Source organism: Acetobacter tropicalis, from assembly GCF_030644465.1.
Lineage (GTDB): Bacteria > Pseudomonadota > Alphaproteobacteria > Acetobacterales > Acetobacteraceae > Acetobacter > Acetobacter tropicalis.
Genome location: NZ_JAUYUW010000001.1, coordinates 2224267 through 2281723 on the forward strand (window position 1 = coordinate 2224267; position 57457 = coordinate 2281723).

55 protein-coding genes, 1 tRNA gene and 4 pseudogenes (1 of these 60 cut by a window edge) are annotated in these 57457 nt (G+C 53.4%); 41 read left to right on the forward strand and 19 right to left on the reverse strand.

The genetic code is table 11. The features are described from left to right. The 18 genes and pseudogenes from QWU00_RS10060 to QWU00_RS10140 all read left to right on the forward strand — a co-directional run. Positions 1-136 carry the 3' end of a relaxase/mobilization nuclease domain-containing protein gene (locus QWU00_RS10060; protein WP_035353783.1) on the forward strand. The gene continues 1610 nt to the left of window position 1, outside the view, so only the last 136 of its 1746 coding nucleotides appear in the window; its start codon lies off the left edge, out of view; it ends in the stop codon at positions 134-136. Positions 137-599: 463 nt separating this feature from the next. Then, entirely contained in the window at positions 600-1436 is an 837-nt protein-coding gene (locus QWU00_RS10065; protein ID WP_035378536.1) for an IS5-like element IS1031D family transposase, read from the forward strand. Positions 1437-1601: 165 nt separating this feature from the next. Further along, complete coding sequence (locus QWU00_RS10070) at positions 1602-2720, forward strand: MFS transporter (protein ID WP_197051019.1); 1119 nt, start codon at positions 1602-1604, stop codon at positions 2718-2720. A gap of 398 nt (positions 2721-3118) precedes the next feature. After that, entirely contained in the window at positions 3119-3271 is a 153-nt protein-coding gene (locus tag QWU00_RS10075; RefSeq protein WP_156100441.1) for a hypothetical protein, read from the forward strand. A gap of 57 nt (positions 3272-3328) precedes the next feature. Further along, a complete protein-coding gene (locus QWU00_RS10080) occupies positions 3329-4714 on the forward strand; it encodes an IS1380 family transposase (protein WP_096884305.1) in 1386 nt (461 codons plus the stop codon). A 256-nt stretch (positions 4715-4970) separates the two neighbouring features. Continuing rightward, a complete protein-coding gene (locus QWU00_RS10085) occupies positions 4971-5204 on the forward strand; it encodes a transposase (protein ID WP_408734825.1) in 234 nt (77 codons plus the stop codon). Between the two features lie 198 nt (positions 5205-5402). After that, on the forward strand, positions 5403-5756 hold the full coding sequence (locus tag QWU00_RS10090; RefSeq protein ID WP_035351815.1) for a putative quinol monooxygenase: 354 nt from the start codon (positions 5403-5405) through the stop codon (positions 5754-5756). Positions 5757-6004: 248 nt separating this feature from the next. Then, positions 6005-6403: a tannase/feruloyl esterase family alpha/beta hydrolase gene (locus QWU00_RS10095; protein ID WP_052051433.1), complete on the forward strand. Its 399-nt coding sequence runs from the start codon at positions 6005-6007 to the stop codon at positions 6401-6403. Next, positions 6382-7659, forward strand: a complete 1278-nt coding sequence (locus QWU00_RS10100) for a tannase/feruloyl esterase family alpha/beta hydrolase (RefSeq protein ID WP_052055138.1) — start codon at positions 6382-6384, stop codon at positions 7657-7659. The genes QWU00_RS10095 and QWU00_RS10100 overlap by 22 nt, the downstream gene beginning before the upstream one ends. A 109-nt stretch (positions 7660-7768) precedes the next feature. Next, positions 7769-8194, forward strand: a complete 426-nt coding sequence (locus tag QWU00_RS10105) for a cupin domain-containing protein (protein ID WP_035351817.1) — start codon at positions 7769-7771, stop codon at positions 8192-8194. 71 nt (positions 8195-8265) lie between these two features. Then, positions 8266-8940, forward strand: a complete 675-nt coding sequence (locus QWU00_RS10110; protein ID WP_052055140.1) for an LVIVD repeat-containing protein — start codon at positions 8266-8268, stop codon at positions 8938-8940. 71 nt (positions 8941-9011) lie between these two features. After that, positions 9012-9941, forward strand: a pseudogene (locus QWU00_RS10115) (IS5 family transposase). 57 nt (positions 9942-9998) lie between these two features. Next, positions 9999-10235 (forward strand): annotated as a pseudogene (locus QWU00_RS16950) (IS91 family transposase); the annotation flags it as partial. Positions 10236-10682: 447 nt separating this feature from the next. Then, positions 10683-11321: a TetR/AcrR family transcriptional regulator gene (locus QWU00_RS10120; RefSeq protein ID WP_035381239.1), complete on the forward strand. Its 639-nt coding sequence runs from the start codon at positions 10683-10685 to the stop codon at positions 11319-11321. Between the two features lie 18 nt (positions 11322-11339). Next, complete coding sequence (locus QWU00_RS10125) at positions 11340-12017, forward strand: type 1 glutamine amidotransferase domain-containing protein (protein WP_035352201.1); 678 nt, start codon at positions 11340-11342, stop codon at positions 12015-12017. A gap of 38 nt (positions 12018-12055) precedes the next feature. Beyond that, positions 12056-13477, forward strand: coding sequence for a coniferyl aldehyde dehydrogenase (locus tag QWU00_RS10130; protein ID WP_035352199.1), 1422 nt, complete (start codon positions 12056-12058; stop codon positions 13475-13477). 81 nt (positions 13478-13558) lie between these two features. After that, positions 13559-13969: an organic hydroperoxide resistance protein gene (locus tag QWU00_RS10135; RefSeq protein WP_035352197.1), complete on the forward strand. Its 411-nt coding sequence runs from the start codon at positions 13559-13561 to the stop codon at positions 13967-13969. 146 nt (positions 13970-14115) lie between these two features. Next, positions 14116-15126 (forward strand): NADP-dependent oxidoreductase, encoded by a 1011-nt coding sequence (locus QWU00_RS10140; protein WP_197051010.1) that lies wholly within the window; start codon positions 14116-14118, stop codon positions 15124-15126. A 409-nt stretch (positions 15127-15535) separates the two neighbouring features. Here QWU00_RS10140 and QWU00_RS10145 read toward each other — a convergent pair whose 3' ends face one another. After that, positions 15536-16111 (reverse strand): TetR/AcrR family transcriptional regulator, encoded by a 576-nt coding sequence (locus tag QWU00_RS10145; protein WP_052051435.1) that lies wholly within the window; start codon positions 16109-16111, stop codon positions 15536-15538. Positions 16112-16250: 139 nt separating this feature from the next. On the opposite strand from QWU00_RS10145, the gene QWU00_RS10150 reads away from it, so the two are divergent. The 3 genes and pseudogenes from QWU00_RS10150 (at position 16251) to QWU00_RS10160 (ending at position 20499) form a co-directional block, all read left to right on the forward strand. Continuing rightward, positions 16251-17630: an aldehyde dehydrogenase family protein gene (locus QWU00_RS10150; RefSeq protein WP_035352195.1), complete on the forward strand. Its 1380-nt coding sequence runs from the start codon at positions 16251-16253 to the stop codon at positions 17628-17630. A gap of 374 nt (positions 17631-18004) precedes the next feature. Beyond that, positions 18005-19286, forward strand: a pseudogene (locus QWU00_RS10155) (NAD(P)/FAD-dependent oxidoreductase). A gap of 130 nt (positions 19287-19416) precedes the next feature. Further along, complete coding sequence (locus tag QWU00_RS10160; RefSeq protein ID WP_370512895.1) at positions 19417-20499, forward strand: transposase; 1083 nt, start codon at positions 19417-19419, stop codon at positions 20497-20499. Positions 20500-20792: 293 nt separating this feature from the next. Here the strand turns inward: QWU00_RS10160 and QWU00_RS10165 are convergent, their stop codons facing one another. After that, entirely contained in the window at positions 20793-21392 is a 600-nt protein-coding gene (locus tag QWU00_RS10165; protein WP_187668636.1) for a histidine phosphatase family protein, read from the reverse strand. Here QWU00_RS10165 and QWU00_RS10170 point away from each other — a divergent pair. Next, positions 21363-22199 (forward strand): IS5-like element IS1031D family transposase, encoded by an 837-nt coding sequence (locus QWU00_RS10170; RefSeq protein ID WP_035378536.1) that lies wholly within the window; start codon positions 21363-21365, stop codon positions 22197-22199. The genes QWU00_RS10165 and QWU00_RS10170 overlap by 30 nt on opposite strands. Before the next feature lie 12 nt (positions 22200-22211). Here the strand turns inward: QWU00_RS10170 and QWU00_RS16855 are convergent, their stop codons facing one another. Next, complete coding sequence (locus QWU00_RS16855) at positions 22212-22343, reverse strand: histidine phosphatase family protein (RefSeq protein WP_081939154.1); 132 nt, start codon at positions 22341-22343, stop codon at positions 22212-22214. A gap of 284 nt (positions 22344-22627) precedes the next feature. Between QWU00_RS16855 and QWU00_RS10175 the strand changes: the two genes are divergently transcribed. After that, positions 22628-22990 (forward strand): ArsR/SmtB family transcription factor, encoded by a 363-nt coding sequence (locus tag QWU00_RS10175; RefSeq protein WP_014106223.1) that lies wholly within the window; start codon positions 22628-22630, stop codon positions 22988-22990. 134 nt (positions 22991-23124) lie between these two features. Here the strand turns inward: QWU00_RS10175 and QWU00_RS10180 are convergent, their stop codons facing one another. Continuing rightward, entirely contained in the window at positions 23125-24330 is a 1206-nt protein-coding gene (locus QWU00_RS10180) for an MFS transporter (RefSeq protein WP_014106224.1), read from the reverse strand. 207 nt (positions 24331-24537) lie between these two features. After that, entirely contained in the window at positions 24538-25467 is a 930-nt protein-coding gene (locus QWU00_RS10185; RefSeq protein WP_035382355.1) for a LysR family transcriptional regulator, read from the reverse strand. Positions 25468-25662: 195 nt separating this feature from the next. Between QWU00_RS10185 and QWU00_RS10190 the strand changes: the two genes are divergently transcribed. Genes QWU00_RS10190 through QWU00_RS10200 form a run of 3 tightly spaced genes read left to right on the forward strand, consistent with a single transcriptional unit; the run spans position 25663 to position 29826 of the window. After that, positions 25663-27300: an MFS transporter gene (locus QWU00_RS10190; protein ID WP_035382356.1), complete on the forward strand. Its 1638-nt coding sequence runs from the start codon at positions 25663-25665 to the stop codon at positions 27298-27300. Between the two features lie 14 nt (positions 27301-27314). Beyond that, complete coding sequence (locus tag QWU00_RS10195; RefSeq protein ID WP_035382357.1) at positions 27315-28388, forward strand: HlyD family secretion protein; 1074 nt, start codon at positions 27315-27317, stop codon at positions 28386-28388. Continuing rightward, positions 28375-29826 (forward strand): efflux transporter outer membrane subunit, encoded by a 1452-nt coding sequence (locus QWU00_RS10200; RefSeq protein WP_035382358.1) that lies wholly within the window; start codon positions 28375-28377, stop codon positions 29824-29826. Before QWU00_RS10195 ends, QWU00_RS10200 begins: the two co-directional genes overlap by 14 nt. A gap of 230 nt (positions 29827-30056) precedes the next feature. Here the strand turns inward: QWU00_RS10200 and QWU00_RS10205 are convergent, their stop codons facing one another. After that, complete coding sequence (locus tag QWU00_RS10205; protein ID WP_014106229.1) at positions 30057-30758, reverse strand: pirin family protein; 702 nt, start codon at positions 30756-30758, stop codon at positions 30057-30059. A gap of 162 nt (positions 30759-30920) precedes the next feature. Here QWU00_RS10205 and QWU00_RS10210 point away from each other — a divergent pair, with 162 nt between their 5' ends. After that, positions 30921-31850: a LysR family transcriptional regulator gene (locus QWU00_RS10210; protein ID WP_035382359.1), complete on the forward strand. Its 930-nt coding sequence runs from the start codon at positions 30921-30923 to the stop codon at positions 31848-31850. Positions 31851-31904: 54 nt separating this feature from the next. Here the strand turns inward: QWU00_RS10210 and wrbA are convergent, their stop codons facing one another. Continuing rightward, positions 31905-32501: an NAD(P)H:quinone oxidoreductase gene (gene wrbA, locus QWU00_RS10215; protein WP_035352921.1), complete on the reverse strand. Its 597-nt coding sequence runs from the start codon at positions 32499-32501 to the stop codon at positions 31905-31907. Positions 32502-32875: 374 nt separating this feature from the next. After that, positions 32876-33493, reverse strand: coding sequence for a YceI family protein (locus tag QWU00_RS10220; protein WP_014106232.1), 618 nt, complete (start codon positions 33491-33493; stop codon positions 32876-32878). A 415-nt stretch (positions 33494-33908) separates the two neighbouring features. On the opposite strand from QWU00_RS10220, the gene QWU00_RS10225 reads away from it, so the two are divergent. From QWU00_RS10225 to QWU00_RS10240, 4 genes are all read left to right on the forward strand, one after another. Further along, positions 33909-34925: an efflux RND transporter periplasmic adaptor subunit gene (locus QWU00_RS10225; protein ID WP_050856126.1), complete on the forward strand. Its 1017-nt coding sequence runs from the start codon at positions 33909-33911 to the stop codon at positions 34923-34925. 24 nt (positions 34926-34949) lie between these two features. Continuing rightward, positions 34950-38093, forward strand: coding sequence for an efflux RND transporter permease subunit (locus QWU00_RS10230; protein ID WP_035352875.1), 3144 nt, complete (start codon positions 34950-34952; stop codon positions 38091-38093). Then, the gene (locus tag QWU00_RS10235) at positions 38093-39580 is read left to right on the forward strand and encodes an efflux transporter outer membrane subunit (RefSeq protein WP_035352878.1); all 1488 of its coding nucleotides are present in this window, start codon (positions 38093-38095) and stop codon (positions 39578-39580) included. Before QWU00_RS10230 ends, QWU00_RS10235 begins: the two co-directional genes overlap by 1 nt. Positions 39581-39852: 272 nt before the next feature. After that, positions 39853-40464, forward strand: coding sequence for a TetR/AcrR family transcriptional regulator (locus tag QWU00_RS10240; protein WP_048851167.1), 612 nt, complete (start codon positions 39853-39855; stop codon positions 40462-40464). A 332-nt stretch (positions 40465-40796) separates the two neighbouring features. On the opposite strand, the gene QWU00_RS10245 is transcribed toward QWU00_RS10240, so the two are convergent. Continuing rightward, positions 40797-41729 carry a LysR family transcriptional regulator gene (locus QWU00_RS10245; protein ID WP_237592341.1) on the reverse strand — a complete coding sequence of 311 codons (933 nt, stop codon included), beginning with the start codon at positions 41727-41729 and terminating at the stop codon, positions 40797-40799. A 150-nt stretch (positions 41730-41879) separates the two neighbouring features. Between QWU00_RS10245 and QWU00_RS10250 the strand changes: the two genes are divergently transcribed. The 3 genes from QWU00_RS10250 (at position 41880) to QWU00_RS10260 (ending at position 44785) form a co-directional block, all read left to right on the forward strand. Then, complete coding sequence (locus tag QWU00_RS10250) at positions 41880-42989, forward strand: NADH:flavin oxidoreductase/NADH oxidase (RefSeq protein ID WP_014106238.1); 1110 nt, start codon at positions 41880-41882, stop codon at positions 42987-42989. Positions 42990-43182: 193 nt separating this feature from the next. Further along, a complete protein-coding gene (locus tag QWU00_RS10255; RefSeq protein WP_052051561.1) occupies positions 43183-43839 on the forward strand; it encodes an alpha-ketoglutarate-dependent dioxygenase AlkB family protein in 657 nt (218 codons plus the stop codon). Positions 43840-43888: 49 nt separating this feature from the next. Then, entirely contained in the window at positions 43889-44785 is an 897-nt protein-coding gene (locus tag QWU00_RS10260; protein WP_014106240.1) for an NAD-dependent epimerase/dehydratase family protein, read from the forward strand. 225 nt (positions 44786-45010) lie between these two features. Here QWU00_RS10260 and QWU00_RS10265 read toward each other — a convergent pair whose 3' ends face one another. After that, positions 45011-45430, reverse strand: a complete 420-nt coding sequence (locus QWU00_RS10265) for a hypothetical protein (protein ID WP_052051562.1) — start codon at positions 45428-45430, stop codon at positions 45011-45013. Positions 45431-45609: 179 nt separating this feature from the next. Here QWU00_RS10265 and vapB point away from each other — a divergent pair, with 179 nt between their 5' ends. Together vapB and vapC are read left to right on the forward strand one after the other, a co-directional pair. Then, positions 45610-45834 carry a type II toxin-antitoxin system VapB family antitoxin gene (vapB, locus tag QWU00_RS10270; protein ID WP_010511771.1) on the forward strand — a complete coding sequence of 75 codons (225 nt, stop codon included), beginning with the start codon at positions 45610-45612 and terminating at the stop codon, positions 45832-45834. Continuing rightward, the gene (gene vapC / locus QWU00_RS10275; protein ID WP_014106242.1) at positions 45835-46245 is read left to right on the forward strand and encodes a type II toxin-antitoxin system tRNA(fMet)-specific endonuclease VapC; all 411 of its coding nucleotides are present in this window, start codon (positions 45835-45837) and stop codon (positions 46243-46245) included. Positions 46246-46305: 60 nt separating this feature from the next. On the opposite strand, the gene QWU00_RS10280 is transcribed toward vapC, so the two are convergent. Further along, positions 46306-48000: a recombinase family protein gene (locus tag QWU00_RS10280; RefSeq protein ID WP_052051563.1), complete on the reverse strand. Its 1695-nt coding sequence runs from the start codon at positions 47998-48000 to the stop codon at positions 46306-46308. 12 nt (positions 48001-48012) lie between these two features. After that, positions 48013-48141 carry a hypothetical protein gene (locus QWU00_RS10285; RefSeq protein WP_262411456.1) on the reverse strand — a complete coding sequence of 43 codons (129 nt, stop codon included), beginning with the start codon at positions 48139-48141 and terminating at the stop codon, positions 48013-48015. 405 nt (positions 48142-48546) lie between these two features. Between QWU00_RS10285 and QWU00_RS10290 the strand changes: the two are divergent. From QWU00_RS10290 to QWU00_RS10300, 3 genes and pseudogenes are all read left to right on the forward strand, one after another. Further along, positions 48547-49530 (forward strand): annotated as a pseudogene (locus QWU00_RS10290) (ParB/RepB/Spo0J family partition protein); the annotation flags it as partial. Between the two features lie 666 nt (positions 49531-50196). Next, the gene (locus tag QWU00_RS10295; protein WP_269320093.1) at positions 50197-50784 is read left to right on the forward strand and encodes an aldehyde dehydrogenase family protein; all 588 of its coding nucleotides are present in this window, start codon (positions 50197-50199) and stop codon (positions 50782-50784) included. Positions 50785-50861: 77 nt separating this feature from the next. Then, positions 50862-51616, forward strand: a protein-coding gene (locus tag QWU00_RS10300; RefSeq protein ID WP_304651038.1) for an IS5 family transposase whose coding sequence is annotated in 2 segments (ribosomal slippage) — positions 50862-51201 and positions 51201-51616 — 756 coding nt in all. Because the reading frame shifts where the segments join, the coding sequence is not laid out codon by codon here. On the opposite strand, the gene QWU00_RS10305 is transcribed toward QWU00_RS10300, so the two are convergent. The 7 genes from QWU00_RS10305 to QWU00_RS10335 form a co-directional block, all read right to left on the reverse strand. Continuing rightward, positions 51609-52160, reverse strand: a complete 552-nt coding sequence (locus tag QWU00_RS10305; RefSeq protein ID WP_035382478.1) for a DUF6538 domain-containing protein — start codon at positions 52158-52160, stop codon at positions 51609-51611. The genes QWU00_RS10300 and QWU00_RS10305 overlap by 8 nt on opposite strands. A 114-nt stretch (positions 52161-52274) precedes the next feature. Continuing rightward, positions 52275-52360, reverse strand: a tRNA-Leu gene (locus tag QWU00_RS10310). Between the two features lie 102 nt (positions 52361-52462). Then, the gene (locus QWU00_RS10315; RefSeq protein ID WP_035382477.1) at positions 52463-53179 is read right to left on the reverse strand and encodes a M48 family metallopeptidase; all 717 of its coding nucleotides are present in this window, start codon (positions 53177-53179) and stop codon (positions 52463-52465) included. Positions 53180-53217: 38 nt separating this feature from the next. Then, the gene (locus QWU00_RS10320) at positions 53218-53733 is read right to left on the reverse strand and encodes a YcgN family cysteine cluster protein (RefSeq protein ID WP_035382476.1); all 516 of its coding nucleotides are present in this window, start codon (positions 53731-53733) and stop codon (positions 53218-53220) included. Between the two features lie 27 nt (positions 53734-53760). Then, positions 53761-54204, reverse strand: coding sequence for a hypothetical protein (locus QWU00_RS10325; protein WP_052051581.1), 444 nt, complete (start codon positions 54202-54204; stop codon positions 53761-53763). A gap of 17 nt (positions 54205-54221) precedes the next feature. Further along, complete coding sequence (locus QWU00_RS10330) at positions 54222-55205, reverse strand: extracellular solute-binding protein (RefSeq protein WP_150395593.1); 984 nt, start codon at positions 55203-55205, stop codon at positions 54222-54224. 152 nt (positions 55206-55357) lie between these two features. Further along, positions 55358-56482: an ABC transporter ATP-binding protein gene (locus QWU00_RS10335; RefSeq protein WP_052051580.1), complete on the reverse strand. Its 1125-nt coding sequence runs from the start codon at positions 56480-56482 to the stop codon at positions 55358-55360. A gap of 67 nt (positions 56483-56549) precedes the next feature. On the opposite strand from QWU00_RS10335, the gene QWU00_RS10340 reads away from it, so the two are divergent. After that, positions 56550-56852 (forward strand): hypothetical protein, encoded by a 303-nt coding sequence (locus QWU00_RS10340; RefSeq protein WP_006560365.1) that lies wholly within the window; start codon positions 56550-56552, stop codon positions 56850-56852. A gap of 38 nt (positions 56853-56890) precedes the next feature. Next, complete coding sequence (locus QWU00_RS10345; protein ID WP_035382474.1) at positions 56891-57316, forward strand: phage holin family protein; 426 nt, start codon at positions 56891-56893, stop codon at positions 57314-57316. Positions 57317-57457 lie beyond the last annotated feature (141 nt).

Sequence of the window (57457 nt, forward strand, 5' to 3'; positions counted from 1 at the left end):
CTTGGGCTTTCAACTTGTCCCGTGGACGCCATCTCTGGAGAAACAGATCTGCAATGCGGTCTCCGGGGTGGCGAAGAGCAATGCATCTATCGCCTGGGAATTCTCGCAGCGACGGGAGGCGGGGATTGCGATGTGAGCTAAACAGACAAATCGAATGTGAACGATATCAACGCTGTCGAGTTTTGGTCTAAATTAAACAAACAATCTATAATGGTTGTCTCAATCTTTACGTAAATATACAAAGTGGTTTTGCCTCAAGCCCCCATAATAAACCTGAAAATATCTCTTTTATAGACCTACGAATCCACTTCGTTGAAAACCTCAGGTTTAAAGTTCTTCCCCCATAAGAAGATCCTTCGGCGTCGCCTCAGAGAAGAGACAGAGCTTGGTGAAGTTTAGGTGTCCCTAGGGAAAAAGAGGAAGCTCTACCGACTCAGGCTTCGTCTGTCCTGACATAGCGGACCACAATGTCGCTCATTCTGATGATAAAGGGGGAAATAGGCGCGAATGGGCGGGCTAGACCTTAGAGCCTGATCCGAAAGTTTTTGAACAATACCAGCATGTTGTGATTCATTCGTCTTTGCGAAGAGATGGAGTGAATAGTGGCATGGACTGGTATTGCCCGACACGAACATAGCCGGGAGGGATTGCGATATCCATCGGATATGACGGATGCCGAGTGGGCTTTGATTATGCCGTTCGTGCCCCCGGCGAAACGGGGCGGACGGCCTCGCACGGCGGATATGCGCGAGGTTGTAAACGCGATACTCTATATCGCCTCGGGTGGGTGTGCGTGGCGTCTGCTGCCGAAATGCTTTCCACCGGTCTCGACCGTCAGGCGCTACTTTTACGCATGGCGTGATGCCGGACTGTTCGAAGCGATGAACACGGTACTGGTCATGAACCTGCGGGAGATCGAAGGGCGTGAGGCCTCCCCGAGCGCGGGCGTGATTGATAGCCAGTCGGTGAAAACCACGGAAAGTGGTGGAATTTCCGGTTATGACGCTGGAAAGAAGGTCAAAGGTCGCAAGCGCCATATTCTGACGGATACCTGCGGCTTCCTGATCTTCCTCCTTGTTCATGCCGCTGACATTCAGGATCGTGACGGGGCTGTCGATGTCCTGGCGGCAATACGCAGGCGCTTTCCCTGGCTGCGCCACATCTTCGCCGATGGCGGCTATGCCGGTAATAAACTGCGATCCGCGCTCGCCAGCATGGGAAAATGGACGGTCGAAATCATCAGGCGATCAGACACAGCCAAGGGCTTTGAAATCCTGCCTCGCCGCTGGGTGGTCGAACGAACATTCGCCTGGCTCGGTCGCTGCAGGCGGCTCGCCAAAGACTGGGAAAAGTCCATAGCCTCGTCAACAGCGTGGACTTTGATCGCCTCAATCCGCATGCTGACCCGCAGAACCGCAAGGCATTGTCAGTGCTGAAAAACTTTCGGATCAGGCTCTTAATCGCTAGGTCGCCCCGAAATAAACTTCTCAGCGAAAGGGTATAACAATGAGTCAGTTGTGTATCGATGAACCACGAGACGAGGTTCAAGATCTCCGACGTCGCGCTCACGAACTGCCGAAAGGAAAACTACTGGCGCTGGCATGCGCTGGATTTATTACGATCTTGACGGAGGCGTACCTGCCGGCCTCCTCCCGCAAATAGGGCAAGGCTTACACGTTTCTGGCGCTGCAGTCGGACAACTCGTAACGATATACGCCATCGGATCAATGATTGCGGCAATACCTTTAACATCTTTGACTCAGACGTGGAGCAGGAAAACGGTTCTTTTGTCGGCTGTATTGGGGTTTCTTGTATCCAATACGGTGACGGCGATATCGTACTCTTATGCAATTACGCTCGTTGCACGGCTGCTTGCTGGCATATCTGCTGGGTTGCTTTGGGCTCTCCTCGCTGGATACGCGAGCCGAATGGTTCCTAAAAGCATGCAAGGGCGGGCGATTGCACTCGCTATGGTAGGTACTCCACTTGCTCTTTCGTTTGGAATCCCTCTGGGCACGCTGGGAGGGATCGTGCTTGGATGGCGTGTAACGTTTGGGCTTCTATCTGCTCTTACCGTTGCGCTCGTTGTTTGGGTCGCCGCTGTTCTGCCTAATTTTCAAGGAGAAGACGAACGACTTAAAATGCGTATATATGAGGTAATATCAGTCCCCGGCGTCGCAAGAATATTGGCGACAACTCTTCTGTTTGTTCTCTCCCATAACATAATATACACTTACATTGTTCCATTCGCGGCACTCTCCGATCTCGGGAATCACATTGATTTAGCGCTGTTTGGGTTCGGCCTCAGCTCAATTTTTGGAATTTGGATTGTCGGGTCATACATTGATCGAAAACTACGTAGTCTCACGATTGTAAGCATCATTCTGTTCGCGGTTTCCTCTTTCATTATGGGATTAGGCTATGGCAGCAGTGTAGCTGTTACATTCGCAATATTACTGTGGGGGTTGTCATTTGGAGGTGCCGCGACCTTGTTCCAAACTGCATCAGCGCGTGCTGCTGGCACGGCTGCTGATCTGGCACAGTCGATGATCGTCACCGTGTGGAATGCTGCAATCGCGAGTGGCGGCGCACTGGGTGGTCTTATGCTGATCGGATTCGGTGTTCGCACACTGCCATGGGCGGTATTAGCCATCTTGACTGTAACGTTAGCGATCATTCTAACGGATTCAAAAAAAGGGTTCACAGATAATGGCAGATGAAAACCAAACGATCGAATTATTTCGAACGAAATGAGCAAAGTGTTTAGTCTCGGATTTTGACGGTGCTATCTTTTCGCCGGAATGGACTAGGTTCACGACGGAAGTACCACGACGACAGCGGCAGTTCGTCGAGAGATACTGCATAGTCGAGAGAGTATCCGTTGTGATCAAGCGGCTTTTGGTCTCCAGAGACGATCTTTACGGAGCAGTGCGTCGGCGAGGACGATGAGCTTCGGCATGATTGCGGGGATGTTACCCTGGCGTGTTCGGTCGTAAGCATTCGTGCCAGATTTCTGCCCACGGGGATGGATTTTGCTGGCACTGAGTGAGGTGCAACTGCCAAGGATCCTATCATACAATCACTCCCTAGTGCTTCCATTTGGACCGGGGAAAACCCCATGAGCGCCAAGAACCACCTTGCCGCCGACGCTTTGGGCAATCCGGCGCAGATGCCAGGCGCCGGCGATGAACTCAATGAAATCACACAGGCGCACGACTCGATCGAAAGGTTCGACGCGGATTTCTCACGGAAGGGTTGTACATCGGGCTAGATTATGAAAAAGTCTGTTTTGCACAAAAGAAATTTTCGTAAGCTATAAGAAAACCCGATGCAGACAGAGTGTAGCGCAGGCGCGTATGAGTTTCCAGCCTCCTGTGGACGGCGTGTTGTGGCCCGTTTTGACGGGGGTCGCATGAGTTCGGATGGGGGCGTCATTCTGGTGAAGCAGGCTGATGACATTCTGGGTCTCAGCCGCCGTTTTGCTGCATGTTTTCGCGATGAGCGGCATCCTGCCTTTGTGGAATACCGGGTTGAAGACCTTGTCCGTCAGCGGATCATGGGCCTGGCACTGGGCTATGAAGACCTTAATGACCATGACGCTTTACGTCATGATCCTGTCATGGGTCTGGTATCGGGACGTCTGTCAGGAAGCCGGGCCAACTGTGCGGCACTGGCAGGAAAATCCACGCTGAACCGGCTAGAGCGCAGTGGGCAGCAGGCAGATCGTTACTGCCGCATCATTGCTGATCATGAGGCCCTGGCTACCCTGTTCGTGACGCTCTTCATGGACCAGCATGAGCGCGCAGCCGCCCGGATCGTTCTGGATGTGGATGCCACCGATGACCGTATCCATGGCCATCAGGAAGGCCGGGCCTTTCATGGATATTACGGCCATAACTGCTATCTGCCGTTATACATCTTCTGCGGGGACCATCTCCTCAGCGCTACCCTGCGCACGGCAGACAGGGACCCGGGGAAGGAAGCACTGGCAGACATCCGCCGGATCGTGGAGCAGATCAGGAGCCGCTGGCCCAGGGTGCGTATTCTGGTGCGCGGGGACAGTGGCTTCTCCCGGGACACTCTGATGACATGGTGCGAAGACAACCACGTTGACTTCCTGTCTGGGCTTGCAGGCAACACCCGCCTGTATGACCGGATTGCCTCTTTGTCCGCTGAGGTTCGTGACGAAGCCGCCACGACAGGCAGAGCGGCGCGCGGTTTCGCCTCCTTTGACTGGATCACAAAGGACAGCTGGACGCGCCGCAGGCGGGTGGTGGCCAAGGCCGAATGGCGCCACGGCAACCGCTATCATCGCTTTATTGTCACCACGCTACCGCAGGGAATGTCCGACCCCCGCCATCTCTACGAACAGATTTACTGCGCATGCGGGGATATGGAAAACCGCATCAAGGAATGCCAGATGGATCTGTTCTCAGACAGGACCTCGTCCCACACCATCCGGGCCAACCAGCTCCGGCTGTGGTTCTCGGCCGCAGCCTATGTCCTGCTGACCGCTCTGCAAAGACTGGCCCTTGGCCAGACCAGCCTGGAGACGGCGACCTGTGGCACCATACGCGCACGACTGCTCAAAATCGCGACAATCGTAAAGGTCAGCGTGCGTCGAATTGTCCTGTCCATGCCGGACATGTTCCCCTGTCAGCATGAATTCGCCCTCGCTCATGCACGATTGCGAAGGCTCCGGCAGGCCATCTGAAGAAACAGACAGCGCACAGACCACATAGCTTCCACCAACACTGCCTTCTCAGGCCGTGACACCCTCACTGCGTTCAGAACCCGCCGCCAGAAGCAGAATATCGTCAATATTCCAGATCGGGCTCCTGTGGGATGACTGAATTCTACAAAATGACCTGAAATTGCCTCAAGTGTGAGAAATCCGCGTCGATCAGGCAATCAGCGAACTGATCTCGACAGACGGGAGCCTCTCTCGAAAACGCGCCATTCTGGTCAGCATTCCAGGTATTGGAGAAGCCACGGCTGCGATGCTGATTGCTGATATTCCCGAACTGGGAACACTGGAGAATGGACAGGTTGCTGCGCTCGCAGGTCTGGCTCCTGTCACCAGACAGTCAGGAAAGTGGCAGGGTAAAAGCTTTATTCGGGGTGGTCGGATTCATGTCAGAAACGCCCTGTACATGCCTGCTCTGGTTGCTATGCGGCATAACCCGGATCTTCAAAGCATCTAGCTTAGGCCGACGGATAAGGGAAAGCATGCAAAAGTGGCTCTGACCGCTCTTATGCGGCGTCTCGTCATTCTGGCAAATGTTCTGTTACGCAATGACCGATTATGGGAACCACGCCACACTTGACCAAGACGGATACTCATTGTCTACCCTATATCTATAATGAGAACGTTAGAGACACGGTCATTCGGGGTAACTGCCATGAAGAACGAAATTTACTCAATCTATCATCTATCCATTGATCCGACGAAATTCGAGGCCTTCAAGACTTTGATCGAGCAGATCGTCGAGGCGACTTCTAAAGAGCCAGATACAACGACATATGAATATGTGGTCAATGCTGATAAAAGCGTCGTGCATATCGTTGAAAAATACCGTACGCAGGGGCTTCTTCCGCACGTTCAGCAGACCTTTACCCCATTCGCAGAGCGGTTTCTTGATTTTGCCAAGGTCGAGAAGCTGTTTGTTTACGGCGATACCACTCCGGACATCCGTGCAACGCTCGATGGGTTCGGTGCTCAATATCTGACCCCATTCGCTGGTTTTTCCCGATAAGCATTGGAAACACGTTTCCAGCCATCTTTCGTCAAATTGGATAAGCTACTTGTGCGCGTTTCCGTGTCATTGCGACGTGTAGCGCACAAGATCCAATTGGATGCGCATGTATTATCGATCATTCAGTGCAAATAGTATCTGATCTTTGAAAGAGCAGCGTAACGGGGACCTGCAAGGTGACCCCAATTCGCACAGTGTGTCGCTCTAAAGCGTCAAAAACTCGAGAAGAAAACGAGAAAGGTTCTCCCATGGCAATTGGTAAGTTTGCTGTTTCTGGCGGGATTTTGAGTGCGTGTATCCTGACCCTGATGGGCATACCTTCTACTGCCCGCGCGGCATCCTTGGCCGGTGCCTGTACAGCGATGAACAGCCATGTCATACGTGGAGCACAGATTGTTTCGAGCTATGTTGTTCAGAAGGGAAGCTTCACAACACAGCCCTCCCCAATCGCACCGGACCTGGACACGCGCCTTGCGAGCATGCCAGCGTTTTGCAGGGTTCAGGTCGTGGCGACACCAAGTTCTGACAGCAAGGTTGGCGTAGAAGTCTGGTTACCGCTCGAACACTGGAACGGTCGTTTCCTTGGCACCGGCAATGGTGCGGGGCTGGGCGGATCGCTTACGAAATGGGAATGGTCGAGGGGTTAAAAAGAGGTTTTGCCGTCGCGAATACAGATATGGGAACCGCGCCAGACATTAACGGCATCGCCGATTACCCGGAACGCTGGATTGACTTCGGTTATCGCGCCACGCATGAGATGACGCGAGTGGCGAAGGATCTGGTCAACGCGTTTTATAAGCCTCACTCATTTTATGCCTATTTTGCCGGCTGCTCCACTGGAGGACAGCAGGCCTTGGCTGAGGCGCAACGCTATCCTCGAGACTATGATGGCATTCTTGCCGGTGACCCAGGCCACAACCGAACGCATGTTTCCACTTATTTCCTGTGGAACTATGCGGCCCTGAATTCTGCCCCTGACGCGAAGTTGTCGTCCGGCCAGTGGTCGCTGGTATCACATGCCGTGCTTGCGCATTGTGCTGGTAAAGACGGGGGGGCTGTTGGAGACGCGTTTTTGACTGATCCGCGGAAGTGCCATTTCGATCCAACGACGCTGCCGGCTTGCAAAGCTGGAAAGTCGGGGGACGAGTGTATTACGGCGCCTCAGTTGAAAGTGCTGCAGCGGCTTTATTCAGGACCGGTCAATTCCCGTACGGGGGAGCGGATTTATGCGGGCTTGACACCGGGGAGTGAGAGCATGCCGCTGGGTCCGGTGATGCAGGGCGATCCGGCTATCTGGCCAGCACAGCAGTTTTATCTGTTCAAATGGGCACTGGGTCAGGATTTTGTGCCTGAGCATTTCGATTTCGACCACGATCTGGACCGTGTGGATGCTCGACTTGCGAGCGAGCTCAACGCCAATGCAAGCGACCTTTCAGACTTTGCCCGGAATGGAGGCAAGCTTCTGATTTATTCGGGGCTCGCCGATCCGGTCGTGCCTTTTTCCGAAGTCGTGAACTACTACGACCGGGTTACGACAAGTGCTGGGGGGCCTGATGTGGGCGGCAAATTTGCCAGACTCTTTCTCGTTCCCGGCATGGGCCACTGCTTTGGTGGACCCGGAGCAACAGCAATGGGACAACCATTCACGTCCGATGTGCCTGCCACCCCTGATCGCGATGTGCTGATGTCATTGGTAGCATGGACGGAACAAGGTGCTGCGCCATCATCTTTGATTGTACATAGTAATTCAGAGCCCGGAAAACCCATGGCTGAACGACCAGTCTGTGCCTATCCGGCATTGCCGGAATACAAGGGCGGCGACGCGACGAAGCCGACAAATTTCAAGTGTGTTGAACATGAGCGAGGGGTCGAACAGCGTCCGGCTCTTAGGTATCTCAACTAAACGGTATCCGTTCTGGCTGTTCAGTTTTGGTCTGCCAGACCGCCGGTATCGATAGACAGCGAAGAGGTTAAGGACGGAGTCTATGGAGACGTCAGGTATAACTGTGCATATGAAACGCAATATGCTGAGTGCTGGAGCAATCGCATTGATAGTCGGTGGCTGGCGTGCGGTAAGACGCACTCACAAGACGAAATCAGAGACATTGCTGAAAGCTAGGTCGTCGTGGAATAACATTGCGTATGAGCAATATCCTGAAGGGAATCCCGAACTTACGGTTGTTCGGGTTACAATCCCGCCTTATTCTTCATTGCCGTGGCATGTTCATGATATGCCGAACGCTGCGTTTATCCTGGCAGGCAAACTGACCGTTGAAGAGCATGGAACGGGGCTCCGTTCTGTCTTTAAAAAAGGACAGGCGTTTGCGGAATCTGTCCATAGCATACATCGCGGCGTTACGGGCCGTGAGGGGGCAGTCGCGATTGTGACATATGCGGGTGTGCCAGGTCAGCAACTATCGGTTAAGCAGGATGTCTGAGACCGCATAGTTTAGAGTCATTGGAGATTTTATAGGCAGGTGGCCTGAATCTGAGGTGACTATATAACTATATGAATTATAATGAAAAATCGGACGTAACCAACCCGGAGCTTATCAGCATTCTTCCAACTCATCCACCGTTCGGAGGTGGTGCCGGTGGAGCGACCATTCATACGATTGTCCCTTATACAGACAGGCAACTCGCTGTATTCACTACGGAAGGGGAGCGTCCGTTCACACTGGACCCCAATCGTGGAGGACCCTTTGAGCCGGCTATCGGCCATGTGGGTATCAAAGGAGCGCAGCAGCCCCTCAACGTTGTCGGCATCACGTCCATCCAGGATCCTGCAAACCCCGTACTGATCAGCACGATACCCAAGCCTGTCCCACCTCCGGGCTCCATATGGGGGACAGATTATTCGACACTTAACGGTGTCCACTACCCATTTGGAAATCATAACATCCACCAACCTTCCAAGCTTCCCGTTCTGGATCAGGGGAGTGAGCGCATCTATTGTGCCTACTTTACTGCTGGTTTCCGCTGTTTTGACTTCAGCGAGCCTTATACTCCTAAAGAAATCGCGGCCTATTGCCCGCCTGATCCCAAAAAGTTCAATTGGCAGATAGAAGGTGGATTCAAAGGACCGCTTACAATGTGTGCTGAAGACATCATCGTAGACCGACGTGGATTCATTTACATGACCAACAGTCAAGACGGCTTACACATTCTCAAGGTAACAGTATGAGCGAACGGCTCTGTTGCGCAAATGGTGATGGCGGGATTCACGGAGTGAGCGCAGTCTGGTAGCTGGTCGGCATGAGCAAGCCTCCATCCCCGATCTACCGCAGGACGAACTGGCCTTCCTATAACGCGGCGCTGAAGCGGCGCGGGTCACTAACGGTGTGGTTCGATCCGGCTATGGGTTGGGACGGCCTGCCGACGGGGCGGCGGGGACGGCGGCAGAGTTACAGCGACGTTGCGATCCAGACCTGCCTGACGTTGAAGGTTCTCTTCGGCATGGGCCTGAGGCAGGCGACTGACTTTGTCGAAAGTCTGCTGCATCTGGCTGGACTGACGTGGTCGGTCCCGGATTTCAGCACGCTGAGCCGTCGGCAGAAATCACTCACGGTCGATATTCCATACCGGGGTTCGGGCGGCCCGCTTCATCTTCTGATCGACAGCACCGGGATCAAGGTCGAAGGAGAAGGTGAATGACGCAGGCACGGCGGCTCGAAACGTCGGATCTGGCGTAAACTCCATATCGGGATCGACGAAGGATCACTGGAAGTCCGGGCTGTCGAGATCACAGGCAATGAGGCAGGAGACGCTCCGATCATTCCTGCTCTCCTGGCCCAGATGATCCCTGAAGACGAGGACATCGCAAGCGTCACGGCCGATGGCGCGTATAATACGAGGCGATCCCAGGAAACCATCGCCGACCGTGGTGCCCAGGCTGTCATTCCCCCGCGAAAGAACGCAAAACCGTGGCGTCCCTCATCACCGGGAAGCATAGCCCGCAATGACGCTCTGCGGGGCTGCGAGCATCTCGGACGGGCCATCTGGAGACGATGGAGCGGTTATCATCGACGAAGCCGTGTCGAGACGAAAATGCATTGTATCAAACTTCTCGGACAGCGTCTGATGGCACGGGACTTCGACCGTCAGATCACGGAAGTCCACGTCCGCATGGCCATCCTCAATCGCTTCACAGCGCTCGGAAACCCCCTTACCCAAGCCGTCCGATAAATAATAGATCCTCAAAGGAGGTATCACGTCATCATACCGAATTCTGCAACAGAGCTCCGCATCCGCCATTATGGCCTGCTCGCCAGTTTCAGCCGCAAGGCCAGTCTCGCCCAGGCACGGGAACTGCTGAAGGTCATATTCACGCCAGCGGCAGAACTCCTTGAGCCCGAAGCGGCCACGTCACCGCCCTGTCCGTGCTGTGGTAGTCCGATGGTCGTCATCCAGATCCTTCCCCGATGGTGTCGGCCCCGAGGGCTGCCACAGGCGACTGATCCGGCCGGGGCATCACCATGACAGCGCGCAGAGATTACAGCATGACCGATCCCGGAGTGGCACCGTTCCGACAAACCGTATCTCCTGTACACACCATTGAAAATTCCCGAAAAATCGTTGCCTGCACCGCCAGTTCTGTCATCGCGTCATGCAGATCCGGTCACAAAAAACCGTTCCAGTTCCATACACGTACCTTTATGCTCTGGCTCAGACTCTCCGCCGGGGTGGCGCCAGTTGCAAATTCGCCATAACTGAGTCCTGGTGTCGCGGGTTCGGTCTTCCCCGACTTTCGTAAGCCTCGCGGCGCCCGAAACCCTTCAGGGAAGCTGGCTGTCCGATCCGAGATGAGAAAGCCCGATTGCGGACATTCAGGAATTTTAGGGTTTCTATGATCCTGTCGATAGGGACGATGAAGGTGCCTTGCGTTATTTTATAGACGACCGGTCAGTTATTTGTTAAGAGCATGGCATGAGTGGAGCAAAAAAAGCGGAACTGACCAGTCAGCAGATTCTCGATGCAGGACATGCCCTTGTTCTGCGCAAGGGCTTTTCGGCCCTGAGTATCAAGGACATCGTGGATGCCTGTCAGGTGCCGAAAGGGTCCTTCTATTATTATTTCCCGTCCAAGGAGCAGTTCGGCTGCGAACTGCTTGAGCGATATGTCCAGAGTTACGAACAGCGCATGGAGGCAATTCTCTCTTCTGCTGGGAAGAGCGGACGCGAAAGGCTGATGCGTTACTGGAATGCATGGATTGATGATCCACAGATTGGCGGCTGGGCCGAGCACTGTCTTGTCGTCAAGCTGGGAGCAGAAATCGCGGACCTTTCGGATGCGATGCGTCTGATCCTTCATGACGGTGTCATGCGTCTGACCGACCGCCTCGCCCGCACGATCATGGAAGGACGGGGTGATGGCTCCTTGCCTTTATCTCTCAAACCTGAAGCAGCAGCGCGCACTCTTTACCATCTCTGGCTAGGGGCTGCGCTTGTGGCCAAGCTTGGGCAGGACAAAGCGCCTCTGCGGGACGCTCTGGTTGCGACGGAGAGGGAGCTTGCCTGTCCCACTGCTCCTATGTCGCCCGTAAACTCCAGTTCATCATCCCCCTGAATACAGGAAAATTTCATCATGAACGTTCTGTTTGTTCTCACGTCTCACGACCGTCTGGGCGATACCGGGCAAAAGACCGGTTTTTGGCTGGAGGAGTTTGCGGCTCCCTATTACGTCTTCAAGGACGCCGGGGCGCAACTGACATTGGTTTCACCGCTTGGTGGTCAGCCGCCCCTGGATCCCAAGAGTGAGGACCCCGCCTCCCAGACCGCTGACACCGAGCGTTTCCGCACGGATGCGGAGGTCCGGGAAATGCTGGCCCATACCGGCAAGCTGGCTGATGTGCGTGCTGAGGATTTCGACGCCGTGTTTTATCCAGGAGGCCACGGCCCGTTGTGGGATCTGGCCCAAGATCCAGCCTCCATTTCCTTGCTGGAGGCGTTTGACCGGGCGGGGAAGCCCTTCGGTCTGGTCTGTCACGCACCCGGAGCCTTGATCCACGTTCATGCGGCAGATGGTCAGCCACTGGTCAAAGGACGCAAGGTGACAGGCTTCTCCAATAGCGAGGAGCAGGCCGTGCAACTTACCAACGTGGTGCCTTTCCTGATCGAAGATGAATTCAAACGTCTGGGTGGCCTGTATGAAAAAGGCCCCGACTGGCAGCCACATGTCGTTGGGGATGGTCATCTGATCACAGGACAGAACCCAGCCAGTTCCGCAGCAGTGGCAAAAGCACTCCTTCAAAAACTGGCCTGAATAGACCACGCCATTTCCTTCTTTTCTGGAGACAGACAATGACTACCTCCAATAGTGTAGCCACTTTGGCTGCAACTGTCGCCGCGATGAAACAGGCTCATGTGCAGGATGGCCCCGCCAGTGTCCAGCTCCGCCGTGACCGCCTGACGCGTGCGATACAGCTGCTGACCCGTCATCACGAAGACATCGTGGCTGCCGTAAGCGCTGATTATGGCCACCGGAGCCCGTATCAGACATTGCTGGCCGATGTGTTGTCCTCTGTTGCCGCTCTCCAGCATGCGGCCGAGCATGTCGAGCAATGGATGCAACCCGATGAACAGCCGGCTCCTGGTCCGGGTATGCAGGCACGTGTGGACTATCAGCCACTGGGCGTGGTTGGCATCATCAGTCCGTGGAATTTCCCCATCAATCTGGCTTTCAGTCCGCTGGCCGGAATACTGGCCGCTGGCAACCGGGCCATGCTCAAACCGTCAGAACTGACACCGCGCACAGCTGAACTTCTGGCGAAGCTGATCAGACAATATTTCGATCCGCTGGAACTGACAACGATCCTGGGGGATGCTGACATCGGGGCGGCATTCAGCGCGCAGGCATTTGATCATCTCATGTTTACCGGCAGTACGAATGTCGGTCGCCATGTGATGCGTGCCGCATCTGAAAATCTGGTGCCAGTCACACTGGAACTAGGGGGTAAATCGCCAGTTGTACTGGACGCTGACGCCGATGTGAAAACTGCGGCGGAACGGGTCTTGACTGTTAAAACCTTTAATGCCGGGCAGATTTGTATCTCCCCGGATTATGTCCTGCTGCCGGAAAACGCGCGTGATGTTTTTGTTGAGCGCGCGCGCAGCTTTGTGACGGAAACATTCCCAACGTTGCAGGATAATCCGGATTACACCGCTATCATCAGCGACCGTCATTTCGAGCGCCTGCAGGGATTGCTGGCCGATGCTCGCGCCAAGGGAGCTACGGTTATTGAACTCCAGCCGGAAGGTGAAGCCAATTCCGTAGCAGGGAACCGCAAGATGGCACCGACGCTGGTTCTTAATCCAACCGACGAGATGAGCGTGATGCAGGAAGAGATTTTTGGCCCGATCCTGCCGATCAAAACCTGTCGGACCACCCAGGAAGCCGTTGATTATATCAATGCCCACCCGCGTCCGCTGGCTGCCTATTATTTCGGAAACAGGCCCGAGCAGCAGAAATGGTTTGGTGAACAGACCACCTCAGGGGCGTTGGTTATCAATGACGTGATGACCCATGCCTCGGTCGAAAGCGTGCCGTTTGGCGGAATTGGGGCATCAGGTATCGGAGCGTACCACGGCATTTATGGGTTCAGGCGATTCAGCCATGCCAAGGCCGTTGTCGTGCAAAGCGCGAGCGGTGAGTTCAACCTGCGTCTGCGGGCACCATACGCGGCCGGTCAGGCCCAGATCGAAGCGCTACTGGCGGGAAACTGAATTCCATTAGTCACCCTGTGACCGCGTCCTGAAACGCGGTGCAGGATACCGATTGTTGCTTTCAAAAACAGGAAATATGTCATGAAGATATTCTACAAGACCCGCGCCACCGCAACTGGCGGCCGCAGCGGCCATACAGCGCTTGATGACGGGACTCTCGGCTTTGACCTTGCAATGCCTGGGTCAGGCAAGCCCGGCGCCAATCCGGAGCAGTTGTTCGCGCTCGGGTACGCTGCGTGTTTTGATAATGCCCTGACCATGGTCGCCAAGCAATTGAAGCTGGCTGTGACCAGCAGCAAGACCTCGGTCGAAGTCGGTATGGGGCAAACAGCCGAAGGGGGATACGCCCTGGATATCGACCTTTATGTTGAAGTCGGGGGTCTGAATGAGGCTGAGGCCCACAAGCTGATCGAAGCCACGCATAAGGTCTGCCCCTATTCCAACGCTACGCGCGGAAACGTCGATGTGCGCCTGCACGTTTCGATGACCTGAATGCATCCAGGAGAAACACAGTCATCATGTAGGGTAGATGAGCGGGCACATAGTCAGGTCATTCCGGGTGATGACTGGTTGCCTCTCTACCAGTTTCCATCTGACGAAGCTTTTTCGTCACCGGTGCAGAGCTTCTTTAACCACTTATGAAGGAAAAAAAGATGTCTTGCGCATGGACTCTCGTTTCCCGTCCGAAAGGGGCTCCGACGCTGGAGAACCTCGCCCTGAAAGACATCTCTGATCAACCGTTGAATGACGGGGAAATCAGGGTTAAAAACAGTTTCTTCTCTGTCGATCCCTATATGCGTCCCCGTATGAACGAGGGAGAGAGCTATATCGCACCCTTCGAATTGAATGAGCCGATGACGGGCGCTGCCGTTGGCCGGGTGATCGAAACGCGTTCCAATCGGTTCAAGGTGGGTGATCGGGTCAGTCATTTTCTGGGCTGGCGTGACGTCGCGACCCTCAAGGCTGAAGACGCTCTTCCTTTGCCGGACATAGATCTCAAGGACGAATATTTTCTCGACGTTCTGGGGACGATCGGAATGACGGCCTATTTCGGTCTGTTCGCTGTAGCCGAAGCCCGGCCCGGCGATGTTGTGTTCGTCTCCGCGGCCGCCGGTGCGGTCGGATCCCTTGTGGTGCAAATCGCCAAGCTGCGTGGCATGACCATCATTGGTTCCGCGGGCGGGACCGAAAAATGCGACTTCGTACGGTCGTTGGGGGCCGATCATGTCATTGATTATAAATCGCCCGGACCATTCCAGGAGAAGCTGCGCAAGGCGGCTCCTGATGGTCTGGATGTCTATTTCGACAATGTGGGCGGTGAGCAGCTTGATGCGGCGATGGGTGTAGCGAAATGGAACTCCCGTTTCGCGATCTGCGGCATGATCTCGATGTATAATTCCGATACGCCGATCGGATTTTCAAACCTGTCCTACATCATCTCCAAGCGTCTCCAGGTCCGGGGGTTCATTAACACCGACTTCATGGCGCGTCGGGGCGAATGTCTGGCTCAGATGGGATACTGGGTGTCCAAGGGAATGATTAAGAGCCGATATACAATCTTCGACAGTCTTGAGAAGGGACCGGAAGCCTTTTTCTCGCTGTTCAGCGGTGGCAACACAGGTAAGGCACTCGTGCGTTTGGGTTCGTAAGTCCGGACAGTTCTGAAAAACGGAATTTTGGATGTCAGGATACTGGTGATCCCAGAGCCGAACAACCTGCACTAAAGAGCGGACCGAATTCCAAGCCAATGATCGCCTTTCCTTAAATGCGCTTTCCGGGGCTAGTCCGATACTGCCTGCCAGTCAAAAACTGATGAGGTCTTCATGGACAGGCGGAGCCTTGTCTCGAAAGTGCATAGGAAAAAACATACTTCATACCCACAGCCCGTAATATGCAAAGATCCATGAAGGATGCGGCCGTCCGGGGGCATGATCCAGCTCTTTGTCGCTGACGAGAGCAGGGCGAAGTGGGAGTTTGATGTGGGACCCGAATACGGTGATGAAGTGGGGGAATATACCAGAGTTTGATTAGCGGAAAACCTGCTCTACAGAGCAGTGATCAATTGCCCTGTCGAAGATTGACAGCAACGACCTTACAAAGGTCCGCTATAAAACACTTCAATTCATCTCGGGTCGTTGCGACCTCTTTGAAGCCTTTCAAAGCAGCAACCATCATGTGCGCCATAGCTCTTACATACTTTAGTTGGGCTGAATCGTTACGATCTGGTGCTATCAATTCAATAAGGAGGTCTTCAAAATCCGCGTGGCACGCCCGCACGACAGGAAAGCGAAGGTCAAAAAGATCACTGGCATCAGGATTGCTGAGCGTGATGTCGAAAACGAAGAAGCACCATGTACTACATGCACTCTCAATTTTTTTTTGCAAGCTGTCTTGAAGATCTGCCTCGCGCGCGATCTTTTCTAAAAGCTCTTTGAATAGAGTTTCTACAGAGGCAGAAAAAATATCTTCTTTTGCTGGAAAGGTAAGATACAGGGTGGGGCGCGTTAACCCTGCAGCCTTTGCAATGTCTGTCATCTTGGTGCGTTCAAAACCGTAGCGCCGGAAGACGTCAACTGCAGCCTCGACGATCCGGGCTTTCCGGGCATCACCGGATGTTTTTCCCAGTTTTTTCATGGCTCTCTTTTGACAGATTGTCACGGACTGTCAATTCGGGCTTTTGCCCAGACCCACAAATTCTCCTGTATCGCGAGATGACATATTGACATTGTTCGTCATTGTGTCAGTTTATGTGTCCACGAGAGGAACATCATTTATGACAAACATAAAAACATTATTTGATCGGCAGTCTGCTTATTTCAATTCAGGTAAGACCCGCAGCCTGAGTTGGAGACTTGATCAACTTGCACGCTTGGAGCGAATGTTAGTCGAAAATGAGACGGCGTTTCATGATGCGCTGGCCAGGGACTTTAAAACGTCGTGGTTCGAACGAGCTATGGAATTCCATGGCGTTCTGGGGGCTATTGAGCACACACGCGCCGAACTGGCTGACTGGATGGAACCTGAAGTAGCACCACTTCCAAAGCGAATGCAGGAAAATGACTTTAAGGGGTTTATTTATCGCGAGCCCTACGGAGTCTGCCTGGTCATTGCCCCCTTCAATGCACCAGTTGTTCTAACGTTGGAGCCGGTGCTTGCGGCGCTGAGTGCTGGGAACACAGCATTAATCAAGCCGGCAGAGTCAACTGTGCATATGACGGCTTTGTTTGAAAGGTTGATTAGTCAGTATTTCGAGCCAGAAAGTCTGGTGGTGGTGACTGGTGGCCGTGATGTGATGACTGAACTTCTGGCGCTTCCGTTCAATTTCATTTTCTTCACCGGCAGCACTGAAGTTGGCAAGATCGTAATGCGCGCCGCAGCGGAAAATCTCACACCGGTCTTGCTGGAACTCGGCGGACAAAATCCTGTTGTCGTGGACGAAACTGCCAATCTTGAAGATGCTGCGCTCAAGATCGTTTGGGGCACAATGGCTTTCGGGGGCCAATGGTGCGTTTCTCCAGGCTATGTCTATGTCCATGAAAATGTTGCTGATCAGTTCGTTGCGGAATGCAAGAAGGCAATCACGACGCTTTACGGTAACAATCCGAAGGAAAGTGCAGATTTGTCACGGCTGATCTCGTCAAGAGACGTGGACAGGCTTGCTAGAATGCTTGAGGGGGCTGCCGTTGTTAGCGGAGGTCATTTCGATCGGGATGAGCGTTATTTCGAACCGACTCTCGTTTATCCGGCACAATGGTCGGCTCCTATCATGCAGTCTGAAATTTTCGGGCCGATACTTCCAATTCTGCCTTATACCAATTTTAATGAGGTCATGGAAACAATCAAGCAGAAGCCACGGAGTCTGGCTGCGTACATCTTCAGTAAAAATGAAGCGAGGATCGAGAAGTTTATGCATGGTTTCTCGTTTGGTGGAGGTAGCGTAAATCAGACGATGATCCACTGTTTTATGGCCGCTACATTTCCGTTTGGTGGCGTAGGGCCTTCCGGCTTGGGACGCTATTATGGCAAGTGGGGCTTTGATTCATTGAGCCATGTAAAGTCGGTTCTTGTTTCTCCGCCCGACCATCGGATTGAGGCTGTCCTGCCACCCTACACGAAAGAAAAGGCAACAGAACTTGGTTCTTGGCTGATGTAATTCGTTGCACAGGTCGTCTATCAGTAACATACCTACCAGCTAACCTGCTTTCTGTAGTCAGTCTTCGCGAATAGCGAAGACTGATAGGTGGTGGGGAAGGGTGGCTATAACCCATATCCGCCTATCAACAGTCTTCTCGCAAAAATTCACGACAATAAATCTGTGTAATGATCACAGTAAGTCTGCAGTTGCGCAGAAAATAGAGGCAGATTTCGTGATCTGAAGTCCGGTATTTTTCTGAATACTTTTCAGAAAGTGTCGTTCTAATGGTTTTTCTTTCGGTTTTTATTCTTGTTTTTCATGCGGTAGTTCTCGTTCATCCAGAGTTGTTGTCAACTTGTATGTGAAACACGCAGTGACGCTTTGAGGGCGCAATGACAGAAAAATTTCGTATCGTAATTATCGGAGGAGGTGTTGCTGGCATGGCTCTGGCAACCCGGCTAGGGGACAAACTTGGCAAATCCGGAAGAGCATCGATCATGCTCGTCGACAAAAGCTTTACGCATGTCTGGAAGCCGATGTTGCATTGCTTCGCTGCCGGCACGGCGCATAATCCCAATGACCGGATAAGTTTCCTTTCTCAGGCTAGTCGTCACCATTTCGAATTCTGGCCCGGCGAGGTCATTGCTCTCGACCGCAGCGCCAAGCAGATGACGCTGGCTTCGATCAATGATCCAGATGGAAAGTGCGTGCTGGATGAGCGTAAACTTGAGTATGATGTGGTCATTGTCGCGCTTGGTAGTCGGGCGAATGATTTCAACATTCCCGGTGTGGCAAAACACTGCTTGTTTATCAACAACTTTGTGGAATCTGTAGACTTCAACGATAAGTTTCGTATGGAGCAATTACGCGCTTTCGGTGAAGGTCAGCCTCTTGAAATTGCCATTGTGGGAGGCGGTGCGACTGGCACGCAACTTGCTGCCGAGTTGCATAAGGCGCTTGACCTCGCTTCGCTTTACAGTTTTGAAAAAAAAACGCCCGGATATAAGGCTCTCTCTTTTGGAAGCCGGTCCTAGGATTCTACCTGCATTTCCTGAGGCTGTGTCGGCCGCTGCTGCGGAACAGTTACAGAAGATCAATATTACGGTCCGTACGTCCGCTCAGGTCAGTAGCGTAGATGAATACGGATTTCTTCTAAAAAGTGGTGAGCGGGTTCCGGCAACTCTGAGAGTTTGGGCTGCGGGTGTGAGAACTCCTGAAGTCACGAGGAGATTTGGTGGCCTCAAACTCGGTAAAACCGGCCAGATCGAAGTGCGGTCTAACCTGCAAAGTGTAGAGGACGATGCGATCTTTGCTGTTGGTGACTGTGCCTATATCGTGGATGCACCCGTAGCGCCCACTGCACAAGCTGCGCGTCAGCAGGCGCATCATCTGGCGCTACATATGCCGGCATGGATAGATGGCAGACCCATTCCGCCTTTTGCATTTCACAATAAGGGCGCTATCGTGGCGCTAGGCAATTATAACGGGTGGGGGACGTTCCCCGGAGGAACAATCTTCGGTGGTGGCTGGCTGCATGGACTTTCAGCACGGCTTGGCCATGTCATGCTTTATCGCCAGCATCAGTTTGAATTGTATGGCGCATTGCGAGGTAGCCTGTCATGGCTGGTCGACTGGCTGGAAAAATTTGTACGTCCCTCAATCAAGCTCGATTGAGGGAGTGTCACATTGTAAAGACCTATGCAGAGCAAAATAATTCATTCACTCATATGGAGGGTTCGAAAAACCCTCTGGTTTTGGGCCTCTCTGTGTGATTCCATCACTCCTACATTGATTGGGGGCATGGATCATGAAGCAGTCTGTTTTCTTTGATGTTGAAGAGCGGCTTGCCCGGTTGAGCGGGCTTGGTGATCAACTCGAAGCGTTTTCCCGGACTGTGGATTTTGAAGTGTTCCGTCCTGATCTTGAGAAGGCTCTGGCCTATTCAGACGGCAGCAAAGGCGGGCGTCCCCCATTTGATCCCGTGTTGATGTCCAAAATTCTGGTGATTCAGACGCTGAACAATTTGTCTGATGAGCGGACAGAGTATCTGATCAACGATCGCCTATCCTTCATGCGTTTCCTTGCTCTGGGGCTGTCGGATCGTGTGCCTGACGCCAAAACGGTCTGGCTGTTCCGTGAACGCCTGACCCAGACGGGTGCGATTGAAAGACTGTTTGACCGCTTTGACGCGACCCTGCGCAACGCCGGATATTTGCGAATGTCGGGCCAGATCCTGGACGCAACGCTGGTGGCTGCTCCAAAGCAGCGCAATACGAATGCTGAGAAGGCAGATCTCCGGGCAGGACGTATTCCCGAAGATTGGCAGGACAAGCCGGCAAAGCTGTCGCACAAGGATCGGCGTGCGCGCTGGACGCTGAAGTTCACGAAAGCAAAACGGCAGGATGACGGAACGATTCCCGCAACGGATCTCGCTATCCCGTTCTCTGGATACAAATCCCACGTCTCCATCGACCGGAAGTTTTGGTTCATCCGGAAATGGAAGACGATGGATGCCGCCGACAGTGATGGCGCGCGATTGAGAGAGGGGCTGCTGGATAAAACCAATACGGCCTCAACGGTGTGGGCTGACACGGCGTATCGCTCAAAAGCCAATGAGGACTTCATGGAAAAGCAGGGTTTTGTCTCAAAGGTTCATCGCAAAAAGCCGCATCTCAAGCCTATGCCCCTGCACATCCAGAAACCAAATGCTGGAAAGTCAGTGATACGCTCGCGTGTCGAGCACGTTTTTGCCGATCAGAAGTCACAGACCGGACTATTCATCCGAACTGTTGGCATCATACGGGCCACCATGAGGATCGGGCTGGCCAATATCGTCTACAATATGCGACGGTTCCTCTTTCTGGAACGGATCAGTGCCACAGCATAGCAATCCAGAGCAGGAAGCCTTCTCTCTGCTCAAAACGCAGATCTGATGCCATCGCAGAAACCATCAATCAGTACGCCAAAACTCGAAAAATACGAGCCAACCTTGCCAAATAAGGGTTCTTCGAACCCTCCACATTCAAAAGAGCACGATTTTAGCCTCTTTATCTCTTCAATATAAGAGAATGAGGCGGATCGGGTGATGATGAAAGAAGAGTATCGTTCCGTAAGTGCTGGTAGTCATTTTATGGCAACTGACGAAAAACTGGCTATAAAATACGGATTCACAGCGGGGGTTTATGCGGGAAAAGATTCGTTGAATTCCGTGATTTTCCATCCATCAATGCTTTTATTGAAATAATTTGGCTGTCCATGTTGGCTATTAAGCCAGAGGCCGGTCAATTTTTCGGAGATTGCTTGGAATACGACGTCATGTCCAACCAAGACAATTCTGGATTTATGGTCCTGTATTCTCTCCATTTTGGTGAAAAAAGAATTACATCTTTTTTGTATTTCTTCCCAGGATTCCCCATATTTCGAAATGATTTTTACAAGTTGTTGTTTTTCATTTATTCCGTGCTCAATCATAACATTTTTGATCGATTTTCCATCGAGTTTGCCGAAATCGCATTCAGTCAGATTTTCTTCTATTTCAATCATTTCAAGTCGGTCGGGAAATGCTAGTCTTGCTGTCTCAATGGCTCGTTGTAGTGGGCTGACCAACACCCTGGTTACCGATAAATTCTTGAGTTTTTGTGCTGCCTGGTATGCTTGCTGTCGTCCGGTATCATTTAGAGCCTGATCCGAAAGTTTTTGAACAATACCAGCATGTTGTGATTCATTCGTCTTTGCGAAGAGATGGAGTGAATAGTGGCATGGACTGGTATTGCCCGACACGAACATAGCCGGGAGGGATTGCGATATCCATCGGATATGACGGATGCCGAGTGGGCTTTGATTATGCCGTTCGTGCCCCCGGCGAAACGGGGCGGACGGCCTCGCACGGCGGATATGCGCGAGGTTGTAAACGCGATACTCTATATCGCCTCGGGTGGGTGTGCGTGGCGTCTGCTGCCGAAATGCTTTCCACCGGTCTCGACCGTCAGGCGCTACTTTTACGCATGGCGTGATGCCGGACTGTTCGAAGCGATGAACACGGTACTGGTCATGAACCTGCGGGAGATCGAAGGGCGTGAGGCCTCCCCGAGCGCGGGCGTGATTGATAGCCAGTCGGTGAAAACCACGGAAAGTGGTGGAATTTCCGGTTATGACGCTGGAAAGAAGGTCAAAGGTCGCAAGCGCCATATTCTGACGGATACCTGCGGCTTCCTGATCTTCCTCCTTGTTCATGCCGCTGACATTCAGGATCGTGACGGGGCTGTCGATGTCCTGGCGGCAATACGCAGGCGCTTTCCCTGGCTGCGCCACATCTTCGCCGATGGCGGCTATGCCGGTAATAAACTGCGATCCGCGCTCGCCAGCATGGGAAAATGGACGGTCGAAATCATCAGGCGATCAGACACAGCCAAGGGCTTTGAAATCCTGCCTCGCCGCTGGGTGGTCGAACGAACATTCGCCTGGCTCGGTCGCTGCAGGCGGCTCGCCAAAGACTGGGAAAAGTCCATAGCCTCGTCAACAGCGTGGACTTTGATCGCCTCAATCCGCATGCTGACCCGCAGAACCGCAAGGCATTGTCAGTGCTGAAAAACTTTCGGATCAGGCTCTTAGAGGAATGTTACTCCTACCCTGCAGTAAACCTGACTTGTTCCAGTCTGTTTCACCATGACGAAGAAAAACAAATGGCTGAAGATTTTCCATAACGAACTCCTGTTTCACTATGTGTATCATAATAAAATTGATTTTGATGTTTTGGTTGCAGATTTGTACGGAGAGATGGAGCTCCTTATCTAATGCAGAATATTACCTTTCAAGTTGTTCTTGGGGGGACAAATAAATACAAATGTGAAAGTCTCGTTAGAAAGAAGGATAGTCCAGGTTTGGGAATTTGAGCAGGCATGATGGCATTCGAGCAGAATGTGTTGTTTATCCGCAAGTAATTCTGTTGAATATTTTCATAGGATACAGAAAATCACGTAATTGACTTAAATTTCAGGGCTGCATAAGAATAGGGTATGCACACCAATCATCCCAAACGCGACGATATCCGGCTTGAGAGTGTACTGATGGCATTTGCAAATCCACTGCGACTGGCGGCTGTATGGACTATTGCTCAAGGTGACGGATATCCCAGCTGTAGCGTGCTGTCACATATTCCAAAATCCACCATGAGTCATCATTGGCGTATCCTGCGAGATAGCGGCGTTGTCTGGCAGCGCCAGATGGGACGGGAATACCGGCTGTCTTTGCGACGAGACGATCTGGACTATCGTTTCCCGGGGCTTCTGGATTCTATCTTGGCCCCGCTCACCATTGATGCACTGACTCACAACATGATCGTTGCATATAATGGGGAAGGGCAGAAGGTCGAGATATGATATTCGGTCCGACGCATTATATCATCGGAGCGTTGCTATGGACCCGTGCATAACAGGGAAGGGGTATTTCGAACCTGTGTTGTTGCATCGTGTGCGCATAGAAGAGGAGGGCGTCTATATATTGTAGCCATTTACTAACATGATTTACCAATTGTTCGCGCTCGACCGGCTAGTGTCGCAAAGATCATAGCCAGCATGCTTGATGCAACCAGTAGCCATAGGGAGGCACTCCAATTGCCGGTCGCGTCATGAAGCACGCCGATCAGCAATGGTCCGGCAGCAGCTCCCACATAACCAATGAATTGTGCCATTCCTGAAAGGACTGCAGCTTGATGATGATTATGTGTTCGGAGGCCGAATAGGGACAGGCTTGTGACCATCGCAACACCGGCACCGAGGCCGGCACAAATGAGCCACACTAAAGAAAGGCTGGGCATAAGTACTAAGCCGCTTGTCCCTGCCAAAAGTAAAAGCCCGCAGATGAAACCCAGTAATCGCTGATCGTTCAACCTCTGAAGCAGGGGCGCACAGCCGAGGTTTGTCGCAACAGCAACCACCTGAAAAACGAGCAACATGAGACCGGCGGAAGAGAGGGGTATGCCACGACTGGCTGCATAGGATGCAAACCAGTCGACAAGTGAGTAAAATACCAGAGAATGAAAAGCGAAAAAGAGGGATACCTGCCAGCCGATCGGATGACGCCATGGGGAGGTGAATGTCTGGTCGTTTGTGGCGGCTGAGGAAAGGTAATGTTGTCGTGTGCGAAACTGCGGCAGCCACATGAGAAGCGCGCCAAATGAGAGGAGGGCCCATATTCCGATTGCCCAGCGCCAGCTTAACCCAGGGATGCGTGCAATCGGCTCAGCTATCCCGGCAGACAAACCTGCCATTGCTGCCATTGAGGCAGCATAGAGACCGATAAGGCCTGCGGCGCGTGTCGGAAAATCGCGTTTCACCAAACCCGGGAGGAGAACATTCCCAAAAGCGATCCCAGCACTGAGGAGGAGAGTGCCAAACCAGATTGAACCAGGCAGATCCAGAGATCGCGTGACTGTGCCAACCAGAATGGCCATGACCGATACGCCAAGAATGCGTTCGAGACCATGTAGTCGTCCTACAGCTGGGGCCACAAGGGACAGGAGGGCAAAGATCAGTAACGGCAGAGAATTCAGTAGTCCGGCCGTCGTGCCGCTGAGATGAAGCTCATTCTGAATAGCCGGAAGTACGGGACCCAGACTTGTGATAGGCGCACGGAGGTTGGCACCGATAAGAATGATGCCGAGATACAGGCTTGAAAAGCCTACGGTCGAAGGGCGGGGGGCCGAAAAGGGAGTTGGCACGTCAACATCCTATACACGCCATCTTCCTTGGTTTCAGAACATGACGACAAGAATGCGTTGGTTGACGTTAACGCTTACGCGGCGACCGTAACATGGGCTTGCCGTCTGAAATCGTCCCTACATGTCGTTAAGGGATGTGTCAATCTGTCAGAGTGTTTCTGTTGTTTGCAGTCGTTCGGTTATGATTACGGTCCCGCTCAGGCTTATTCACCTTTCCAGACGACGACGGACAACATTTGTGATGGCGGTGCGTAACCAACGATGCACGGGATCGGTGTCGAGGCGAGGGTGCCATGCCTGAAAAACCTCCAGCGGTTCCACCATCACGGGTATCTCGAACGCGATGAGTCCAACAGCGGCGATGGATAAGCCACTTTCTACAATATCAGGCATGGAAAAAATCAGATCTGTATGCGTAATTCCATGTAATGCCGCGTAGTGTGACGGCATGACCAGAGCGATATTGCGTTCCAGGCCATACCCCTGGTCCAGAGCGACATCTATCGGTCCCCTGCGGCGCCCTTTACGGGAAACCACGACATGATTGTAACGTGTAAATGCTTCGGGTGTGATTTCACCGTCAAGAATCGGGTGACCATTACGGACGACACCTCGAAACTTTGTAGAAAAAAGTTTCTGCCGTCGGATATCCTGCTGAAGTTCACGGGTAGCTCCTATGAAAAGGTCCACGGTGCCCTTGCGAAGGGCCTCGCTATCGTGTCCCTCACTTTCGGGGGCAAAGCGTAAGTGGCATCCTGGGCATGTCCGCGTCAGTTCCTGCATGAGCGGACCTGAGAAAACGCTTGTCACCACGTCATTCGCCCGGATCGTAAAGGAAGGAGTGAGTTTCGTGAAATCTACCTCTTCCTGCCTGGAGAGCGCCCGTGCGTTCGCCAGAACAGTGGCGACCTGCGCCTGAAGCTCCATAGCTCTCGGGGTGAGAACCATTCTGCGCCCTGACAGGACCAGGATTGGATCGGAAAATGCCTCGCGGATACGCGCAAGAAAACGGCTGATTGTCGCACTACTGACCTTCATTCGCCGTGCTACGCCGATAACGCTCTGTTCTTCAAGGAGAAGGGCAAGAACATACAACAGGTTGAGGTCGTAATCCTGCTTCACTGAACCATGCTCCATGTCTTGTTTGTTTTGCTCACTGGTGGGGCGATACTTAATTAAAATAGCAGTTTCAAGGCTATCAGAATATCAAATGTAAATGCTATACGTTACAGAATATGAAATGCTGAATTGCAGGTTCTGGCGCTTCCCAGTGGGGTAGGCTTGTGAGCATTATCTTTTATATTTTCTATCAGCCTCAACTATGGACGTAAGATGACCTCATCGGCACAAACTGCCGTGCCAACCGATAGTAGGCTGCATCCTTCTCCGCTGACGTTGCCTGTGGTACCGGCACTCAATGGGCGGTTGTTGGTTGGTCTGCTGGGGGTTTTGCTAGCTGTTCTACTCGCGGGCTTTAACGAGCATGTAACGGAAATCGGCCTGAATGATATTCGTGGCCAGATGGGCATCGGCCATGATGAGGGGACGTGGGTTATTGCTCTGTTTGAAGCCTGCAATATTTCTGCAATGGCTTTTGCTCCTTGGTTTGCTGTTACGTTTTCTGTTCGCCGCCTGACAATAGCCATGACGGCAACTGTCGGTATATTGGGGGCGCTTGCCCCTTTTATGCCCGATCTCGCGTGTCTGCTGATCTTGCGCTGTGTGCAGGGGTTTGCCAGTGGGGCACTTCCCCCCATGCTGATGACTGTAGCGCTCCGCTTTCTTCCCCCTCCTATCAAGATCTATGGGCTTGGAGCCTACGCCCTGACCGCAACATTTGGTCCCAATCTGGCGACACCTCTGACAGGGTTCTGGTTTGAGTATGTTGGCTGGCAGTTCCTGTTCTGGCAGATCGTTCCTCTGTGTGTCGTAACGATTATCTGCGTGGCCTGGGGGCTACCACAGGATCCGATGAGACTGGAGCGATTCAGGCGGTTTGACTGGTTCGGGTTGATGACCGGTCTGCCCGGCATATGTTGTCTTGTCATCGCGTTGCAGCAGGGGGATCGGCTTGATTGGTTCCGCTCTCCTGTCATCACCCATCTGACGTGTGTGGGTGTGTTTCTTTTTGCAGTCTTCATCGTCAATGAGTGGCATCATTCGCTTCCATTTTTTCGTATCCAGTTGCTCAAACAACGCAATATAGCGGATGCCTTGCTTACGCTTTTCGGGGTTCTGGTGTTGAGTGTGGTAACGGTTTCTGTTCCATCGCATTATCTGACTGCGGTAAAATCCTATCGTCCAATTCAGACGACGCCTTTCTCTCTGCTGATAGCGATTCCCCAGTTGCTCGCGCTCCCGCTGGTGGCAGCCATATGCAATATCCGCCGGATCGACTGTCGACATGTTCTTATGGCCGGTCTGGGTCTGATGGGTCTTTCATACTGGCTGGGAACCTGGATATGTGCAGACTGGGTCCGCGATAATTTTTATCCCATCGCGCTGCTGACTGTATTCGCGCAGCCTATGGTCATCATTCCGGTTCTGATGCTTGCGACCATGGGGCTCGGACCTATCGATGGGCCCTTCATCTCCGGTATGGTCAACATGACCAAGGGTATGGCGAGCGCTGTCGCAGCTGGACTTCTTGACGCATTGTTCCGGCGCCGAGAGCAATACCATTCCTCCATGTTGCTGGATCACATGGGCCATATACAGTTTTCTCTTCCTCCTTTCGATGCTGTACGCCAGAGCCTGTTCGATCCTCACCTTGTTGACCCAGGCAGCGTGAACTCGGCCGCTATGTCCCTCTTTCATCGCGAGGTCGGGATGCAATCGCTCATTCTTGCCTGTGCCGATATCTATGTCGTGATGATTGGCGTTTGCACGCTTCTTATCGGCCTCAATCTTGTTCTGCCCAGCAGGGTGTATCCGCCGCGCGCAGCGGCACCGCTCTCTCGTCAATCCTAAACCGGAGATTTCATGTGCCGACCCGGCGTTTCTTAAGTCTTGCCGCTGTCATAGCGGGTCTTGGTGTCACGGCTTTCGCCGTGGACCGATTGGTAATGGAGCATCAGGGAAGTGTTACGACAAATGACGCTTATATCCATGCTTATTTCACACTTGTCGCACCTAAGGTCTCAGGTCGGATCGATCAAGTTGAGGCACAGGATAACCAGCACGTGAAAGCAGGCGAGACGCTGGCTCACATTCAGGACTGGGACTTTCAGGCTTCCCTCAGGATAGCCCGGGCTAATGTGGCATCCGCTCAGTCGGATATTGATAATTTGAGCGCGACCCTCAAACGGCAGCAACCTCTTATCGCCGCGGCGCACGCGTCGGTTGAGTCTGATAAGGCTGCTCTTGCCTTTGCGAGGCTGGATGAGGCGCGTTATCGCGATTTGTCTGCAGGTGGAGCAGGAACTGTTGAGCAACGTCAACGTACAGCAACACAGGCAAAACAGACTCTTGCGCTTCTTGCTCGTGATGAGGCAGAGGCTTCGGCGGCGGAGCAGCAGGTTCCTGTCATTCAAGCGCAACTTGAGCGTGCCAGAGCGGCATTACAGCGTGCGCAAGGGGAAGAAAAGCAGGCTGAACTCAACCTGTCATACTGCACGATAACGGCACCAATTGATGGCGTGGTTGGCGCGCGCGGTGTTCGTGTGGGGGCCTATGTTCATGTTGGTACTGCGCTCCTGGGCGTTATTCCCGTTCAGGATGCTTTTGTGGTCGCCAATTTTCAGGAAACACAATTAACTCACGTAATGCCCGGGCAACGGGCTACAGTCTGGGTTGATACTTTTCCGGGGCATCCCCTGCGGGCTCATGTTGATAGCGTGGCGCGCGCGACCGGGGTCGCATTTTCTCCGATCCAGCCAGACAACGCGACGGGAAACTTTACCAAGGTGGTGCAGCGTCTCCCGGTCCGCATTGTGTTTGATCCGGGCCAGCCTCTTGCTGCGCGAGTGAGTGTTGGCATGTCGGTTGAAGTGAGAATCGATACAGAGACGAAAGCTGACGGCTCTCATGCATCGGATGATCGCTATGAATGGCGTTAAGCGACTGGGTTTTGCGCTGTTGGGACTAATGGTGAGTGCCTGTACCGTTGGGCCCGATTTTCATGATCCACGGATGCCTTCTGGAGATAGATGGCATGAAAGTCTGCCTGCATCTTCCAGCAAGGCGGATATGAAAAGGATCAATCCCCAATGGTGGGAAGTGTATCACGATCCTATTTTAGATGATCTTGAACGACAGGTTGCGGCAAAAAACCTCGATTTGCGGGCAGCAAGTTTCCGATACGCTCAAAGTCAGGCAGAACGAAAGATAGCAGGAGCTGCACAGTTTCCCTCCCTTAATGGAAATGCCTACTATCAACGCAATCAGATCAGCGCCAATGGCGTAAGGTCGGTGCTTGGTACCCCAATCGGCATGACTCATCCCACGCCAGCGTTCAATCTCCCGACTTATGGACTGAGTGCTTCATGGGAGGTCGATCTATGGGGGCATGTCAGGCGCTCTGTGGAGAGTGCGCGGGCTGCGATGGATGTTACCGACGAAATGCGTCGTGATGTCATCGTCTCACTCATGGCTGAAGCTGCCAGAGACTATATTGAATTGCGTGCAGTGCAGGCCGAAATGGCAATTATACGTCAGAATCTCGCAGTTGCGCGACGGAGCGTGGAGTTGACGACTCTTCGATTCACAAAAGGGGTTACGACCACGCTTGATGTAGATGACTCCGAGGCACTTTATCACACCTTTAATGCACGGCTACCGGTATTACGTAATCAGCAGGTTCATCTTATCAATGCTCTGAGTTTTTTGATCGCACGTGAACCAGGAGCATTAGCGGCATTACTTGAGGCGCCGCATCCCATTCCTTCAGTGCCTTCGGTTATCGATATCGGTGTCCCTTCGGAACTGGCTGATCGGCGTCCTGATATCCGGATGGCAGCTGCAAAACTACATGTTGCAACAGCAAATATTGGTGTGGCAATCGCAGATTTTCTGCCGCGCGTGACCCTGTCGGGAACATTGGACATGCAGGCGATGTATTTCAGCAAGTTGGGGAATTGGGCTTCGCGTCAATATGGGTTTGGACCGACAATGACGGTGCCCCTTTTTGAAGGAGGCAGGCTCCGAGGGCAGTTGATGCTGCGAAAAGCCCAGCAACAGGAAGCTTTCATCACGTATCAGCGGACAACCCTGAATGCCTGGCATGAGATTGACGATGCGCTGGCCAGTTTTAGTGCAGCCCAGCAGCAACGTGATGAATTACGTCAGGCCGTGGCGCACGATAATGCCGCAGTAAATACAGCCCAGAGACAGTATGCGGCGGGAGCTGCTGATTTTCTTAATGTCCTGACCTTGCAATCTCAGCTTCTGGCTGCCGAAAATCAGCTTATTCAGTCGGAAGCGAGTGTATCGACCTCTGTTGCCCAGCTTTATCGGGCGCTGGGGGGAGGCTGGGAGGGGACTTTTCCTTTGCTGTGAACATCACACATGGCAGCATCAGTGCTGCCACTGTAAGAGAATAACCAAGTAAAGCGCGGACTTCTTCCATGCTTATGATAAAATATTTTGGATCTATCTTGTTGTTTCAGGTAAATGAAGAGTAAGAAAAACCTTGAGCTTCTTTTTTCACTCATGATGATATTAATGGGTTGAGGAAAATTAATAAAGCTGAGAGGTGGGCTTTTCGAACCCTCCCCGTACTCTTTTTTTTATAGCCTTGTATCAACAAGCACTATTTCAGAATCTTGATGTGCAAGGATTGTGAGGGTATCTTTCTCTGAGATGGCAGCACCATCACCCTCTCTGATCATCTGACCTTCAATTTCCACGGTGCCGCGGGCAACGACCAGATACGCCAGCCTTTCTATGCCAAGATGGTAATCGGTATTCTCTTCTCTTATTAATGTTGCTCCCAAGACGCGTGCATCTGTGCGAATTGGAAGAGCATCACCGTCGTTTTCGTAACCGGATGCGAGTATGATAAACTTGCCAGCACGATCGGTTTTCGGAAACACCCGGGTTCCCCACGACGGTGCATATCCGGATCGGGTCGGTATGATCCATATCTGGAATATCCGGGTTGTGACATCCTCAAGATTATACTCGCTATGCTTGATTCCGGTACCAGCAGACATAACCTGAACGTCACCTGCGATGGTACGTCCCTTATTGCCCAGGTTGTCCTGGTGGGTGATGGCGCCTTCCCGGACATAGGTTATGATTTCCATATTCTCATGGGGATGCATGCCGAAACCGGACCCCGGCGCAATAGCGTCATCGTTCCAGACGCGGAGAGCACCCCAATTCATCCGGCTAGGATTATAGTAGTTGGCAAACGAGAAATGGTGCCGTGTATCTAGCCAGCCATGATTGGCGTGCCCTAGCTGTGAGTAAGGACGAACTTCGATCATGATGGTTTTTCCAGATGGAGGTGACGATATGTGGATGGTGTCAAAAAATAGCCGCCCGGCGTTACTGTCGTAAATGGCAATAGTGGAAAGATACGGTTTCTCTTTCTTGGCGCAATGAGTATGTCGAGATATAACTGGACGATCAGCCAAGGGGGAAGTTGTATGAGACTGCCGGATTTTGAAGCATGGGCTATTTTCGCAAAAGTGGCGGAACTTGGTTCTTTTGCGCGTGCGGCAGAAGAAATACAGCTCTCCAAGCCGACTGTCTCAAAGGCGGTCAGTCGTCTTGAACAGACGTTAGGTATTGCGCTGTTCAATCGGAATTCTCGTCACATTTCCCTTACTGAGACCGGGAGGGCCCTTCTTGGCTATGCCAATCGTATTGTTACCGAAGCTGAAGCTGCTGAAGCTGCTGAAGCAGAAGCTCGTGGTGATATGCAACGCCCTTCTGGCCGTATTCGCATTACCGCACCAGTGACATTTGGTATCCGCCATCTTGCCCCCGTCTTGCCGGAATTTATGCGGCGCTATCCTGAGATTGATCTGAATATCAGTTTCAGCGATGCAATTGTAGATGTGGTGGCTGACGGATATGATATCGCGTTACGTATCTCCGCTCTTGCTGATTCCTCTTTGCGCGCACGAAGATTATGCGATGTTGGTCTCTTTCTGGTGGCATCATCGGCATGGCTGAATACTGTCGGCCGACCTGAACATCCACGAGATCTGGAGGACTGTAAAAGCTTCGTTTATACGAATACCGCTGCTCCAGGAATGATTCGTCTCCGAAAGAAGAATTCAGGTAAAGAATTTGTCCTGCCACAAACGTCTAGGTTCCGTGCGGACAATGCTGAAGCGTTCCTGCCCTCTTTAGAGGAGGGGCTAGGCTACGGATTATTTCCCGAATTTATGGTTTCAGATGGATTGCAGGAAGCAAGACTGGAACGAATTCTTCCAGAATGGGAAGGGCCTGTCATAAGTCTATACCTGATTACCCCTCCAAGCCCGATGCGACCTAACCGTGTCAAAGCCTTGATAGATTATCTGATAAAGGCTTTTGAGCATCCACCATGGGTAAAAACCGAGAGGTAGCCTGAACCGGACAAAGAGCCTTCCTGAAGAAGAGTATCGGGAAGGCTTTGATAATCAGGCTAGTTTTTTAGTAATGCCGGCCACATGCTGACCGAGAAATTTCGCCCCATCGAGTTCATTGCTGCTTGGCTGACGTGATCCGTCACCTGCAGCAATCGTCGTGGCGCCATAAGGTGAGCCGCCAGTGACTTCGTCAACTTTAAGCTGACCCTGGAAGCTGTAAGGAAGGCCGCTGATAACCATACCGTGGTGCAAAAGGTTGGACATCAGAGAGTACAGGGTTGTTTCCTGACCACCATGCTGGGAAGCCGTGGAGGTGAAGACCGCACCAACCTTGCCAATCAGTGTGCCCTTGAGCCACAGACCGCCTGTCTGGTCCCAGAAGTTTGCCATCTGAGCAGGGAGGCGGCCAAACCGCGTCGGAGCTCCTATGATAATGGCATCATAATTAACCAGATCATCCGTGGTCGCGATGGGAGCGCTTTGCTCCGTCTTAAAGTGATGCGATTTCGCAACATCCTCAGGCACCAATTCAGGTACTCTTTTTACATCGGCTTCAAGGCCTGCTTCACGGACCCCTTCTGCAATTGCGTTGGCCATCGTTTCGATGTGACCGTAAGATGAGTAATAGAGAACGAGAACTTTTGGCATTTTTACGTCTTTCTCAGGTGATGAAAACAATGTCTTTAAGGAGTTCAGAAACCCCATGATGATAACTCCTGTACGATTATCAAACATCCTAAAGTTGGAAACATTCTGTTTCTGGATTTAGCATGTAAGGATCTGAGAACCCTATTGTTGTTCGTAATGTCGATATCAGGACAGATTTTGAGAACGACCAATGATCCGTAAATGTCTTTTTGCAAGCAGCTCAGTCACGCCACGCGAGCGAGAATGCCTGCGCAGTTGCAACATCTCGCGCAGTCAGGGCTGATATCCCCAGTTGTAATCATTCACTGAAGGATGATCACAACTGGGGTATTCTAACTGTTTGGACCAACTGCGTGCAGAGGTGGCTGCAAGCGTTAGTCCTGCTTTTCGAATGCGCCAGCAATGCGCAGAGTCACATCGTCAGACACGTAAGGCACATACATCTTCACACCGAAGTCACTGCGCTTGATGGTGCCTGTGGCTTCAAAACCAGTGGTATATTTTTTGTCCAGTGCGTTCACGCCAGCACCGATGAAGTGAACCTTCAGTGTTTCAGGCTTTGTCACGCCATGGAGGGTTAGGTTCCCTGTTACGATGGCATCGTTGCGGCCAGTCAGATGAACTGACGTGGACTCAAACGTGGCATTGGGGAATTTGGCAGCGTCGAACCACTGATCGCTCTTGAGTTCATCATTAAGCTTGGCGCTGGTGGTCTGTACGGAGTCTACAGGGATGGTAACAGACAGCTTGGAGGCGGCTGGGTGTTGCGCATCCAGTGTCAATGTGCCGGACACATTGGAGAATACGCCCTGATAATTTGTAAAGCCAAAATGCAGCACGGAGAAGCCAACCTGTGTGTGGCCCGGTTCAACGTTATAGGTGCCAGATTGAGACTGGGCTGCGTTGGTGACAACCTGCGCGGACGCGGGGTTACCTGCCAGAAGCCCGATTGCCATGGCTGCAGCGGAAACAAAAGAAAGACCGTATTTCATAAGTATAACTCCAAATAGACGATTAATACCCGGTGTAGTCTTAGATTGTTCTAGGAGGCTATCAATTCGACGCCTGTTCAACACATCAAATTTATTACAGCTGTATTTTTAATAAATAAATGTAAACGTTGGAAACATATGGTTTCAAAATTTTCTCTATTGTGAGAGGCGTCCAGCCCCGGACTGCATCTGAGGGCCTGCCAGGCTGGGGCCTGAAAGATGACGCTTGGCAGTGAATGAAAAACATAATATTCATTGTTCAATAAAATAGTTTAAACGCTGACTGAAAGGACCATGGCTCGTGACATCGCGCACGTTTTCTAATGCCTGCATCGCAGGTCTCCTTCTTCTTCTGCCTTCGTGTGGCAAGAAAAACGCGGACGCGAATGCTCCTGCAGTGACGGATGTTCATGTCATGCGGGCACACGAGCAGTCCGTAGATCTGACAGGATATGTTCCCGGACGCGCCGCAGCTTATCGACAGGCCGAAATCCGGCCGCAGGTCAGCGGTGTTCTTGAAAAGCGCCTGTTTGTTGAGGGGACTGATGTCAAGACGGGCCAGCAGCTCTATCAAATTTATCCGGTTCCCTATGAAGCTGCCCTAGCGCAGGCAAAGGCTGATCTGGCTCATGGAGAGGCGGAACGCGTTGCAGCAGACGCACGAAAAGCACGGTTCACCCATTTGTCCGGGATTAACGCCGTCAGTCATCAGGACTATGACGATGCCGTCTCCTCTGCGGCTCAGGCAGCGGCGGATATTGCGAGCGCGAAAGCGGAGATCATGTCCGCTCAGGTTAATCTTGATTATTCGCGTGTTTATTCCCCAATTTCCGGGCGTATCAGCCGCACGCTCGTTACGGAAGGCGCATTGGTGACGGCAAATCAGACCACACCTCTGGCGACGGTCACGCAGTTGGACCCGATTTATGTCGATCTGACCGTTACAGGTGAGGCGGTGTCGCGCCTGCGCGAATCCCTGATGAATGAGAAGCGTGACCATACTTCGACTGGGGCTGGCCAGGTCGATGTCGTCCTCGATACGGGACGCCCTTATACGTCACCAGGCCGAATTGATCTTCTCGAAGTAATGGTCGATCCGGGAACCGGAATGACCACGCTGCGAACAACATTCCAGAATCCGGATGCAATGTTGCTTCCGGGCATGTTTGTGCATGCAACTCTGCATTATGGTCGGCGAAAAGCTTTTCTTGTCCCACAGAACGTTGTGCTGCGAGACCTGCACGCCGACCCTTATGTCCTGATTGCCGGATCTGACGGTAAGGCTGTCCTAAGGAAAGTAAAAATTATTCAGGATAGCGGTAATTCATGGGTGATTACTGATGGTGTTTCTGACGGTGATCGTATCATTACTGAAAAACTCCAAACCTTGCAGCCCGGCGATTCGATACATCTTCTTAACGAACCGGCCTGACGGACAGTTGCGGAGTTTTATGTGATGTCAGATTTCTTTATCCGAAGGCCAATTTTTGCCTGGGTCGTTGCTCTTCTAATCTCGCTTCTGGGCGTTATTGCGCTCATGACCCTACCTATTGGCCAATATCCCAGTATCGCACCTCCACCAGTTACCGTCAGTGTTACTTATCCAGGTGCCTCCGCTGAAACAGTGTTGAAAACTGTTGTGCAGCCCATTGAAGAGCAGATGTATGGTCTTGATGGGCTGGAATATATCTCATCGTCTGCGCAGCAGGATGGCACAGCGCAGGTGGTGCTGACCTTTATTCAGGGCACGGATCCAAATATCGCCCAGGTGCAGGTGCAAAACCGCATGACAGTGGCGCAGGCACTCCTGCCGCCAGATGTGGTTGCCCAGGGCGTGAAAATTACCAAGGCAACCAAGAGTTTTACTCTGATCGCCATGTTGGTAAGTGAGGATAACCGGCTCGATTCCTATGCTCTGGGGGATTTTGTCGCTAACCATCTTCAGGAACCGGTTACGCGGGTCACGGGTATTGGTGACTACACCTTCTTCGGTTCAGAATATGCAATGCGCATATGGGTCAAACCGGAGAAACTGACCAGCTACGGGATGACTGTAACGGATGTTCGCAACGCGGTTACAAATCAGAACTTTCAGGTTTCATCCGGTGAGATTGGCGCGCTGCCAAGCCCGGATGAACAGGTGCTTGACGCCGTCATTTTGGGGCCGCAGCGTTTGACCACACCGGAGGATTTCCAGAATATCCTTTTGAAGGTCAACCCGGACGGCACACAGGTTCGTCTGCGTGATGTTGCGCGTGTGGAACTAGGGGCACAAAGTTTCCAGCCAAAGGGTCTCGTAGATGGGCACCCTGCTGCCGGTCTTGCCCTCAATCTCGCGCCTGGTGCCAACCAGATTCAGACAGTCTCCACCGTAAAGGCGCTGTTTGATCGTGCTGCGTCGTCCTTTCCCGCAGGCGTGCACGTTGTTTATGCTTATGACACAGCGCCGTTCGTCATGGAGTCCATGCACGAGGTTGTAGAGACACTGGTTATTGCGATCGGTCTTGTGGTCGTGGTGATGTATGTGTTCCTGCAGAATTTTCGTGCCACTCTGATTCCCACCATTGCCGTGCCCGTCGTGTTGCTTGGAACTTTCGCCGTAATTCAGGCGTCGGGCTTCATGCTCAACACCCTGACAATGCTGGCGCTGGTACTGGCAATTGGTCTGCTGGTGGACGACGCAATCGTTGTGGTTGAGAACGTCGAACGTCTGATGGCGGAAGAAAATCTTTCACCCGCCGACGCGACAAGCCGATCAATGAAGGAAATTACAGGTGCGCTGTTTGGCATCACAATGGTGCTGTCAGTGGTTTTCCTGCCCATGGCGTTCTTCGGTGGCTCTGCAGGCATCATTTACCGCCAGTTCTCCATCACCATCATTGCGGCCATGACGCTTTCGGTCATTACCGCCATTACGTTCACGCCGGCGTTGTGTGCCACTATTTTGCGTCCATCCCACGGTCAGGCGACGAAGGGTCCATTCGGCTGGTTTAACCGGTCATTCGACGCGTTGCTTGAGTATTATGGTCGTATCGTGGTGCGTCTGAATGCGACACCGCTTGCATGGGGGGGGTATTTGTTTCTGAGCGTTGCCGCTGTGCTATGCTTTTTTAAGCTTTCTGAAGGTTTCTTGCCTGATGAAGATCAGGAAGTCGTCTTCGTGCAGGTTCAATCGCCGCTCAACAGTTCGGCGCATGTCACGGAACGTGTGCAGAAAGATATTCGTGAATATGTCCAGGCACACGATAAAGGTGCTGTAGAAAATGTCCTGACGGTGTTTGGCTTCCATTTTGGCGGACGCAGTCAAAGTGCAGGTTTTATCGCAGTCAAGCTCAAGCATATTGATGAGCGTACGGGTGCCGTTCGTACAGCGCAGGACATAGCGTCTGATATTAACGGGCATTTTGCGACGTATGGGGTAGCCCAGGTTGTTGCGTTTCTTCCTCCACCCGTCATTGAACTCGGCAATGCCAGTGGTTTTGATTTTGAGCTGACCAATCCAGGGGGAATTCCCTACGAGCAGTTTTCTCAGGCCAAGGACCAGCTCATTGCCATGGCGCGGAAAGATCCGAGGCTTGTTGCTGTCCGTCTGAATGGACTGGATGACGCACCACAATGGCATTTGAACGTTCTGAGGGAGCGCGCCAATGCTTATTCGGTTTCCAATAGCGATATCAATGATACGATCGGGAGCGCCTTCGGTTCTGCCTATATCAACCAATTCAATATGAGTGGCCGTGCCAAAAAAGTCTTTCTTCAGGGGGAGATGGATTCGAGGTTGCAGCCCCGCGACCTAGAGAAATGGTTTGTACGCAATACACAGGGCCAGATGGTGCCGCTCACTGCTTTTACCGATCCAAAGTGGGAAATTGGGGCTCAGAAGCAGGATGTCTACAATGGTGTTCCCGCTTTCGAAATTCTGGGTGCGCCAGCGGCAGGCATAAGCAGTAGCGAGGCAATGAAGATCATGGAAGATTATGCGGCAAAGCTGCCGGTAGGGCTATCGCACGAGTGGTCTTCTATCTCCTATGAACAGCAGCAGAGTGCAGGGCAATCCGGGAAACTTTATGCTGTTTCATTGATTGTCGTTATCCTCTGTCTGGCAGGACTTTATGAGAGCTGGTCAATTCCTGTCGCTGTCATGCTCGTGATTCCACTCGGAATTCTTGGTGCTGCACTCGCTACTTTCCTGCGCGGTCTGGCAAACGATATCTATTTCCAAGTCGGCCTGCTTACAACAGTCGGTCTGGCCACCAAAAATGCAATTCTTATCGTGGAGTTCGCGAAGATGCACTATGATGCGGGTGCAACATTGGCTGATGCAGCTTTGATCGCGGCAAAAGAACGTCTGCGTCCCATCCTGATGACATCTTTTGCCTTCATTGTTGGTACTCTGCCGCTGGCACTCGCCACAGGGGCAGGTTCGGCTGCGCATATTGCCATCGGCACAGCGGTTGTCGGTGGTATGACTGGTGCGACAGTGCTGGCTGTGTTGTTCGTGCCTAAATTCTTTGTTTCGGTTCTGACCCTGTTCCGGGTTCAGCGCAATGCTCCAGATAAGCCTCCCGTCAGCACAGCGGAAGAAGGGGGGGCGCACTGATGTCGAGGCAGCTTTCCTTTTCATCACTGGTCTTCCTGCTTCTTGGAGGATGTACCATGATTCCGCATTACGAACGGCCAGCCAGCCCGGTTGGCAAGACTTGGCCGAATGGGTCTGCCTATCGTAATACCAAAGGCGTCTCGTCAGATGCCGTGAAATCCGATGCTGCATGGCGCGACTTTTATCGTGATCCACTTCTTCAATCTCTTATTGCAGAAGCGCTGGAGAACAACCGTGACTATCGTGTTGCCATTCAGCAGATCGAAACAGCTGGTGCGCAGTTTGATATTGAAAATGCGAGTCTGTTTCCGTCATTGACGGGGAATGCATCAGGAAATATCCAGAAATATGCTGCTCGAACCATGCGGTTTCCCCATACACCAGCTTCTCAGGGGTCTATTTACCAAAGGCAGTATGGTGTCGGTTTCGGCGTTTCCTCTTATGAGATTGATCTATGGGGGCGCATCAGGAGTGCTTCCCGGTCGGCATTTGATCATTACATGAGTGACGTCTATACGCGTGAGAGCGTGAATATTACGCTCAAAGCAAGCGTCGCTACGACAGTTCTTAACTGGGTGGCCAACAATGAAGGATATCAACTCACATCAGATATTCTGAAAAGCTGGCAGAAAAGTTACGATCTCGTCCTTGAAGCGCGTAAAAGCGGTTCGTCGAGCGACCTTGATGTGGCGGAGGCAGAGGAGGCGCTGCGTGAAGCTGAAAAGCAACTGGAGATCTATGACCGTCAGCGGGCTCAGGCCCTCAATCAGCTGGAACTTCTGGTAGGAAGGCCTCTGACGGACGCTCAGAAAAATGCACTGGAAGGAAAGAAAGCTCTTGCTGACATAGTGGACTTTCCGGATGTTCCAGAAGGTCTCCCGTCTGATCTCATCGGTAGGCGTCCGGATATTCTTGCCGCAGAGCATACGCTTCTGGCCGCAAATGACGATATTGGGGAGGCTCGGGCTGAGTTCTTTCCGAAGATCCAGATTACTGCGTCAAATGGTACAGCAAGTAGTGGCATCAAACGCCTTTTCCGATCCGGAATGGGGGCATGGGATGTCGCCCCGCAGATCACACTTCCGATTTTTGACGAAGGTCGATTGACGGCCCAACTCAAACAATCGAAAGCAAACAAGCGTATGGAGATTGCCCGCTACGAAAAATCAATCCAGACAGGTTTTAGAGAAGTAGCAGACGCGCTTGCTGCCAGAGAGACTTATGTTCGGGAAACGACGGCGCAGGATTGTTTTGTTTCGGCTTCACAGCGGCAATACCGGCTTTCTCGTGCGCGTTTTGAAATGGGGTCAGACAGTTATCTGCAAACACTTGTTGCCCAGAGAACTTATCTCAACGCCGTGACGGAAGGGATTTCTATCCATCTCGGTCAGCGTTCAAACGCTGTTACGCTCTATAAGGTATTAGGGGGTGGCTGGGAGAATGAGACGCCAAAGCGCCCATTCCGTATCGGTGAGCATATTCTATAAGCTTGTCTGACAGACAGCATTATAGGATGGCTTGCTGTGCCGACATTTCTATGGGGTTCAGAATGTTTGGCTTCATCATGCGAAGAGGCTTGGAGCGGATAAAATGTTGTGAGTCCAAGTCTTGTTTTTCTTGAGGGCGCGTTGGGATCAAATTACGAATGTCTGATCATCAACTCTGCCATTGGATATTGAAATTGATGTAATCTGTGCTTGCAAATGGATTTTAATAATCTAAATGGCTGGTGATTGAGCTAACGATGGGACCATCCTTGATGTTGAAGAACAAAAATGAGCGTGATGAAGCTGTTAGGACGCAGATTGTTGAGCAGGCACGCTTATTGTTTGAGCGTTACGGGCAGTCAAAGACAACCATGTCCGATATTGCGGAAGCGGCAGGTATGTCACCCGCACACATTTATAATTTTTTCAAAGGAAAAAATGAAATTATAGATGCCGTTGGTGATCAGGTTTTTTCTTCCTTCGCCAAAAAAATAAAAAAAGAGATTGACACAAAAAAAGATCTTTTTGAAAAAATAGCCACGATATTTCTGTTTATTTATAAGCATAACCGTGATCACGCTCTTCCAAAAGATGATGGGCTATGTATTAAAATTTGTGAGGGGATTGACGGTTGGGATTTTGAAAAGAAATTTGAGGGATTTGTCCTCAAAACAGTTTCTGATATCATAAAACAAGCTGCCGAGCCCGATATTTCGGGGGATAAAGTCCGAAATGATGCCAGAACTATTCTCGACTGTATGTTTTTCGGCGCTGTTTATACCGAAATATTCCGATCTCTTTCAGCGAAAGAGCATGAACAACGCGTCAGATACCAGCTTGAATTTATTCGATCCGCGCTTCTTCAGAGGGGATATGTCGTTTAGTAAAGTTACGCTCGCTCCTGGAATTTCAGAATGTGTCTTTATGGCGTGATCTATTTGCACGTTTGACGTATTAGAAGAATGTGCACCGGCATATTCTCTGCTGGTGCACCAGTCTCTTGAGGAGGAGCAATACTCAGTGTGCCTTGGGCCTATAATGGCTCGTAGCCGCTACACGAGGGCTCCGGACTGCAAATTGGGCGCATCCATGGGACATGATCTGGGTATTTTCGGCCTGTTTAAATTGTCTGTTGTGGTTCGCAGAGTGAATTAAGTTGAAAAACGTAGCATCTTGAATTAGTCGAGTATCTTGAGCATCACATTCAGGCATAGGATTATGCTGACCCAAGGCGACCCGCCATAAAGTCAACAAAAGCTCGGATTTTGGGTAATGACTGTCTATTGGACGGCCACAGGATGCCGACGTCTCTTCTGTCATGAATATATTCGTCCAGAACGGGGATGAGCTGCTTTGCCTTTATCTTTTCATGCACCATGAAGTCTGGAAGCAGGGCGATACCAAGTCCGTTTTCTACCATACTTAGCAATGAGTTTATATTGTTGGAAACCGAAGATGTGGGCAGGTCCGGACTGATTAGTTCACCATTAGTCAGAAATGGCCATGGGGCCAGTTTTCCGCTGCTGGGATAACGATATCTCAGGCAGAGATGTGTCTGGAGATCATCAGGGCTGACTGGCAGGCCCCGGAGGGAAGCGTAGTCTGGTGCTGCGACAAGTCTATGATGAAATCCGCTAAGTCTGCGCATCATGAGACGCGAATCATCAACAGAACCAATCCGCATGACAGCATCAAACCCTTCCTCTACCAGATTGACCAACCGGTCACTGAAATCGAGATCCAGTTCGATTTCTGGGTAGCGTTTCTGAAAAGCAACAATATGTGGCATCAATTCAGTACCCAGATTAGGGAAACCGATGCGTAATCGTCCTTTGGGTTCTGCGGTGACTGCGCTTAATTCTTCTCTGGCTGCATCAAACTCTGCAAAAATGCGATAGCAATGAAAGAGAAATTTTTCTCCTTCAGCCGTCAAACTGATGGCGCGTGTGGAACGGTGAAAAAGACGAGCACCTAGTTCCTGCTCGAGCTTGGCTATTGTTCGGCCAATCGCTGATGAGGAGAGGCCAATCCGTCGACCGGCTTCCTTGAAACTGCTTGTTTCTGCCGCTTGCACGAAGGCTTCCAGGGCTCCAAAATGTGTCATGGTATGATTGCGCTTTGTTCCGTTATGTTCGGATAATTGTCCCATTTATCGCAAGCATGACAAGGGGTAGAAGAAACACGTATTATTCTGAACCAGCAAGATGAATGATGCCGGATAGATATATTCCTCAAAGCGACTTCAATCTGTCGATGGGATACCGGGCATTCAGTTTTGCTATAAAAAGTGGAGTTAATCATGGCCTCTCCCTCTCTGTTCAAGCCGTTTACCCTCAAGGACATTGCACTGCGTAATCGTATCGCCATTCCCCCGATGTGCCAGTATATGGCCACGGATGGGGTCGTGAATGACTGGCACCATATTCACTATGGTGCCTTGGCTCGGGGTGGGGCTGGTCTGGTCGTTGTCGAAGCGACAGCCGTCGCTCCGGAAGGTCGCATTACCCCAAAGTGTGCCGGTCTGTGGAATGATGAGCAGGCACAGGCTTTTGTTCCTGTTGTCAAGGCCATCAAGGACGCTGGCGCCGTTCCTGGTATTCAGATTGCGCATGCCGGACGTAAGGCGAATGCCAACCGTCCATGGGAGGGAGATGACCATATTCCTGAAAATGACCCCCGTGCCTGGCAGACGATCGCGCCTTCCGCCATCGCTTTTGGTAAGCATCTGCCCCGGACGCCTAAAGCCATGACTCTTGAAGATATAAAGCGTGTGCAGCAGAATTTTGTTGATGCGGCGCGACGTGCTCTTGAGGCTGGCTTCGAGTGGATTGAACTCCATTTTGCTCATGGTTATCTGGCGCAGAGTTTCTTTTCTGAGCATAGCAATCAGCGAACCGACGCCTATGGTGGAAGCTTGGAAAACCGCAGTCGTTTTCTGGTCGAAACTCTCGCGGCAGTCAGAAAAGTGTGGCCGGAACATTTGCCTTTGACGGTCCGCTTCGGAGTTATTGAGTTCGATGGTCGTGACGAACAGACTTTTGCTGAGTCCATGGAACTGGTGAAGCGCTTCAAGACCGAAGGACTGGATCTGCTCAGCGTGAGTATTGGGTTCACCATTCCTGAAGTGAATATTCCGTGGGGCCCCGGCTTCATGGCGCCTATTGCTGGGCGTGTCCGTGAAGAAGTGGGTCTTCCGGTGACGTCAGCATGGGGGTTTGAAGTGCCTGCTGTGGCAGAGCAGGCCGCTGCGGAACACAGGTTGGATCTTGTCTCAGTTGGGCGCGCCCTTCTTGCTAATCCGCACTGGCCCTACGCAGCCGCAAAGGCCTTGCGCGCGGATCGACCCGCCTGGGTTTTGCCTGCTCCTTATGCCCGTTGGCTTGAACGCTATAGTCTTGGCCAGTTCTGAGGTGCCAGACGTTATCTGATACCGTCTGGCTACCCGCAAGGTTGAGCCCAAACGCATTTTAGATCGGGTCGTGCTGCCTGTTTCTTTTTCAAAGGAACAGGCAGTTGCCGTATGGAGCGTGTGGGCCGTTGGCTGATTATGAGAGGGTAGAAGAGCGATTGCAGTCTTACAAAAAGGCTGATCTGGAGGCTATGTGGATCTATTCGGCGAAATAAGACATCTCAAATTGAATGGAGGAACGGTCGTCTATGATCCTCGTCCATCTCTTGGACTGTCTCCCGATCTGTTGATGAAGAGACTGAGTTCAGAGCTGGTCTGGGAGCAGCACAAAGTCCGGATTCATGATACTGTAATAGATCAGCCTCGTTTGAGTGGCTGGCATGGGGATATCGTTCATACATATACCACGCTGGCGCATAATCTTCACCCAGAGCCTTGGAGCCCTGTGCTCAAGCAGCTCCGGCAACGTGTTTCAGAGCTGGCGAAAGCTCCCTTTAACTCTATGCTGGCCAATCTCTATCGGAACGGCGCAGACAGCATAGGCTGGCATAGCGATAACGAAGAGGGACTGGGAACTGAACCAACGATTGCTTTGATCAGCCTCGGTGCAGAGAGAAAGTTTTCGTTGAGACGGTGGGACGATCATCGCAGCAGGTGTGACATTATTCTTGAGCATGGCAGCTTGCTTATCATGAGTGGCATGACGCAGAGGTACTGGCAACATGCTGTCCCCAGAACAAGTGCGGTGACAGGGGCCAGAATAAGCCTCACGTTCCGACAGATTGATCCAGTATCAGGCCGCTCTCTGAAGTCGGTCACCCACAAAGAACAATCAGGGACGGATCCGTGATCAATAAGAGTGACGTTGCTGACTGCTATTTTTTATGGGAAGAGGTAAGATGAGGCTGTTTGTTACGGGGGCCAGTGGTTATATTGGCGGCTCCTTTGCTGCTGAAGCTGTTCGCAGGGGACACGACGTACGAGGGCTGGTTCGCTCCGCCGAGAAAGCGGCGGCCTGTGCAGCGTTGGGCATGGTGCCTGTTCAAGGAACGTTGGCGGATCGTGATCTTCTCATAGAAGAAGCCCAAAGAGCAGATGTGGTCGTTAATGCGGCAAGCAGTGATGAGCGGGATGCAGTTGATACCTTTCTCGCGGCGCTTTCAGGTTCCGGTAAAGCCTTCTTGCATACGAGTGGCAGCAGTCTGGTCGCTGATCATGCTGAAGGTGAAGCGAGCGAGGCTATTTTCGACGAGCGCCATATGCCGCTGCCTGTGGCAGAAAAAGCTCCGCGAGTTGCTCTCGATCACGCGATCCTGACAACACCTGGAATACGGTCAATCATTCTGTGTAATTCACTGATCTATGGAAAGGCTCTGGGGCCGACGGCTCATAGTGTCCAGCTTCCCCTTCTGGTAGACTACGCGCGGGAGAATGGCTGCGCCCGCTATATTGGCAAAGGTCTTAACCGCTGGTCGACAGTCCATATAGCAGATGTCGTGGACCTGTATTTCCTAGCGCTTGAACAGGCTCCGCCGGCAACATTTGTATTTGTTGAGAGTGGAGAGGCATCCTTTCGGGATATGGCGCAGTCTATTGCCAATGCATTGAGGCTTGGTGAGGCAACCTCCATGACGGTTGAGGCCGCCATAAAACGCTGGGGGCGTCAGAGGGCTCTGTATTCCCTGGCGTCTAACAGTCGGGTGCGCAGCCTCTACTCGCGGGCATGGGGATGGAAGCCGAACAGTGCAGATATTCACACATGGATTCTAAATAATATTTCAGCAGAAAATCCGTAAGAGAAAGAGGGTACATCTGAATTTCGGCTTTACCACTCCGTCATATACGAGTCAGGAAGCTGGCGTCAGAGCTATCTTACTCGTCAAGGTCATGGTTGCGAATCCGTAGCAGCCTCAAGGCATTAAGAGTGACGAGGGCAGTAGCGCCAGTATGCTTCACGTTGCGGGCCCCCAGGGTGTGGGAGTGGTGAAAGTGAAGAGGTCCGACCGGCAAGGGGGGGCAGGCTAAGGTTCCTTCCGCAATGCTGTGGGCAAGCCTGACGACCAGTGCACCCTGCCATCGCGAAGCGCTTCCAGGGCTGTCTGACCCGCAAGTTCAGGATGAGATTGCATCAGGAAGCGGTAAATGGTCCATCCGCTGTCGCCCAGCATATCGAAAAGTGCGGGCGGGACAGGGAAGGGCTGTCCCGTCGCGTCGATCTGCCAGGCCGGATAGCGCGCTTCTCGTGGTGAGGATTCTGGCAGAACGAGGACAGCATGGGCCTGTTCCAGATCATGCAGGTCTGAGACAGTCAGGCCAAGACGATGGGCAAAAATCTCTCCCGTCAGCATGTCCGGCCCTGACAGAATGGTGGCTGTCAGGTGGCGACCCCGTTCTTCTGCGCGGGCGAAAGCGTCACTTCGTGTTCGTGGCCTGTCTGTCATGAATGCTGTCTTTTTGTCTTTCAGGGAGAGAGGAGAGCGGTCCCATCATGGGGCGGGCGGAAGATCTACTGTATCATCCGGCCCGCTTGTATGCATTCGGTGCGTAGAGCCCTAAAAATACGGGACATCAACGTCCAAATGGGATATACATAATATATATCCATGGGGAGAAATAGCCGATGCTGACCCGTACGACACTCTTTCTATCCAACCGCTCGCAGGCAGTGCGCCTGCCGAAGATGGTCGCCTTCGGGGAGCAGGTGCGTGACGTCGTCATTGTGTCCGAAGGTTCACGACGCATCATCGCCCCCGCTGACGCAGCGTGGGATGATTTCTTTGCGGCTCCCGGCGTGGATCTGGGGGAGCGGAACCAGCCGGCCATGCAGGAACGTGAGGCGCTCTGAATGCTGCGTTATCTGCTGGATACGAACCTCTGTATCCGGGTATTGCGGGATCGACCACAAGGGCTGCGTCCGAGGTTCAACAGCTGTGCGGAGGAACTCTGCATCTCGGACGTGGTTCTGTATGAGCTGCTTTATGGCGCAGAACGCTCGTCCGATCCCGTGCGCACAAGGCGTGAAGTCGAGCGCTTCGCGGCAAGGCTGGCGGTCCTGCCATTCGACAGTGAAGCAGCCGCCCATACGGCAGACATTCGGGCCGAACTTGAACGGAATGGCCGTATCATAGGTCCGTATGATCTCATGATTGCCGGGCATGCCCGGAGCAGAGGGCTGATTGTTGTGACCGGCAATCTGCGGGAATTTCAGCGGGTGGAGGGTCTTCGAACCGAGGACTGGCTGACTGACACGGTCTGACCGGGAAAGGTGCGGCGAGACAGAATATCGATAAAAACGATTATTTATCAATCAACTATGTCATGCAGCGAGCCTCTCCACGAACCCGCTGACAAGTAGCAGTTTTCTTTGGTTGCAGGCCCCCGCAACCAACGATACTTGCGATACGAACACATCAAGAACGCCACTGTCCGGATGGACCGTGGCGTTTTTCTTGTGCGCCGCGAACTGCAGGATCGCCGCTAGGTCGCCGCGCAGGATGATCGCCAGTTCGCCGTCGGCCGGTTGGAGCGTGATCTGCGAGATCAGTGTGCGCAGGCGCTCGGCTGCCTCGGTCTTCGTCTCTTCGGCCAGGAGGTTCTCATAGAGAGACGCGACCCGCTGCTGGTAGATCTCCGCCATGTTCGGATGCAGCAGGGGAGAGGGCTCTTCGGTATTGGCGACCTTCTGTTCCAGTTCTTCCTTGCGGGCTTCGAGCACCGTCATTTTCTTCATGACCCGCTTGGAGGCCTCAATGTCATCTGAGGCAAGGATAAGATTCAGCAGCTTATCCAGCTCTCTGTCGATGCGAGGAATTTCATTCCGCATCGCTGCGAGATCGGCCCCAAGTTCCATGCGCATGCGATTCACCTCGCGGGTAAATTCGTTGCAGAACTCCTTGAACAACTCCGGTTCCATCAGATGCGTACGCAGCCCGCTCAGGACCGATGCTTCCAGCGCGTCGCGACGGATGTTCAGGCGGTTGTCGCAGGTGCCCTTGTTGCGCGCCGTCGAGCAGCCGAGCAGATCTTTCGAGATCATGCTGTAGCCACCGCCACAGCAGCCGCAGCGGATCAGCCCGGCAAAGAGATGGCGCGGACGGCGCCGCTCACTGAGTGCCTCGTTTCCCCGTTCCGGCTGGCTGAAGGTTGTCTCGGCCTGGCGCGCCTTTACGGCATCCCACAGATCCTGCTCGATGATCCGTAGCTCCGGTACCTCCTGGATCACCCACTCGGATTCCGGATTGAGGCGTGAGACACGCTTGCCGGTATCCGGATCCTTGAGGTAGCGCAGGCGGTTCCAGACCAGACGCCCGACATACATCTCGTTGTTGAGGATGCCGGTGCCGCGTTCCCGATTGCCGTGAATGGTGGACGGCCCCCATTCCCGTCCCTGCGGCCCCGGAATGCCATCGCGGTTCAGCTCCATGGCGATCGTGCGCGAGGACTTGCCGCGGGTGTAATCGGTGAAGATCCGTCTGACCGTGCGGGCCTCCTCCTCATTGATGGTGCGGTCGCCGCGGATGCGCTCACCCTTCGCGTCAAACTGGCGCACCACGTCATAGCCATAGGAATTGCCGCCGCCGGACTTGCCGTCCTCGACGCGTCCGCGTAGGCCACGGCGCACCTTCTCGGCCAGATCCTTGAGGAACAGGGCATTCATCGTGCCCTTGAGGCCGATATGCAGGTGAGTAACGTCGCCCTCGGACAGGGTGATGATCCGCACGCCGGAGAAGGTCATCCGCTTGAACAGGCCGGCGATATCTTCCTGGTCGCGCGACAGCCGGTCCATGGCTTCGGCCAGCACGATGGTGAAGCGGCCGCGCGTGGCGTCCTGGATCAGTTCCTGTATGCCGGGGCGGAGCAGGGAGGCGCCCGAGATCGCCCGGTCGGTATAGCTGTCGACGATCGTCCAGCCCTGTTTTTCCGCGTGCAGCCGGCAGAGGCGCAACTGATCCTCGATTGAGGCATCACGCTGGTTTTCGGACGAATAGCGGGCGTAGAGCGCGACCTTCACAATCCCATCTCCCTAATCCTGGAGATCGCGTCGCCTCACGGCCTCCACTTCAGCGTTGACGAAATCCCGTGCGGCCTGACGGGCCAGAAGCCGGACCAGACTGACCAGCCGCAGATCCGCTCCACTACGCAATGGTGTCACGTTGGCGTGCCATCTTCCCGTCCTTTCTGCATGGACTTGTGCCTGGCTCTGTAGGCACTGTGGATGGCGGACTGGGCGTGCGTGAATAGAAAAATACACGGAAACAAAGACATGGATCGCAGGAAGAGGGCTTCGGGATAGTCGTGAACACGCACGGCTATCGTGGTCGGCACTATCACAAATCGGTGATGGCACGACTATAATAGTCGCAATTTATCGAGGTAGTCCTCGACTCGAGGATCGGTCGGCACGGACCTGTGTTCCGTAAAGCCGTATCTACGCGGTTCCATGGATGCGATCCGGCGTCTGGTGGGGCCGGAAGAGAGGAAGAGGGAGGTTGGGTTTTCGTGACGGATTCAGGGGTGGGAGAGAGGCTTCCGCCCGTCTGTCACGGAGTGTCCCGTCATGGCGAGCGCCATCCAGAAAATCGCCCTCAATGTGTCCCGTGATATCCCTTTCAATAAGTTGGTGCTGTCGCAGTCGAACGTGCGACGCGTGAAGGCCGGCCTGTCGATCGAGGAACTCGCCCGCGACATCGAACGTCGTGGGTTGCTCCAGAGCCTGAACGCGCGCCCCGTCCTGAACGAGGATGGGACGGCGACAGGTTCCTACGAGGTGCCGGCGGGCGGCCGCCGGTTTCGCGCCCTCGAACTGCTGGTGAAGCAGAAGAAACTGGTGAAGACGGCCTCGGTGCCCTGCGTCGTGCGCGAGGCCGGATCGGCCATTCTCGCCGAGGATGATTCCCTGGCCGAGAACGTCCAGCGCGTGGCCCTGCATCCGCTGGACCAGTTTCGTGCCTTTCGCGACATGCTAGAGAAGGGCATGGCCGAGGAAGAAATCGCTGCCGTGTTCTTCGTCGTGCCGGCGGTGGTCAAGCAGCGCCTGCGCCTGATGACCGTGTCCGACAAGCTGCTCGAGATCTACGAGCGGGATGGCATGAAGCTGGACCAGCTCATGGCCTTTTCGATCAGCGATGACCATGCCCGTCAGGAACAGGTCTGGGAGATTATTGCCCAGAGCCATAACCGCGAGCCCTATCTGATCCGTCGCATGCTGACGGAAAAGACCGTGCGGGCATCGGATCGCCGCGTGCGCTTCATCGGGCTGGAGGCTTATCTGGCGGCCGGCGGCCACGTCATGCGTGACCTGTTCGAAGCCGATGACGGCGGCTGGCTGCAGGATCCGACCCTGCTCGACCGTTTGGTTATCGACAAGTTGCAGGAGGCGGCTGACCAGGTCCGCGCCGAAGGCTGGAAATGGGCGGAGATGGCTCTCTCCTTTCCCTGGGGGCATACACGGGACTTCATGGAGATCGAGGGCACGCCTGTTGCGCTTTTGGAGGAAGAAGCCGCCCGTCTGACCGCGCTGCACAGCGAGCAGGAAGGCGTCCGTTTTTTGCGTCTTGGCCTCGCCTATCGCGGCGCGCAGCTGGAGCAGGACCGCCGCCGTGCGGTCGCTGGGGATCCCGTGGTCCCGGCGGAGGTGCTCCGCGCAACGTGCCTCGAGTCCGTCCTCGTCCGTCTGGTCGAAGATGAGGGTTCGGCGGAGTGCCTCGCGGACGGTTGCCGGATTGGCCGATGCGGCGAACGTGGCATTGTGTGCCTGTCGCTTGGCTTTCAGCGTGCCGCTGTCGCTGCCTGCCACGTCTGCGACAGCGAAGGCCGTAAGCAGCGCTGCGACGTCGGCCGCCGTGATCCGCGAAACAGCATGCTGCTCGCCGTGCCAGGTGCTTGCGCCGCGATAGACCGCGCTCGCATCATCGGCGCGGCCGCTCATCACGAGAAGAGCTAGACGATCAGGATCGGAGATCACACGCTCGAGGAGCGTCGGTGCGGCGCGCCGCGGCGGCGCGTGGGCGAGGCATGCGGCGACATCGGCGAGCGCAATCGCGCTCGCCGCCCCTTTCACCTGAACCTCGCAGCGGATCGGCCTGCCGCCGGCGGTGAAAGTCAGTTCAGCGTCCTCGCCGCCATCCGGTTCGACAAGCAGTGTGGCATCCTGTGAATCACAGGTCGCTCCAGAACGATATGGAAGGAGGATGCCCGTGCAGCATCTATCCTGCGAGAACGGGCTGAGGAATTTGCCCAACTCGCAACCTTGGAGATGGGCAAGCTTATCAACGAAGCGCGCTTCGAGGTGGGGTTATCCGCCGACATTCTCTCCTATTATGCTGACTATTCGGAAGAGTTTCTCAAACCGGAGGAACTGTCGGATGCACCCGGATCAGTCGTCAAGACGGCTCCTATTGGAGTGATTCTTGCAATCGAGCCGTGGAATTTTCCGTACTATCAGGTTGCCCGCGTCGCAGCTCCGCAACTCATCGCGGGGAACGTGCTGATGATGAAGCACGCGCCGAATGTCCCGCAATGCGCGCTGGCATTCGCGTCGCTATTCTCTCAGGCCGGTGCTCCAGAAGGCGTCTATACCAACCTGTTTTGCAGTAACGAACAGACTGAAATGCTGATTGACGATTTCCGGGTGCGGGGTGTCACGCTCACAGGCAGCGAGCACGCGGGCACGTCTGTCGGCGGGCGAGCCGGACAAGACCTCAAGAAAGTAGTCCTGGAACTTGGTGGCAGTGACCCATTCATTATATTGGAAGACGCGCCACTAGATACGGCACTAGGGCGTGTCGTCAGTTAAACGGGGGGATTATGAAGCTTGTACTCCCGTTTGATCTGTGATGTTTTCTTCCTGTTTCTGGAACGGGGAGAGTGTGAATGCGACGGTATGGTTTGAGCGATGGTCAGTGGGAGCGAATAAAAGATCTTCTCCCGGGTCGCGAAGGTCATGTCGGTGGGACGGCTGCGGATAACCGTCTGTTTATCGAAGCCGTGCTGTATCGTTACCGTGCAGGCATTCCCTGGCGTGATCTGCCTGCCCGGTTCGGGGACTGGAAGAACGTGCACCGGCGGCTGCGTCGCTGGTGCGAAGGCGGCGTGATCGAGCGGATTTTCCGGCATCTGGCTGCTGACCATGACAACGAATACATGATGATCGACAGCACCATTGTCCGTGCTCACCAGCATAGCGCGGGCGCCCGTAAAAAAGGGGGGCGGATCAGGCCACCGGGCGGTCCCGTGGCGGACTGACCACGAAAATCCATGCCATTGTCGATGCCGCGGGAAAGGCTGCGGCTCTTTCCCTGACGCCCGGACAAAGGGCCGACATCACAGAAGCAGAGCCATTGCTCGATGAAGTCGATCCCGAGGTCTTCATCGCCGACAAGGCTTATGATGCCGATCCCCTCATCGAAAAGCTTGAAGAGCGGGGGATCACACCGGTTATTCCGTCAAAGAAAAACCGACGCAATCCACGGAAAATCCTCTTCTCGCTTTATAAAAAACGAAACATCATCGAACGCTTCTTCGCCAGACTTAAACAGTTCAGGGGTATTGCAACACGATATGACAAGCTGAAGTCAACTTTCCTCGCAGCCGTGCAATTCGTCTCCGCCATCATTGGAATTAACTGACGACACACCCTAGGATTTCACCTGAACGGATCAGCTTTTCCATTGCGGGTTCGGCTGTATCCTTGAGATATCCGGTGAGCGCGGTCATGCGGTCTGTCTCTCTGACATGGGACAGGAGATGTTCAGCGTTGATGGTCTTGTATTGGGAGATCAGCGACTCAATTTCGAGCTCATATGACCGGATTATGGCCTCTAGGAAATTCCTGGCATCATCATTGTCAAGATATGACCGTACGCACTCTGTCAGGGTGTCTCTTGTTTCCTGAGCTCCACTGGTTTCCGGGGGAAGAATGGAGCGTCTGAGAAGGTCAGCATAGTCCTGCTTTTCCTCATCCGATATAATCCACGGTTCATGAGCCATCGCGTGTTCGATCTTTGCAAAAAGTGCCTGTGTCCGTTCGTATGCTGTTCCAGCACGGATCAGTGCGATTTTCCTTGATCTGGTGAACAGCGAAAAGCAGATTTCATTCTTTTTAAGAGTATCACGGAATCGTGATGGAACTCGTGTCCTGAAATAGAAACCTGTTGCCCGGCACTGGAGCATGTTTCTGCCTTGTTCATCGTCCCCCGCCAAAGCCTGTGTAAGACCTTGTGTAAGAGTTTGCGGGGTCTATGTTTCTGGAAATCCAGAATAATGAACAAAAACAATGAGTTATGGTGGTGCGAACTGCGGGACTCGAACCCGCACGCCCTTACGGGCTGGAGATTTTAAGTCTCCTGCGTCTACCATTCCGCCAAGTTCGCTTAGAGGGCTGGGGCCGTTGGAAGTGTGTCGGGCCCGCCCGGCATGAGGCGTTGTTGAGTTGGGTTTTTAGCATGATGCGGCGCGGCGGCAAGGGGTGGTTTTCAGCGGGCGCTCAACAACTGGTTGCCGTGTTGTTTCAGCCACGCTTCGGCCTGTCGTCGGTGGGGGGTTAATGTGTCCACCAAAGTCCAGAAAGCAGGACTGTGATTCATGTGTTTCAGGTGTGCGAGTTCATGCGCAATAAGGTAGTGCTGCACTGGATGCGCCGCCATGACCAGCCGCCAGGAGAGCATGATGCGTCCTGAACTGCTGCAACTGCCCCATCGGCTGGAAGTGTCTCTTATATCCAGTCGGGACGGATGAAGTTCAGATCTTTGTGCAAGAGTGCGCAGTTCCTGCCCTAAAATAGTGTGTGCATGTTTTTTCAGAAAATCCGCCACGCGTCGGCCGATAAAATCTTCCTCCCCGGTCACAACAAGCGTTGTGTTCTCCAACCACGCCCCTCCTCGTGCGTGAGGATGGTGGACGATGGTATGAGGGATACCGCAAATGGGAATGATGCTGTTCGGCGCAAACAGAGGGGCTTGGGTCAGAAGTGTCAGCCGGGAGGTGATCCAGTGAGATTGGTTCTGTAAGAACAGAAGAGCGCGCTGTTTGGGAAAAGCAGGAGGATAGCTGACAATCACTGCCTGCCGTTTGGGATCAATACGGACAGAGAGGCGGCGTGCGCGTGAGGAAGGCCGCCAGAGGATGGGGACAGCAGTGTTTCCGAGCAGAACAGTTTCGGTGTGTGGAGAAGTTGTACGGGGAGCTGCCATATTAGAGCGACGCTCCGTCCCGGTGAGAGCCGAGAAAACTAGCTTTTTCGGGTGGAGACACGGCGCACGGCTGGGCGCTGGTGTCCTGTAACCGGTTGAGCAGGTTCTCCCGGCCACGTAACCACGTAGTCTTCCAGATTTCCAGCCTTGCGTTCACTGACACATCGCCCCGCTGCTGATGCTCCTGCTTCTATCACAGTTTCGGCCCTACCGGTCAGTAATGGATGCCACGCAGGCAGAGAGCGTCCTTCAGACAGGCGGCGGTAAGCGCAATCAGGAGGAAGCCAGTCCAGCCCTGCAACCATCTCCGGCGTGAGGGTGATGCAGTCCTGCACTTTGCGGTGACGGTGTGCGTAGTCTGTGCACCGACACGTGGAAACATCAAGCAGGCGGCAGGCAACAGAGGTATAATGAATTTCGTCCGTGTCTTCATCACGGAGTTTATGCAGGCAGCATCGTCCACAGCCATCACAGAGGGATTCCCACTGTGATGTGGTCATGTCTTGCAGAGCGGTGGTTTCCCAGAATGGCGCGGGAGCCGGAGAACGTGTCATTTCCCTAGAATAAACTGCCTTGGCTGCTCAGGGAAGAGAAGCCTTCAAGAGACAGACCGCGCCCGTCAGCCCGAGAACACAAGCAAGAAGCAAACTGAGCAGGAGAGGCTTCCTGAGTAGTGGCAGCCACAGAAAGCGCAAGCGCATCTGGCCATTTGCGCCAAGCTCTTGCGCGGTAAGCGTCCATGTTGAGGGAATGTTTCTCAACCGGACAAGTGGCGTCACTGCAAGAAGCGGACTGAGGAGGGCTCCCTGCACAGCAGAGACCCAGAAGGAAGGGAGCGGGCTGGGCACCAGAAACGGCAGAAACACGGCAGCCGCCGTGGCGGGGAGGACAATCAGCAGCAGGAGCACATATGTTCTTTGCTCTTGCTTGATGATCAGCGCCACGCCGGACAGGAGCGCTGCCAGGCACAGGCCGACCGAGGCCGTGCAAAGGGTATGGATAAACAGAGAAGAAAAAGACAGCAAACGGAAAAACTTTATGGTTAGGGTTCTTGGGCCCAGTGCTCAAAACGAGCAGAGATGGTGGCCAGATGGGCGCTCCAGAATGCATCGTCAACAGGGATGGCCGCTGGGAGGTGCTGCAACTCCGGTGAGCCTGAATTGATTTCCGTAAGGGAGGGGAGCGAGGGCCAGGCGTTGGCAAAAGCCTGCTTCTGGGTTGGGTGTTCAAGCCAGGATGTAAAAGCCAGAGCCGTGTTGTCCTGAGCGGAGCTTTTGGGAACGCCCCATGCGTAATTGACTTGCAGGCGCTGTGACCAGAAAACGCCAAACCGTAAGCGTTCAGCGGGGGTTGCGCTGAGAATTTCACCTGTGGGCACACAGCCCATAAGAGCACCACCGCTTTTCAGAATATGCGCGGCTTCCGCAGGGGTGGACCACCAAACAATATAAGGACGGATTTGCTCCAGTTTGTGAAAGGCGCGATCCAGCCCTTCATTGCTGCTCAGCACACGGTAAAGGGCTTCAGGCTGCACGCCATCCGCCAGAAGAGCAATTTCCAGAGTGGTGCGGGGGTCTCGTCGGAGGCTGCGGCGTCCGGGGTGGCGGGCAACATCCCAGAAATCGGCCCATGTGGGGGTGGTCTCAAAGCGGGAGCGGTCCCACGCCATGGCAAAATCAATGGCGGCGGAAGGTTGTCCACAGCTATTGTTAGAACTGTCTGTGGGATCTCGCGCCAGCAGGCCGAGAGAACAACTGATTTGTAGGCTGCTGTCTTCCATCATCACTGCGGCCCAGCGATGGGGGGCAACGGTTTCCTGTTTGTGCAGGACGTCAATTTCGCCGTCCCACGAGGTTATGGTTATGGGGCGTTTGAGAAGCTGAGCATAAGGTTTGAACAGAATTTTCTGCTGCGTTGCTGAAATTGTCCCGCCAAATGTCAGAACGCGCAGAGGAGGTGTTACCGACCGGGTGGTGTGACGGGAGAAATGCGTGCTGGCCTGTGCTCCACTGTGTAATAACGTCATCCCAATGACAAACGCCCCCAAACTGCGCCGCAGAAGCGGGGCAGGTGCTACCTGGCTGGAGCGGTCCAGAACAGAAGACCGACGATGTCTGGGACGACGGAAAGAAAAAAACAGGGTGACCTCACGCGGTTACGGCTGGGCTCTAATTTACTTTAGCCTGATTTCTGGTCCATCGGGAAGGCAGTTGCGTTTGCTGTTTGCCACGCCAGCAACGCCAGCCGCCCAGGCTCAAGATCCTTGAGGGTATGGACGGGCGGCCGGTGCGCAATAAGTTCCCCTCCATCCTGCATGCGGAAGCGGATATGAATGACGGTGCCAAGGTGACGGGCAGAGACCAATGTGCCGACGACCATGCCCTCGGTTTCCTCTTTTGCAAGGGTAGCGGAGCGTGGAAACATGACGGAAAGCTTGTCTGGCGGGACGCAAATGGCGGCCAGATCATGCTCTTCTAGCCCGTGTGAGGCCATGGCCTCCACGGTCTCACCAGAGGGCAGGCGCAGTTCGGCGCAGTCATCATCAGTATAAAGCACTTTGCCTGTCAGGACATTGGCTTCCCCAAACGCAACGGCAACGCTTTCGCTCGCTGGTCTTTGCAGCAGGGTGGGGGCATTGCCGAGTTGAAGGAGATGACCGTTCTCCATCACGCCGATGACATCACCCAGCAACAGGGCTTCCGTGCGGTTGTGGGTGAGGAGAAGTAGGCTCAGACCAATGGCGCGCTGGAGTTTTTCAAGCAGCGCTATCTGGCGAAGGATGCCGACATGATCCAGCCCGGTGAACGGATGGTCCAGCACAATAGCTTCAGGGCGGAGAATAAGGGCGCGGGCCAGTTGAGCGCGAAAAATCTGCTCTGCGGTCAGTTTATCGGGCAAGAGGGCGCGTACTGCGTCCAGTCCCGTCAGGGCAAGCGTTTCCGCTACCCGATGCTGCATGGCGCTGGCGGATAGCTGATTGCTGGCCTTGAGTGGGAAAAGGCAGTTCTCCGCCACAGAAAGGTGAGGGAAGAGGGGCGTGTGCGGGCCGATGGTGGCCAGCTTCCGGTGTCCGGCGGGTTGGGATGTGACATTCTCTCCGCTCACCTGCAGACTCCCGGCACGGGCCGGGATGTGTCCTGCCAGCGCAAGGGAAAGGGAAGCAAAATCCTGTGATCGGTCGCCGATTCCCAAAAGAGCCACACAGCGCCCCGTATGGACGGAAAAGCTGAGCCCTGGCGCGGTTGGGTTATACGTAAAGTTCAAAAGCGCCATTGGCGGTGGCGAGCCATGCGTTGTATGCATGCAACGATGTCCTTACCGATCCGTTAAAAGGATATCTTCAATAATTCTAGAACGAATAGGGTTTTCCATGTCTTCTGATAAGCTCAAGGATGTAAAGGCTGCGGGTGAAAATGCTGCAGAAACGGCCCGCGATGAAATTGAAGCGGTAAAAGCCCACGTTGAACGCCTGATCACCAAACATATCGTGCCTGCATTGACGAACGCTGGTGGCAAAGCCGAGAATTTGACCGAGCAGGCGGTTGCCAATGCGCGTGAACTGGCCAATCATGCGCGCAATGATATTTCCAAGCAGACGCGTGGTCCGTCCTCTCTGGTCTCTATCGCTATTTCTGGCGTTGTGGGCTTTATCCTCGGTCGGTTGTCACGCTGAAGCGTAACGTCATCTGAACGAAGGTAGTCTCGGAGTCCATGCGTATCTTTGAACTTGGCAGGTCAGCCCTGCATGCCCAATCAAGCCTCATGCAGCAGATGGCCATTCGCCTTGGCCGTCAGGCTGCGTTCCTGGTGGTTGCCGCTGTGTTTGGCTTTTTTGCGCTGGTCTCGGGGCATGGACTCCTGTGGGCCCTTTTCCTGTTTACATTCCATTGGGGGCCGGTGAGCGCTGCGTTTGCGGTGTTCGCGCTTGATCTGCTGGTTGCCCTGATCTGCGTGCTGTTTGGCCGTCGTTCCTATCTGACAACGGCGGAAGTGGATGCACGCATTGCCCGTAACCGCTGCATGACCCAGATGAAGGAATCTGTGACCATGGCGGCTGTTACCGCCACAGTGGCCAGTTCTCTGGGCCGCCACGGCACCCGCAAGGTGTGGGATGTGGTGCGCCGCAAGAAAAACTAAGCGTTTTTCTTTTTCTCTCCGCCTTTGCCCATAGGTTCCATTCCAATTTTGCATTGGCGGGGAAGTATATTTTCTGTGAATGATGAGCCCAGCATTTTGTAAGTGTGCAAACAGTTTGTATACTTGCTAGTATGGGCACCT

Bases quoted from the DNA above. Each gene is read 5' to 3' on its own strand.
- QWU00_RS10070 (WP_197051019.1), top strand. From the start codon at position 1,602: ATGCGCTGGATTTATTACGATCTTGACGGAGGCGTACCTGCCGGCCTC.
- QWU00_RS10075 (WP_156100441.1), top strand. From the start codon at position 3,119: ATGAGCGCCAAGAACCACCTTGCCGCCGACGCTTTGGGCAATCCGGCG.
- QWU00_RS10080 (WP_096884305.1), top strand. From the start codon at position 3,329: ATGCAGACAGAGTGTAGCGCAGGCGCGTATGAGTTTCCAGCCTCCTGT.
- QWU00_RS10090 (WP_035351815.1), top strand. From the start codon at position 5,403: ATGAAGAACGAAATTTACTCAATCTATCATCTATCCATTGATCCGACG.
- QWU00_RS10095 (WP_052051433.1), top strand. From the start codon at position 6,005: ATGGCAATTGGTAAGTTTGCTGTTTCTGGCGGGATTTTGAGTGCGTGT.
- QWU00_RS10100 (WP_052055138.1), top strand. From the start codon at position 6,382: ATGGGAATGGTCGAGGGGTTAAAAAGAGGTTTTGCCGTCGCGAATACA.
- QWU00_RS10105 (WP_035351817.1), top strand. From the start codon at position 7,769: ATGAAACGCAATATGCTGAGTGCTGGAGCAATCGCATTGATAGTCGGT.
- QWU00_RS10110 (WP_052055140.1), top strand. From the start codon at position 8,266: ATGAATTATAATGAAAAATCGGACGTAACCAACCCGGAGCTTATCAGC.
- QWU00_RS10120 (WP_035381239.1), top strand. From the start codon at position 10,683: ATGAGTGGAGCAAAAAAAGCGGAACTGACCAGTCAGCAGATTCTCGAT.
- QWU00_RS10125 (WP_035352201.1), top strand. From the start codon at position 11,340: ATGAACGTTCTGTTTGTTCTCACGTCTCACGACCGTCTGGGCGATACC.
- QWU00_RS10130 (WP_035352199.1), top strand. From the start codon at position 12,056: ATGACTACCTCCAATAGTGTAGCCACTTTGGCTGCAACTGTCGCCGCG.
- QWU00_RS10135 (WP_035352197.1), top strand. From the start codon at position 13,559: ATGAAGATATTCTACAAGACCCGCGCCACCGCAACTGGCGGCCGCAGC.
- QWU00_RS10140 (WP_197051010.1), top strand. From the start codon at position 14,116: ATGAAGGAAAAAAAGATGTCTTGCGCATGGACTCTCGTTTCCCGTCCG.
- QWU00_RS10145 (WP_052051435.1), bottom strand. From the start codon at position 16,111: ATGAAAAAACTGGGAAAAACATCCGGTGATGCCCGGAAAGCCCGGATC.
- QWU00_RS10150 (WP_035352195.1), top strand. From the start codon at position 16,251: ATGACAAACATAAAAACATTATTTGATCGGCAGTCTGCTTATTTCAAT.
- QWU00_RS16855 (WP_081939154.1), bottom strand. From the start codon at position 22,343: ATGATACACATAGTGAAACAGGAGTTCGTTATGGAAAATCTTCAGCCA.
- QWU00_RS10175 (WP_014106223.1), top strand. From the start codon at position 22,628: ATGCACACCAATCATCCCAAACGCGACGATATCCGGCTTGAGAGTGTA.
- QWU00_RS10185 (WP_035382355.1), bottom strand. From the start codon at position 25,467: ATGGAGCATGGTTCAGTGAAGCAGGATTACGACCTCAACCTGTTGTAT.
- QWU00_RS10190 (WP_035382356.1), top strand. From the start codon at position 25,663: ATGACCTCATCGGCACAAACTGCCGTGCCAACCGATAGTAGGCTGCAT.
- QWU00_RS10200 (WP_035382358.1), top strand. From the start codon at position 28,375: ATGAATGGCGTTAAGCGACTGGGTTTTGCGCTGTTGGGACTAATGGTG.
- QWU00_RS10205 (WP_014106229.1), bottom strand. From the start codon at position 30,758: ATGATCGAAGTTCGTCCTTACTCACAGCTAGGGCACGCCAATCATGGC.
- QWU00_RS10210 (WP_035382359.1), top strand. From the start codon at position 30,921: ATGAGACTGCCGGATTTTGAAGCATGGGCTATTTTCGCAAAAGTGGCG.
- wrbA (WP_035352921.1), bottom strand. From the start codon at position 32,501: ATGCCAAAAGTTCTCGTTCTCTATTACTCATCTTACGGTCACATCGAA.
- QWU00_RS10220 (WP_014106232.1), bottom strand. From the start codon at position 33,493: ATGAAATACGGTCTTTCTTTTGTTTCCGCTGCAGCCATGGCAATCGGG.
- QWU00_RS10225 (WP_050856126.1), top strand. From the start codon at position 33,909: ATGCGGGCACACGAGCAGTCCGTAGATCTGACAGGATATGTTCCCGGA.
- QWU00_RS10230 (WP_035352875.1), top strand. From the start codon at position 34,950: ATGTCAGATTTCTTTATCCGAAGGCCAATTTTTGCCTGGGTCGTTGCT.
- QWU00_RS10235 (WP_035352878.1), top strand. From the start codon at position 38,093: ATGTCGAGGCAGCTTTCCTTTTCATCACTGGTCTTCCTGCTTCTTGGA.
- QWU00_RS10240 (WP_048851167.1), top strand. From the start codon at position 39,853: ATGTTGAAGAACAAAAATGAGCGTGATGAAGCTGTTAGGACGCAGATT.
- QWU00_RS10245 (WP_237592341.1), bottom strand. From the start codon at position 41,729: ATGGGACAATTATCCGAACATAACGGAACAAAGCGCAATCATACCATG.
- QWU00_RS10250 (WP_014106238.1), top strand. From the start codon at position 41,880: ATGGCCTCTCCCTCTCTGTTCAAGCCGTTTACCCTCAAGGACATTGCA.
- QWU00_RS10260 (WP_014106240.1), top strand. From the start codon at position 43,889: ATGAGGCTGTTTGTTACGGGGGCCAGTGGTTATATTGGCGGCTCCTTT.
- QWU00_RS10265 (WP_052051562.1), bottom strand. From the start codon at position 45,430: ATGACAGACAGGCCACGAACACGAAGTGACGCTTTCGCCCGCGCAGAA.
- vapB (WP_010511771.1), top strand. From the start codon at position 45,610: ATGCTGACCCGTACGACACTCTTTCTATCCAACCGCTCGCAGGCAGTG.
- vapC (WP_014106242.1), top strand. From the start codon at position 45,835: ATGCTGCGTTATCTGCTGGATACGAACCTCTGTATCCGGGTATTGCGG.
- QWU00_RS10305 (WP_035382478.1), bottom strand. From the start codon at position 52,160: ATGCTCCAGTGCCGGGCAACAGGTTTCTATTTCAGGACACGAGTTCCA.
- QWU00_RS10315 (WP_035382477.1), bottom strand. From the start codon at position 53,179: ATGGCAGCTCCCCGTACAACTTCTCCACACACCGAAACTGTTCTGCTC.
- QWU00_RS10320 (WP_035382476.1), bottom strand. From the start codon at position 53,733: ATGACACGTTCTCCGGCTCCCGCGCCATTCTGGGAAACCACCGCTCTG.
- QWU00_RS10330 (WP_150395593.1), bottom strand. From the start codon at position 55,205: ATGACGTTATTACACAGTGGAGCACAGGCCAGCACGCATTTCTCCCGT.
- QWU00_RS10335 (WP_052051580.1), bottom strand. From the start codon at position 56,482: ATGCATACAACGCATGGCTCGCCACCGCCAATGGCGCTTTTGAACTTT.
- QWU00_RS10340 (WP_006560365.1), top strand. From the start codon at position 56,550: ATGTCTTCTGATAAGCTCAAGGATGTAAAGGCTGCGGGTGAAAATGCT.
- QWU00_RS10345 (WP_035382474.1), top strand. From the start codon at position 56,891: ATGCGTATCTTTGAACTTGGCAGGTCAGCCCTGCATGCCCAATCAAGC.